Origin of the sequence: Xanthomonas boreopolis, from assembly GCF_046529185.1 — a bacterium.
GTDB classification, from domain to species: domain Bacteria; phylum Pseudomonadota; class Gammaproteobacteria; order Xanthomonadales; family Xanthomonadaceae; genus Pseudomonas_S; species Pseudomonas_S boreopolis.
Window position 1 is genome coordinate 3,168,796 of sequence record NZ_CP097162.1, and the last position, 57,671, is coordinate 3,226,466.

A 57,671-nucleotide genomic window follows, 5' to 3' on the forward strand; every position below is an offset into this window, starting at 1 on the left:
GCTTCGCGCTTGAACTGCTCCAGGTCGTTCACGACCCGCGAACGGAAGAATTCCGCCTGCTTGAGCACGGGCTCGTAGACGATCACTTCCACGCCCTTGGCTTTGATGCGCTTCATGATGCCCTGGATGCTGGAGGCGCGGAAATTGTCGGAGCCCGCCTTCATGATCAGGCGATGCACCCCCACCACGCGCGGGTTGCGCTTGAGCACTTCCGCGGCGATGAAGTTCTTGCGTGTCGAGTTCGAAGAAACGATCGCCTGGATCAGGTTCTGCGGGACGTCGCTGTAGTTCGCCAACAGCTGCTTGGTGTCCTTAGGCAAGCAGTAGCCGCCGTAGCCGAAGGAAGGATTGTTGTAGTGCCCGCCGATGCGCGGATCGAGGCTGACGCCTTCGATGATCTGCCGCGTATCCAGATCGCGGCAGACCGCGTAGGTGTCCAGCTCGTTGAAGAACGAGACGCGCATGGCGAGGTAGGTGTTGGCGAACAGCTTGATGGCCTCGGCCTCGGTCGACTCGGTGAACAGCACCGGCACGTCCTTGCGCAGCGCGCCTTCCTGCAACAGGCCTGCGAAGGCGTGGGCGCGCTCCGAGCGCTCGCCCACGATGATGCGGCTGGGATGCAGGTTGTCGTACAGCGCCCTGCCCTCGCGCAGGAACTCGGGCGAGAAGAGGATGTTGTCCACGCCGAACTGCTCGCGCATCTTGGCCGTGAATCCCACCGGCACGGTGGACTTGATCACCATCACGGCCGCCGGGTTGATCGCCAGCACGTCGGCGATCACCGCCTCGACCGAACGCGTATTGAAATAGTTCGTCTGTTCGTCGTAGTCGGTCGGCGTGGCGATGACGACGAAATCGGCTCCTTCATAGGCTTCGCGCTTGTCCAGCGTGGCCTTGAGATCCAGGGAGCGGTTGCCCAGGTATTCCTGGATGTCGACGTCTTCGATGGGCGACTGCTTGCGATTGAGCAGTTCGACCTTGCCTGCGTCGATGTCCAGGGCAACGACCTTGTGTCGCTGCGCCAGCAATACGGCATTGGAAAGCCCTACATATCCCGTTCCGGCAATCGCGATCTTCATTCGTGGGGGTTCCTCGTTGAGAAATCGATCGGTGGCTTCAGGCACGCTACCGCCCTACGTTCGCCCGAAGGGTCACGCATGAATGCATGCCGCAACGCGCCTTGCGGCGCCCCGCGGGTTCAGCTGGCCAGGAGCTTCAGGCTTCCGGCCGACATTTGTACCGGCCGGGTCACGCCCAGCCAATGCAACAGCACCGAGACGCGCTCGCTGGCCGAACGCGCCTGGAACACCGCCTCGAACCCGGCAAAGGGCCCATCGAGCACTTTCAGGCGGGAGCCGGGCGCCCAGTCGTCCCCGGTGCGGACACAGCCTTGGTCATCGCAGCGCTGGCGGATCGCTTCGGCCGCCTGCGCCGGCAGCATGGCCAACGTCATTCCGAACCGCACCAACCCGCAACACCCGATCGTGCTGCGGATGGGAGCGGTGTTGTCAGTTTCGCTATCCACGTTGACAAACAGGTAACGTGGAAAAAGGGGCACGACGCGCGTGGAATCGAGGTTGCCCGCACGATCGCGCGCCATCGGCAACCACACTTCGTAGCCCTGGCGTTCGAGCTGCGCCATGGCCACCCGCTCCTGCCTGGGCCGGGTGAGCACGAGATGCCAGCCGCGCATCAGCGGCTCTCCCTCGGCCGTTCGGGCAACGCCCCGGTGCCGCCCACTTCGGCCATCAACATGTCGATTTCACGTTTCAGGCGCTCGTATTCATCCAGCTTGCGCCGCAGGAAATGAACGGTGATGCGGGTCTTTTCCTCGATGCCCGACGGCGTGAGCCAGTAGCGGTACTTGCGCTTGTCGGGGCTGCGCCGGAAGTTGCCGAGCTTGACGTAGCCACGATCCACCAGCGCACGCAGGCAGTAATTCACCTTGCCCACGCTGATGCCAAGCTCGACGGCAGCCTCGCGTTGGGTCAATCCGGGCCGCTCCTCGATCATCCTCAACAGTCGGTGCCGCACTTCTTCGGACTGCACCTGCCGCACCTTTGTTCATCCGTTGAACAGACCTTAGCCGCTCGCGGGACGGCATTCAATCGCAGAACCCGGCCACCGACTGAACGTCAGTACGCGGTCTTCTGCCCCAGTACCCGGAGCGCCGTCAGCACGACGATCTTGAGGTCCAGCCACAGGCTCCAGCGCCGAATGTAGTCGATGTCGTACTGCACGCGCTTGCGCATTGAACGCAATTCGTGAATTTCGCCGCGCAACCCATGCACCTGCGCCCATCCGGTGATGCCGGGCTTCACGTAGTGGCGGTGCATGTAGCGATCGATGAGATGCTCGTAATGGTTGTTGTGTTGCACCGCATGCGGCCGCGGCCCGACCACCGACATGCTGCCGCCCAGTACGTTGAAGAACTGGGGAAGCTCGTCGAGGCTGGTCCGGCGCAGGAACGCGCCGAAGCGCGTGACCCGGGGATCGTTGCGCGTGGCCTGGGTCACCTTGCCGGCCGCTTCCTTGTGCACGTGCATCGAGCGGAACTTGAGCATGTGGAATTCCTTCCCGCCCAGGCCATGGCGACGCTGCCGGAACAGCACCGGCCCCGGCGAACTCAGTTTCACGCCGATGGCCAGCGCCACCAGCAACGGGGACAGTACGATCACCGCGAACGAGGCCACGATCACGTCCTCGATGCGCTTGAGGACCTGGTAATTGCTCTTCGACAGCCCTTGGCGCAGGTTGATCATCGGCACGCGACCGATCTGCTCGACGCTCGGGTTGAGCATGCCGAAGGTGCGAATGTCGGGGAGCAGCTTGACCGGGACGGGGAAGCGTTCCAGCGTCTTGAGCACGGCCTTGAGGCCACCCTCCCCCTCGGACAAGGGCATCGAGATCCAGACCTGGTCGACCTCGTGCCGGGACGCATGCAGGTAGGCTTCCAGCGTATCGAGGGTGCCCAGGCAGCGCGGCAGGTCGTCGCGCACGCCGAAGCGCGTGTCGTTCGGGGAAGCGAAGTAGCCGCTGATGCCCACCCCCAACCCGGGGCACGCCTGCAGGTAGCGATGCAGCTTCAGCACCGGCGGTCGCAGCCCCAGCACCACGACCCGCTGCTGCCCCCGACCCTGGCGGCGCAGCATGTGCAGGCGGGTTCTCACGGCGAATCGCACGGCGACCATGCCGGCGTAGCCGATCACGAAGCTGTAGGCGAGCCAGGCCCGGGAAAGGACGTTCCCCATCTGCACCAGGATCGCGTGCAGCGAGAAGGCGGCGAAGATCGCCAGCCAGCACACCGTGAGCATGGCCAGCTCGTGGGTGAAACTGCGGCTGCGCCACTGCCGGTAAAGCGGAGTGACGGCGAAACCCAGGAGTGCGTAGAGCAACAACGTCCCGATGGCCATCCGTTGCGCGGGGGACGGGACGCCCCAACCGAAGCGCAGCCACTGCGCGCAAGCCACCGCCGCGAGCACCGCCGCGACGTCGGCGATGCGAAGCCATGCACCGAAAGCCACCAGCGATCCTGGCGGACGCAGGCGAATATCACTCGTGGCAAGCTCGCGAACCGATCCTTGTAACAAAGCCATGTCCTCCAGAACGTCGTCCCCCCATCCTCGAGGGGTAGGCACAACACTCGTGGGGGTAAGTGACCAACCTACACGAAAATGTGTGTTTCAGGTCCAACTTTAACAAATTTGGGCACCCGGGCGCCTTGCCCTATTCAGGGTCACCCGGGCAAGTACGCCATCGAGCGGCAGCGACCGGCATGCGGCCGCAGTAAGATTCATCCTCCTTAACAGGCCCATTCGTGATGCAACGTCCAACCTCGCTCACCGAGGGCCCGATCGGCAGAAGCCTGCTCTCGTTCGCGCTGCCTATTCTCGCCGGCAACGTCGCCCAATCGCTGAACGGTTCAATCAATGCGGTCTGGGTAGGCCGCTATCTGGGCGAGGCCGCGCTGACCGCCACGGCCAATGCCAACAACATCCTGTTCTTCCTGATCGGCTCGGTGTTCGGCATCGGCATGGCCGCCACCATCCTGATCGGCCAGGCGATGGGCGCCAAGGACCTGGTCCAGGCGCGCCGGGTGATGGGCACCAGCGCCACGTTCTTCGTCGGGGTCTCGGTCCTGATCGCCGCATCCGGCGTCTGGCTCGCGCGCCACCTGCTGGCGGCGATGGGCACGCCGCACGAATCGCTGCCGCTCGCCGAGGCCTATCTGCGGGTGATCTTCCTGGCGGTGCCGATGCTGTACATGTTCGCGTTCCTGTCCGCCGCGCTGCGCGGCGCGGGCGACTCGCGCACGCCGTTCCGGTTCCTGCTGCTCTCGGTGGTGCTGGACATCGCATTGAACCCGCTGCTGATCTTCGGGCTGGGCCCGTTCCCGAGACTGGGCATCGCGGGTGCGGCCTGGGCCACGCTGGCGGCGCAGGCGATCGCGCTCGCGGGGCTGCTGGCCTACATGCGCCATCGCGGGCATGTGTTGTGGCTGGGCCGGCGCGACGCGGCCATGTTCGCGATCGACCTGCGGATCCTGCGCGCCCTGGTCGGCAAGGGCGTCCCGATGGGGCTGCAGATGGTGCTGATCTCGCTGGCGATGATCGCGATGATGCGCATGGTCAACGGCTACGGCACCGATACCGCGGCCGCCTATGGCGCGGCCCTGCAGCTGTGGACCTACGTGCAGATGCCGGCGATGGCGATCGGAGCGGCATGCTCCTCGATGGCCGCGCAGAACGTCGGCGCGCGCCGCTGGGACCGGGTCGATGCGGCGGCGCGCAGCGGCGTGCTGTTCAACTTCCTGCTCACCGGCTCGCTGATCGTGCCGTTGATCCTGCTCGACCGCTGGACGCTGTCGCTGTTCCTGCCGGCCGGCAGCCCGGCGCTCGAGATCGCCCGGCACCTCAATCACATCGCGATCTGGTCTTTCCTGTTGTTCGGCGTGACGTTCGTGGTGTCCGGCGTGGTGCGTGCGACCGGCGCGGTGATACCGCCGCTGGTGATCCTGGCGCTGGCGCTATGGGGCATCCGGGTACCGTTGGCCGAGTTGCTGATGCCCCGGTTCGGCGCCGACGCGATCTGGTGGAGCTTCCCGGTCAGTTCGCTCTGCGCGATGCTGATGTCGCTGGCGTACTACCGCTGGGGCAGGTGGCGCAGCGCCCATATGCTGGCGCCCGCCCCGCATGCGCAGGAGGTGGCGGTACCGGCCGAGGTGCCGGCACCACCGCCGTCGCCGGTGGCCGATGCGGCCGAAGAGAGCCGCTGATCCGCGGGGGCTCGCCGCGAGGGGAATTAACGCGACCGGGACCGCCTGCCCCGCCTGGTGGGTGGCATGGAGACTCTTCGCGGCGCACAGAAGATCGCCCTCGCCACCTGCGCAGCGCCTCCCCGAAAACGCAGAAGGCCGCCCAAGGGCGGCCTTCCGTGCGATACGCGGGCCAAGCGCCCGGTCGCGGATTACTCGGCCTTGGCGGCCTGGCGGGCGGCCTTGGCCTGTGCAGCGGCGGCCAGGTCTTCCTTGATGCGGGCAGCCTTGCCTTCCAGGCCACGCAGGTAGTACAGCTTGCCGGCGCGCACCTTGCCGCGGCGCTTGACCTCGACCGACTCGATGGTCGGGCTGTAGGTCTGGAACACGCGCTCCACGCCGTAGCCGTGCGAGATCTTGCGCACGGTGAACGAGGAGTTCAGGCCGGCGTTCTTGGTGCCGATCACCACGCCCTCGTAGGCCTGCACGCGCTCGCGATTGCCTTCCTTGACCTTGACGTTGACCACGACGGTGTCGCCCTGGCTGAACTGCGGCAGTTCGCGGGCGATCTGGGCGGACTCGAATTCCGCGATGATGGACTTGTTCAGCTTGCTCATGGGTTACACCGATTTCGTTCGGGGTGGGTGTGTCGTTTCGACAGCGTGGACTGATGCAGTCGCCGGATTGCGCCGCACGTTTATCGTTGTGGGATCCGCTGGGCCCGGCGCGGGCCACATGGAGCCGCGCATTGTAGCCGATTCCCGCAGGCCGGCGCTAGAGGCCGCGAAACCGGGCCTCAGGCCTTGCCTCCCCCGCCCTGGCGGGCCTCCTCGAGCAGCTTGCGGTCGGCCTTGGACAGCGCCTCTTCGTCCAGCAGGTCCGGGCGTCGCTGCCAGGTCCTCAGCAACGACTGCTGCCGGCGCCAGCGCGCGATCGCGGCGTGGTTACCCGAGCGCAGGACGTCCGGGACGTCGCCCAGCACGTGGCTGGCCGGCTGGCTGTAATGGGGACAATCCAGCAGCCCCCCGGGGCCCTCGAAGCTGTCCTGAGCGGCGGATTCGGCATCGTTCAATGCCCCTTCCTGGAGCCGGGTCACCGCATCGACGACGACGGCCGCTCCGAGCTCGCCGCCGGACAGCACGTAGTCGCCGATCGAGATTTCCTCGTCCACCTCGGCCGCGAGCAAGCGCTCGTCCACGCCCTCGTAGCGCCCGCACAGCAGGACCAGGCGCGGCAGCGCCGCCAGCTCACGGACCCTGGCCTGGGTCAGCGGCCGGCCCTGCGGGCTGAGGTAGATCACCGGCGCCGGCTGCGGGTCGGCCGCCCGTACCGCGCCCAGGCAGGCGCGCAGCGGCTCGATCAACATCACCATGCCGGGGCCGCCCCCGAAGGGGCGGTCGTCCACGCGACGGTAATTGCCCTCGGCATAGTCGCGAGGATTCCAGCCGTGCAGTTCCAGCAATCCCCGCTCCTGCGCTCGCCCGACCACGCCGAACGCGGCGGACTGGGCGATGAATTCGGGGAACAGGCTGATGACGTCGATGCGCATTGGGTCGGGGGAACTCGGGGCTTGGGAAGCATCCTTGCCTGGGCCAGGCTGTCAAGCGACCCGATGCTCCTGCAATCTGCTTTCCGTGGAAGGGCCGTAGCCCCGGCAGCGGGCCGGCAAAGCCCGTCGGGACCGAAGCCCCTCCCACAACAGCATTCGGCGCGAAGCAGGCCTACCGTTCTTCCGGGGCCGGATCCCGGGGCTTGGCTTCTTCAGAACTCCGGATCCCAATCCACGACGATCCGATTGGCCTCGAAATCCACGGACTTGACGAAATCCGGCTGCACGAACGGGATCAGTCGCTCGCGCTCGCCGCGCACCACCAGCACGTCGTTCGCGCCGGTGGAGAACAGGTGCGACACCTGGCCGAGCGCGACGCCCTCGACCGTCTGCACGTCCAGGCCTTCCAGGTCGACCCAGTAATACTCGTCGGGCTTGGGCGGCGGCAGCGCGCTGCGCGGCACGTGGATCTCGGTACCGCGCATCGCCTCGACCACGTTGCGATCGTCGATGCCTGGAAAGGTCGCCACCAGGTGCTTGCCGGTGTCGCGCCCGCGCGCGCCGGCCAGCATGGACTCCCGGCCGTCGGGTGCCCGCAGGATCCAGGGCTGGTACTTGAAGATGGCCAGCCGCGGCTCGGTCCAGGACTCGAGCTTCAGCTCGCCACGAACGCCAAAAGCGCCGACGATCCTGCCCAACAGGATGCGGCGCTCGGTATCTTTCATCGCTTCCGGCCCATGGGCCGCGCCGGCGGCGCGGCCCTCCAGGATCAGGCCGCGGCCTGGGTCTTGGTCGCTTCCTTCAGCAGGTTGCGGACCTTGTCGGTCAGCTGGGCGCCGTTGTTGACCCAGTGCTCGACGCGGGCCAGATCCAGCACGACGCGCTGCTCGGCACCCTGGGCGACCGGGTTGTAGTAACCGACGCGCTCGATGTTGCGGCCGTCGCGGGCGCTGCGCGAGTCGGTGACGATGATGTGGTAGAACGGACGCTTCTTCGCGCCGCCGCGGGTAAGACGGATCTTGACCATGGTGGTTTCTCGATGTTGCCCAGTCGCCAGGATGGCGAGGTAAGCCGGCGATTATAGCGGCCCGGCTGGGCGATTCCAAGCTACCGGAGCGGCTGCCAGGGCTGGGTGGACAGGGCCCGTTCCAGGACCGGCGGCAGGCCAAGCTCCGGGAAGGCCGACTCGCCGATCGCCCGGATCGGCTGCAACCCGCGGGAATTGCAGGCGAACGCGGCGCGGAACGCCCCGGTTTCGTCCAGGCGGACCGGTCGGACCCGCTGCGGCACGCCGAGCAGCGCCAGCCCCGCCCGGAGCAGCCGTTCCTGGGTCCCGCGCAGCGCCGGCCCCTCCGGCCAGGTGACGCCCTGCCCGTCCCACAGGCCGAGGTTCCAGACCGATCCTTCGACCAGGCAGCCCCGGGCATCGACGAACAGGGCATCGTCGAAGCCGGCCTCCATGGCGTCGCGCCGCAACTGGAACAGCGGGAACGTGCCGACGTGCTTGACCTGCGGCAGCTCGCGCACGAACGCGACCGGGCGCACGCGCAGGGGCGCCGCCGGCAGCCGCGAGGCCGGCGAGAGCGAGACGAGCACCTCCGGCGCCGCCTCGCGCAACGGTTCGCGGAAATCGAAGCCGGGCGAGAACACCGTGACGCGCAGCGACGCGTCCGCCCGGCCGAAGGCATCGAGCGCGGCCGCCAGTTCGACGCGCAGGCGCTCTTCGTCCAATCGGCTCCGGAACAACGTGGACGTGCCCTGTTGCAACCGCTGCAGGTGCAGGTCCAGGCCCCGCACCGCGCCGCCGCGCACCTGCAGCGAGGTGAAGTGCCCGTAATTGACCAGGGCCAGGGCCGCCAGCACGTCCGCGCCGGCGGGGGCGCCTCGATGGAGAACCAGATTCACAGCGGCGTCTCGGGCTGCGGCCACATGGACGGATCCATCATGCTGTCGCTTGCTCGTGGTTTGTTCTTACTGCGGGAAGCATCCCTCATCCGCCCCTTCGGGGCACCTTCTCCCGCGGGCGGGAGAAGGGAGGTGCGAGTTCTGGTGGCACTGGAGCCGCCATGGCCGCGTGCGCTGCCTCTGGCGCGGCTCGTGCATCTGGAAAGCCATAACGGATGCATGCGGAACCGCTGCGACGGACGGCCTGGCACGGCGGGAACGGCTTGCCGGGCAGCGATCGCCAGGTCGCCGTCCCTCGGGATCAGCGGAACGGCGGCAGGCCGCCGCGCCCCCCCATTCCGCCCATGGCGCCCATCATGCCCTTCATGCCGCGCATCAGGCCCTTCATACCGCCGCCAGAGAGCTTGGACATCATCTTCTCCATCTGCTGGTACTGCTTCATCAGCTTGTTGACGTCGGAAGGCTGCAGGCCGGCGCCCTTGGCGATGCGGGCGCGGCGCGAGCCGTTGAGCACGGCCGGATTGCGGCGCTCCTTCTTGGTCATCGAGTTGATGATCGCGATCATCCGCGGCACTTCCTTGCCGGTGACCTGGTCCTTGAGGTGGTCCGGGATCTTGCCGATGCCGGGCAGCTTGTCCATCAGCCCGCCGATGCCACCCATGTTCTGCATCTGCTCCAGCTGTTCCTTCATGTCGTTGAGGTCGAACTTCTTGCCCTTGGCGACCTTGGCGGCGAGCTTGGCGGCCTTTTCCTGGTCCACGCTCTGCTGGACCTGCTCGACCAGCGACAGCACGTCGCCCATGTCGAGGATGCGGCTGGCGACGCGGTCGGGATGGAACACGTCCAGCCCGTCCACCTTCTCGCCGGTACCGACGAACTTGATCGGCCGGCCGGTGATGTAGCGCACCGAGAGCGCGGCGCCGCCGCGGGCGTCGCCGTCGGTCTTGGTCAGCACCACGCCGGTCAGCGGCAGCGCCTCGCCGAACGCCTTGGCGGTGTTGGCCGCGTCCTGGCCGGTCATCGAGTCGACCACGAACAGGGTCTCTGCCGGGTTGATCGCGGCGTGCAGGGCCTTGATCTCGTCCATCATCGCCTGGTCGATGGCCAGGCGGCCGGCGGTATCGACCAGCAGCACGTCGACGAACGACTTGCGCGCGTCGGCGATCGCGGCGCGCACGATGTCGACCGGCTTCTGGTCGGCGCTGGACGGGAAGAACAGCACCCCGACCTGCTCGGCCAGGGTCTTGAGCTGCTCGATCGCGGCCGGGCGGTAGACGTCGGCCGACACCACCATGACCTTCTTCTTGCGCTTTTCCTTCAGGTGCTTGGCGAGCTTGCCGACCGTGGTGGTCTTGCCGGCGCCCTGCAGGCCGGCCATCAGGATGATGGCCGGGGCAGGCACGTTCAGGTTCAGGTCGCTGGCGGCGGCGCCCATCACCGCGGTCAGCTCGTCGCGCACGACCTTGATCAGGGCCTGGCCCGGGGTCAGCGACTTGAGCACTTCCTGGCCGACCGCGCGGACCTTGATCCGCTCGACCAGGGCCTGCACCACCGGCAGGGCCACGTCGGCCTCGAGCAGGGCGATGCGGACCTCGCGGGTGGCCTCGCGGATGTTCTCCTCGGTCAGGCGGCCACGGCCGCGCAGGCGCTCGATGGTGCCGGAGAGACGCTGGGTGAGGGATTCGAACATGCGAAGGCGACCGCGAAGGGGAAACGGACCGCGATTATAGCGGCAGGGCGTGCCCCGCCCCTGCACCGGCGAGCCGCCTGCCGGCCCGCCCCGTGGTATGCGAAACTTCCACGATGACAATCGTTCTCATCTCCCTCGCGCTGTACCTGGTCGCCACGGCCCTGCTGGTGCGCGGCGTGGCGCGGGAAGGAGCGGCGCCCGGCAACGGCTGGCTGTTCGCCGCGCTGCCGGCGCTGGCGCTGCATGCCGGCTACCACGTGCAGGTCGCCATGCGCACCGCGGGCGGGCCGGACATGCACTTCTTCGCGGCACTGTCACTGGTCGGGCTGGGCATGGCGGCGCTGACCACGCTGGTGGGCGCACGTGGGCGGATGGCGGCGCTGGGCGTGGTGGTGTTCCCGCTGGCGGCGCTGTTGCTGGCCTGCTACCACGGCTACGGCCACGAGCCGAGCCCGGCGCTGGGCTGGCGCCTGGAAGTGCATGCCTGGCTGGCGCTGCTGGCCTACGCCACGCTCGGCATCTCGGCGCTGCTGGCGATCATGCTGTGGCTGCAGGAGCGGGCGCTGCGCCGGCGCGATTTCCACGCCTGGCTGCGGGCGCTGCCGCCGCTGACCGAGCTGGAGACGCTGCTGTTCCGCACCATCAGCGTCGGCTTCGCGTTGCTGACGCTGACCTTGGTGACGGGACTGCTGTTCGTCGAGGATTTCCTGGCCCAGCGCCTGCTCCACAAGACCGTGCTGAGCATCCTGTCGTGGCTGGTGTTCGGCGCGCTGCTGGTCGGCCGCTGGCGCAACGGCTGGCGCGGCGCCAAGGCGGTGCACTGGACGCTGACCGCAATGGCGCTGCTGGTGCTGGCGTTCTTCGGCAGCAAGTTCGTGATCGAACTGGTGCTGGGCGCTCCGGCGGGCTGAGGCCCGCCCCGGCTCATCCGCCGGCGCGCGCGCGGTCGAGCGCGGCCACCACCTCGTCCCAGCCCGCGTCGCGCCCGGGCACGCCGAACCGGTACTCGATGCGGTGCAGGTAGTCCTGGCCGGGGCGCAGGATGGTGTCGGGGAAACCGGCGTGGTTGGGCGCGTCCGGGAACTGCTGCGGCTCCAGGCACAACCCACGGCCGAGTTCGGGATGGCTGTGGTCGAGCATCTGCCCTTCGTACAGCTGTACCGCCGGCATCGGGCTGGTGAGCCGCATCGCGACGCCGCTGTGCGGCGAATACAGCTCGGCGGTACAGGTGGCGTGCGCGGGGTCGAGCACGAGGCAATGGTCGTAGCCCTTGCCCCGCGCGAGTTGCGGGTCGCCCGCGATCCGCTTCGCGTCGAGCGTGCCCGGGACGCGGAAATCGAACGGCGTGCCGTGCACGTCGGCGATCTGGCCGGTCGGGATCAGCGCGGCATCCACCGGCAGGTAATGGCCGGCCGGTATGCGCAGCACCTGCGCGGCCACCGGCACGAGCCTGTCCCCGGCCAGGTTGAAATAAGGATGGTGGGTCAGGTTGACCGGCGTGGGGGCATCGGTACGGGCGCGATAGCACAGCTCCAGGCAGTGGCCGCGCAACCGGAACTCGGCGCTGACCTCGAGCGTGCCCGGGTAGCCCTCCTCGCCCGCCGGCGACACCCGCGCCAGGAGCACGCGCTCGCGCGACCGTTCGCGCACCTCCCACAACCGGTGGCCGAAACCGCGGACGCCGCCATGCAGGTGGTTGGGGCCTTCGTTGCGGCTCAGCTGGTGCTCGACGCCATCCAGCACGAAGCGGCCGTTGGCGATGCGGTTGCCGAAGCGGCCGACCAGGATGCCGAGGCTGTCATGGTCGGCCAGGTAGGCAGGCAGGTCCGCCAGCCCGAGCACCACGTCCACGTGGCCATCGCCCGCGGGCACTTCCAGCCGGCGCAGGATGCCGCCGTAGGTCAGCACTTCGGCGCGCAGGCCGTGGTCGTTCTCCAGCGCGATCGCGTGGACGTCGGTGCCGTCCGGCATGGTTCCGAATGGGCGTTGCATGGTGTCCGGCGGATTCCTGTTGGCAGCCGCGCAGCATAGCCAGCACGTCGCCCGCCGAACCATGCCAATGCGCATATCCCGCAACGGCGAAAGCGCATCGCGAGGCGGCCCGCCGGGCGGCCGCTTCCCGGCGAAACCATTGCGCATTGCATCATTGCAATACGCATATGCGTATTCCGATTTAAATCATTAGTCGGTTATCTGGCGCTCCACTATTCTCCGTCCGCCGTCGAAGGGCGGCCATGGCAACGGCAATGCAAACCGGCAGTCCAGATGCGCGGAAGACACCATGGACACAAGACCGGCCCTCCGGATGCCGTGCGACCGGCGCTCCGCGCCACTCCAAGCAGCACAGCGGCGCAAGCAGGCGCGCCCCTGGCATCAATGTGACTCTGGGAGGGGTTTTACGCGATGAACTTCGTGAACACCAAGCGGCGCATGCCGCGTTTGATCGTGGCCGCCCTGCCGGCGGCCCTCGCCCTGGCGCTTTCGCCGGCCGCATTCGCCCAGCAGGCCGGCACGCCCGCCGGCGGCGAGCGATGCGCCGACGCCAGTGCCGGCGATCCGTCCTGCAAGGCGGGCGATGCGCAACAACTGGATACGGTGGAGGTGCGCGGCGTGCGCGGCAGCATCGCCAGCGCGATCACGCTCAAGCAGAACAGCCTGCAGATCACCGACTCGATCGTCGCCGAGGACATCGGCAAGCTGCCCGACAACAGCGTCGCGGCGGCATTGCAGCGCGTGACCGGCGTCCAGGTGGCGCGCGGCGCCGGCGAGGTCGGCACGGTGCTGGTACGCGGCCTGCCCGACGTGGTGACCACGATCAACGGCCGCAACGTGTTCACCACCACCGGCCGCAGCATGGCGCTGGCGGACATCCCGGCCGACCTGCTGCAGCGCGTGGACGTGTACAAGACCAGCGGCGCGGACAATATCGAGGGCGGCATCGGCGGCTTGATCGACGTGCGCCTGCGCCGGCCGTTCGATTTCGACGACGACTGGACCCTGGCCGGCAGCGCGCGCGCGATCTACAGCCGCAACTCCGGCGAGGCCGACCCCAACGGCAGCCTGACCGCGAACAGGATCTGGAACACCGACGCCGGCAAGTTCGGCGTGATGGCGAGCGTGTCCTACCAGTCGCAGCGCTACCAGGAGAGCAATACGTTCGACGGCATCTACACGCTGAAGGACAATCCGCTCGGCACCGGCGACCAGATCTACATCCCCGACACGATCGGCTCGATCTACACGCTCGGCGACCGCGACCGCCGCTCGGCCAACCTGACCTTCCAGTGGGCGCCTAACGAGAACACCGAGCTGTACTTCGAGAACTTCTACGTCGGCTACCGCAACGACAACCAGGTCAACTTCTGGATCCCGCTGCCGACCCTGGTCAACTCCGGCAACGTGGTCAGCCTGACCACCAAGCCGGGCACCAACGTCGCGCAGAGCATCACCGCGCGCGACCTGTTCACGCTGACCAGCAACCAAGCCTACGCCAACAGCTCGGACACCTACCAGAGCGCGATCGGCGGCAGCTGGCAGGGCGAGCGGATCAAGCTCTCCACCGACCTGGCCTATACGTACAGCAAGGCCGACAACCGCAACTTCATCCTCGACACCGCGTTCATCGCGCCGCTGATGACGATGTCGTTCGACAACGGCGGCGCCTCCAACGCCGTGGTGACGAACTACGACGGCAGCGCCTTCGACGTCAACGACTCGTCCAAGTACTGGCTGCACCAGTACTACGACGGCTGGAGCCGCCAGGTCGGCAAGGACTGGTCGTGGAAGGGCGATGCCAACATCCGGGTGGATGCCGGCCCGCTCACCTTCATCGACGTGGGCTTCCGCGCCAGCCGCCGCGAGGCGGAGAACGTCGCCGCCGACACCGGCGGGCGCACCAACATCAGCGGCACCACCGTGTTCGTCGACGATTTCGACGGGCTGGCCTCGCTGACGCCCAGCAACTTCCTCAACGGCAACCGCAACACCTCGACCAACCAGTGGATGGTGGCCGACCGCGGCTACCTGCTGGCCAACGCCGCGGCGATCCGCGCGGCGATGGGCTACGACCCGGCCGACCCCGCGGCCAACCCCACGCTGTACTTCAACGACAAGGAAGACACCTACGCCGCCTACCTGCAGGGCCGCTACTCGCTGCACATCGGCGACATGCCGCTGGACGGCGCGATCGGCCTGCGCGCGGTCAAGCTGGATTCCAAGCTGGCCGGCACCCAGGTGGTCGACGGCGTGCAGTCGCCGGTCAACATCGACAAGAGCAACGACCAGTTCCTGCCGAGCTTCAGCGCCAACCTGGGCATCCGCGACGACCTGCTGCTGCGCCTGTCGTACGGCAAGTCGATCACGCGCCCGTCCTTCGCCAACCTCAATCCGCAGCTGACGCTGTTCCAGCCGACCGCCACGGTGGCGGCCAACGGCAGCGGCGGCAACCCGGACCTGGACCCGGTCAAGTCGGAGAACATCGACCTGTCGCTGGAGTGGTACTTCCAGCCGAGCTCGCTGCTGTCGCTGGCCGCGTTCCATCGCAGCATCGACGGCTACATCCAGACCTACGCCAGCGACGAGACCATCGACGGGGTGACCTACTCGGTCAGCCGTCCGCGCAACACCGGCCACGGCACGCTCAAGGGCGTGGAAGTCGCCTATACCCAGTTCTACGACTTCCTGCCCGGCTGGCTGTCCGGGTTCGGCACGCAGCTCAACGCGACCTTCATCGATGCGGCTACGCAATCGCCGACCGGCGAGATGCAGGACCTGGTCAACGTCTCCAAACGCGCCTACAACGCGGTGCTGATCTACCAGAAGGGCGCGTTCTCCAGCCGCCTGGCCTACAACTGGCGCAGCAAGTACGCGCTCAGCTACACCGCCAGCGGCGACCAGCCGCAGTCGATCTACGTCGCGCCGATCGATTCGCTCGACTTCGCGATGAGCTACGACCTCGACAGCAGCATGACGATCTCGGTCGAGGCGACCAACCTGCTCGACACGGTCACCCGCAACTACTTCGGCAACCAGTCCCTGTTCCCGCGCGATGTCGGCGTGATGGAACGCACGTTCTCGGTCGGCCTGCGTTTCCGCTTCTGAAGCCGCTGCAACCGCCGCCGGCGCGATGCCGGCGGCGGACACCCCATTCCCCGCACCATGCTTGCCGTTCATCGCCCAGGAGAGAGGGTCCGACGCAATGAAGAGTGCATCACCGGCGCACCCGCGCCTGTCGTACGCGGAGCGCGACGAGTTCCTGACCGGGTATAACTACCGCTGCTCGATGCCGGCCCAGGCCTGGCCGCACCGAAGGGCCCCGATGGGCACGAGCTCGGCCACCAGGTGGCGCCGCGGTTGATGCCGATCTTCGACGCCACCCACGTTACCGGGGAGGAGTACTTGGGACTACCACGGCAATCCGACGCTGTTCGACCTGGTTACCCATCTCCCCAGCCGCATCTATGCGGTGGATTACCCGCCCTGGCCGGGCGCGGCGCCTCCCGTGGCCGCGCCCCGGCCGTTTTCATCCACGGCGGGCCGGAACCCGCCCACGCATCCACAGGAGACTTGCCCATGCGCCTTCCTGGCCTGAAACCTCTTCGCACACCACGCCGGCTGTCGCTGCTGCTGGGCGCCCTGGCGCTGGCCAGCGGCCTGGCCTCGGCCGCGGACGTCGGCGTACAGGGCACCTTGCGTGCCGACCAACCGGGACCGCAGGTCTCGCGCAACCTGTTCGGCCAGTTCGCCGAGCACCTGGGCACCGGCATCTACGGCGGCGTGTGGGTCGGGCCGGACTCGAAGATCCCGAACACGCGCGGCTACCGCAACGACGTGGTGGCCGCGCTGAAGGCGATCGCCGTGCCCAACGTGCGCTGGCCCGGCGGCTGCTTCGCCGACGAGTACCACTGGCGCGACGGCATCGGCGCGCGCGACAAGCGCCCGGTCAGCGTCAACACGCACTGGGGCGGCGTGGAGGAACCCAACAGCTTCGGCACGCACGAGTTCATGGACTTCACGGAGCTTCTAGGCACCCAGGCCTACGTGGCCGGCAACGTCGGCAACGCCTCGCCGGACGAGATGGCGCAGTGGGTCGAGTACATGACCGCGCCGACCCGTTCGACCCTGGCCAACGAGCGCCGCGCGAACGGGCGCGACCAGCCGTGGAAGGTGCCGTACTTCGGCGTCGGCAACGAGCTGTGGGGCTGCGGCGGCAACATGCGCGCCGAGTACGCCGCCGACGTCTACCGCCGCTACCAGACCTTCATCAAGGCTCCCGCCGACCAGAAGATCCTCAAGATCGCGCCCGGTGCCAACAACGACGACTATCACTGGACCGAAGTGATGATGCGCGAGGCCGGCAAGATGATGGACGGCCTCAGCCTGCACTACTACACCGTGCCCGGCGGCTGGCCGCCGAGGGCGTCCTCGACCGAGTTCGACGAGACGGCCTGGATCCAGACGCTGCAGCAGGCGCTGCGCATGGAGGAGCTGGTCAGCAAGCACGGCGCGATCATGGACAAGTACGACCCCGACAAGAAGGTCGCGATGGTGGTCGACGAGTGGGGCACCTGGTACGCGCCGCTGCCTGGCAGCAATCCCGGCTTCCTGCAGCAGCAGAACACGCTGCGCGACGCGCTGGTGGCCTCGCTGACGCTGGACGTGTTCGTGAAGCATGCCGACCGCGTGCGCATGGCCAACATCGCGCAGATGGTCAACGTGCTGCAGGCGATGATCCTGACCGACGGCTCGAAGATGGTGCTGACCCCGACCTACCACGTGTTCGCGATGTACAAGCCCTACCAGGACGCGACCGCGCTGCCGCTGCAGATCCAGTCGCCCGAGTACCGCCATGCCGATTTCACCGTGCCGGCCGTGCACGGCTCGGCGGTCAAGGCCAAGGACGGGCACGTCTACGTCGCGTTGACCAACCTCGACCCGAACCGCGCCGCACAGGTGGAGGTCAAGGTGGAAGGCGATGCGCAGGCGCGCGGCGTGAGCGGGCAGATCCTGACCGCCCCGGCGATCACCTCGCTCAACACCTACGACAAGCCCGATGCGGTGAAGCCGCAGGCGTTCAACGGCGCCAAGCTGGGCGGCGGCACGCTGCAAGTGGACCTGCCGGCCAAGTCGATCGTGATGTTGAAGTTGCAGTGACCTCTTCGCCCGGGCATCGCCGCACGCGATGCCCGGGCGTTCGCCTCTTCCGCATGCGTGCGGGAGAGGCGGCCGCGCGCCATGCCATGGGCCCCTTCTTCGAGCCGGCGCGCTTCATGGGAGCGGCACAAGCGCGGGACCTTTCCGCGAGGCGCGATCTGCCCCGCGCCTGCCGTTCCGCAATCCTGCCGCCGTCTCCGCCGAAGACGGGAAACCGGCGACTCGGAACGGGAATGGATCTGCACGCTTCATTGCGGGAGCGGCTTCGGCCGCGACGCGTTTTACCGGCAAGGCCCGATCGCGGCTGAAGCCGCTCCCACGGTACTCGCCACGCAATGGAATCAGCCCGGAGCGCGACGCCGTCGCTTCGGCGGTTCCCCGGGTTGCCCGAAGCGCGTCGCATGGTGCGCCAACCCGTCCGCCGCGGATGCGTCGCTGGCCAGCTCGTCGAGGATCGGGCAATCCGGACTGCGGTCGTGGTGGCAACTGTCCGCCAACCGCTGCAGCACCGCGATCATCCGCTCGATCTCCGCCGCCTTCTCCCGCAACCGCGCGATGTGCGCCAGCGTCAGCGCATGCACGTCGGCGCTGGCGCGGTCGCGGTCGCTCCACAGCGACAGCAGTTCGCCGATCTGCTCCACGTCGAAGCCCAGGTCGCGCGCATGGCGCACGAAGCGCAGGCGGTGCACGTCGCTGTCGGAGTAGTCGCGGTACCCGGACGCCGAGCGCGCGACCGCCGGGATCAGGCCGGATTGTTCGTAGTAGCGGATCATCTTCGCCGACACGCCGGAGCGCTGTGCGGCCTCGCCGATGTTCATCGTCCATCCCCCCTCAGGTCGCAGGTGCCAGCGGCAGCGCCGCCCGGAAGCTCCGCAGCCGCAACGCGTTGCCGACCACGAACACGCTCGACAGGGCCATTGCGCCGGCCGCGATCATCGGCGAAAGCAGCATGCCGTTGAACGGGTACAGCGCGCCGGCCGCCACCGGGACCAGCGCGACGTTGTAGCCGAACGCCCAGAACAGGTTCTGGTGGATGTTGCGCAACGTCGCGCGCGAGATCGCGATCGCGTTGACCACGCCGCGCAGGTCGCCGGACATCAGCACCACGTCGGCCGATTCCACGGCGATGTCGGTGCCGGTGCCGATCGCGATGCCGACATCGGCCCGGGCCAGCGCAGGCGCATCGTTGATGCCGTCTCCGACGTAGGCGATGCGGCGGACGCCCTCGCCCAATTGCTCCAGCGCCTCCACCTTGCCCTCGGGCAACACCTCGGCGCGCACCTCGTCGATGCCCAGCGAGCGCGCCACGGCTTCGGCGGTGGCGCGCTGGTCGCCGCTGACCATCGCCACCCGCAGGCCGAGCCGGTGCAGCGCGGCGATCGCCTCGGGCGTGCCGGGCTTGATCGGGTCGGCGACCGCCAGCAACGCGGCCACGCGCCCGTCCACGGCCGCGAACAGCGGCGTGCGCCCCTGCGCGCCCAGCGCCTGCAGTTCCTCGGCGAACGGCCCGATGTCCAGCCCGAGCCGCCGCATGTAGCGGTCCGCGCCGACCTCGACGCGCCGGCCCTGGACCTGCGCACGCACGCCATGGCCCGGCTCGGCGGCGAAATCCCTTGCCGCCGGCAGCGCCAGGCCGCGCTCGCGGGCGGCCGCCACGAGGGCATGGGCGACCGGATGCTCCGAGCCGGCCTCGACCGCGGCGACCAGCGCCAGTACCTCGTCCGCGTCGAATCCCGCCGCCACCCGCACGTCGGTGAGCGCCGGCTTGCCGCGCGTCAGCGTGCCGGTCTTGTCGAGCGCGACCACCTGCACGCCGCGCAATGCCTGCAAGGCATCGCCACGGCGGAACAGCACGCCCAGTTCGGCGGCGCGCCCGGTGCCGACCATGATCGAGACCGGCGTCGCCAGCCCCATCGCGCACGGGCAGGCGATGATCAGCACGGCCACCGCGTTGACCAGCGCCAGCCCGAGCGAAGGCGAAGGCCCGAACGCCAGCCACGCCAGGAACGTCAGCAGCGCGGCCAGCATCACCGCCGGCACGAACCAGCCGGTCACGCGGTCCACCTGCGCCTGGATCGCCAGCTTGGCGCCCTGCGCCTGCTCGACCATGCGCACGATCTGCGCCAGCACCGTGTCGGCGCCGACGCCGGTCGCGCGCACGCGCAGCGCGCCGTGGCCGTTGACGGTGCCGCCGACCACGCGCGCGCCGGCCTGCTTGGCGACCGGCACCGGTTCGCCGCTGAGCATCGATTCGTCGACGTACGATTCGCCATCGACTACCTCGCCGTCGACCGGCACGCGCTCGCCGGGGCGCACCTGTACTTCGTCGCCTGCCTTTACCTGCGCCAGCGGCAACTCCACGAAGTCAGCGTCGCGCCATACCCGCGCCGTGCGCGGCTGCAGGCCGACCAGGCGGCGGATCGCGTCGGAGGTCCGCCCGCGCGCCCGCGCCTCCAGCCAGCGCCCGAGCAGCACCAGCGTCACGATCACCGCCGCCGCCTCGAAGTAGACGTGGTCGGTGCCGGAGGGCAGCACGCCCGGCGCGAACGTCGCCACGGTCGAGTACGCCCATGCCGCGCCGGCGCCGACCGTGACCAGGGCGTTCATGTCGGGCGCGCGATGCCGGAGCGAAGCGATGCCACGCCGGAAGAAACGCAGCCCCGGCCAGGCCAGCACCAGGGTGGCGAGCGCGAACTGCAACAGCCGCAGCGGCTGTTGGCCGATGGTCTGCAACTGCCAGTGGTGGAGCGCCGGCACCAGGTGGCCGCCCATCTCCAGCACCACCAGCGGCAAGGCGAGCAGCGCGGCAGCCTGCAACGATCGCCGGAGGCCGTCGATCTCGCGCTCGCGCGCCTGCGCCTCGCGGTCCTGCCGCGGATCGGCGGCATCGAGGCGATGCGCGGAATAGCCGGCGTCGGCGACGGCGGCTTCCAGGTCTTCCGGCGTGGCCAGGCCCTCGCGCAGGCGCACCCGCGCACGCCCGGTGGCCAGGTTCACCGAAGCCGACTCGACGCCGGGCACGCTCTTCAACGCCTTCTCCACGTGCGCCACGCACGAGGCACAGGTCATGCCTTGCACGCCCAGCTCCAGCTCGCGCAGCGGCACCTCGTAGCCCGCGTCCTCGACCGCGGCCACCACCGCGCCGGGGTCCGGCGCGCCGGCGAAGCGCACGTCGGCCCGGCCGGTGGCCAGGTTCACCTGCACCGCCTGCACCCCGGGCACGCGAGCGATCGCCTTCTCGACATGGCCGACGCACGATGCGCAGGTCATGCCGGCCACCGGGAGCTGCAATTCGCTGGACGTGGCACGCCTGCGCGCCGGGCTGGATGTGGTCATCTCCGCTGCCTCGATCTCGGGATGGCGCCATCTTGAACCTTCCCACGATGGGAAGGTCAACCCGTCCCCAGCGCTTGACCTTGCTACCGTGGGAAGGTCTAGCCTGGCGGCTTCCCAGAGGACGCTTTCCACGATGATCGCCTACACCATCGAGAACATGACCTGCGGCGGCTGCGTCCGCCACGTCACCCGCGCCGTGCAGGCGGTGGCGCCGGAAGCCAAGGTCGAGGCCGACCTGCCCAGCCACATGGTGCGCATCGAGACCTCGGCGGACGAGGCCGCCATCCGGCGCGCGCTCGCCGACGCCGGCTATCCGCCGAATTAGACCGGCACCGGCACCAGTGCCGGGCGCGCCGTCACCGCCGCGTCATATCCCGGCAATAGCCTGCCCGGCACGCTGGGGAGGTGCGGGGTCGTATGGCGGGGGGACAGGCAAAGCGGAGCTGGGCGGGCCTGTTCGTCGAGCACCGCCCGACGCTGCGCGGGTTCTTCGCGCGGCGCGGCGCCCACGAAGAGGCCGAGGACATGGTGCAGGAGACCTATCTGCGCTTGCTGCGCGCGCACCAGTCCCAGGGCGAGGCCATCGCCAATCCCGAGGCCTACCTGTACACCGTGGCGATGAACCTGGCGCGCGAACAGGCTGCGCGCCGGCGCCCAGCGCCGTTGCCACTGGACGAACTCGAACAGCTCTCGATCGCGCTGCACGCCGGCGAGGCGGCCGACGACGTGGTCGAACGCCAGCAGCGCCAGCAACGCCTGCAGTCGCTGCTGGCCGGGCTGCCGGAGAACACCCGCGCCGTGCTGGTGATGCAGTACCGCGACGGGCTCAGCTATCGGCAGATCGCCGAGCGCATGGGCGTGTCGCCGCACATGGTCAAGAAGCACGTGGTGCGCGGGCTTTCCGCCTGCCGCCGCGCGCTCGCCGACGAGACGGGCCACGAATGAGCAACGCGCCCGCCCAGCACCGCGCGCACGCGACGCACGAAGCCGCGCACTGGCATGCGCTGCACCGCGCCGGCGAGCTCGCGCCCGAGCAGCAGGCGCAGTTCATGGACTGGCTGGTCGCCTCGCCGCTGCACTTGCGCGAGTACCTGGCGATCCAGTGCATCGCCGGCGAACTCGGCGGCGCGCTGCGTTCGATGGACATCGACCTGGATGCGCTGCTGGCCGCCCCGCCCCACGCGCCCCGGGACAATGTCGTCGCGCTGCCGCTCGCATCGACGCCTCGCCCTGCGCCGGCCGCGGCGCGGCGCCCGCGCCTGGCGCGCGCCTTCGCCCTGGCCGCGACGCTGGCCGGCGTCGCGGTGCTGGCGCACGGTTTCTGGCCGCGCGAACACGTGCACGAAACCGGCCTCGGCGCGCCGCGCGCGTTCGTGCTCGACGATGGCAGCCGCATCCATCTCGCCGGCGGCAGCGCCATCGCGGTGCGGATGGGCTGGCTGCAGCGCCGCATCGAGCTGCGCCGCGGCCAAGCCAGCTTCGAGGTGGCGCCCGGGCGGCGTCCGTTCGAGGTCCGCGCGGCAGGCCTGCGCATCGAGGACATCGGCACCACCTTCGACGTGGCGCTGCGCCAGCGGCAGGCGCAGGTGGAAGTCGCCGAAGGCCGGGTCAAGGTGTGGGACGGGCATGCACCCTCGGCCCCGCTGCTCGCCGACCTGCGCGCCGGCCAGAGCGCGCGCATCGCCTATCGCGATCGCGCCACGCGCATCAGCGAAGAGGATCCGCAGGCCATGACCGCGTGGTGGAACGGCCGCGTGGTGTTCCGCGACGAGCCGCTGTCGGAAGTGGCCGAACGCTTCAACCGGCTCAACCGCACGCAGCTGCGGATCCGGGACGCCGAAGCCGGGGCGCTGCGCCTGACCGGCAACCTGCGCGGCGGCGACATCGATTCGCTGCTCGCGTTCCTGCGCGACCAGCCCACCCTGGACGTACGCCGCGCCGGCGACGAGCTGCTGATCGGCCGCCGTGGCGGTGCCGCGGCCGCGCCCAAGCACCTGTAAGAAAAAATTCATCGAAAAAACGGTGCCCGATCCTCGCCGTCGTCCCTCGTAGGTAGGCATGCGCGGACGAAACCGCGCGTCCCTACCCCCCACTCGGACACGACGATGCGCAAGACGCTGTTCCTTTCGATCGCCCTCGCCCTCCATGCCGGCACCGCGTTCGCCCAGGCCACGCCCGCGGCCACGCAGGCCATCCCCGCGCAACCGCTGGACCGCGCGCTCAACACGCTTTCGCACCAGACCGGCCTGCAGTTCGTCTACGACGCGCACGCCGCCGGCAATCCGCAGGCCGGCGCGGTCGCGCCCGGCCTGAGCGCCGAGCAGGCGCTGCAACGCCTGCTGCAGGGCACCGGCCTGCGCTACCGCTACCTCAACGCCACCACCGTGACGATCGAGGCCGAGGCGGCGGACGCTCCCGCGGCGCCGGCGCGGGACGACCGCCAAGCGCGCCCGGCCGGCACCCACGACGCCCTGCCGCAGGCCACCGAACTGGAGCGCATCGAGGTCACCGGCAGCTATGCGGGGAGCCTGAGCGAGCAGATGCGGCGCAAGCGCTACGCCGACAGCGTGGTGGACGTGATCGCCGCGGAGGACATCGGCAAGCTGCCGGCCCAGAACGTCGCCGAGGCCCTGCAGCGCGTGCCGGGCGTGTCGATCGTGCGCGACCGCGGCGAAGGCGTGTACGTGCGCGTGCGCGGCCTCGGCCCCAATTTCCAGGTCACCACGCTCAACGGGCAGACCATGGCGGTCAACGAGAACGTGCGCAACTCCGGCCAGACCGGCCGCCAGTTCCGCTACGACACGCTGCCGGCGGAACTGGTCTCGGGCCTGGACGTGATCAAGAGCCCGACCGCCGACCTCGACGAAGGCGCGATCGGCGGCATCGTCAACGTGCGCACCTTTCGCCCGCTCGACCTCGGCAGGACGCTGACCAACGTCTCCCTCGAATCCAGCCAGGCGCAGAAGGCCGACTCGCACGATCCGCGCGTGTCCGGCCTGTTCAACTGGGTCAACGCCGAAGGCACCTTCGGCCTGCTGGTCTCCGGCGCCTACGCCGAGCGCAGCCTGCGCCAGGACCGCGTCAACGAAGTGAGCTGGGACTACTACGAGAACGGCGTGCCCGGCACCAACGGGCAGGCGCACTACGCGCCCACCGGCATCCGCCCCACGCTGGAGCTGGAAGACCGCGAGCGCACCGGCGTAGCCGCCTCGCTGCAATGGCGCCCGACCCAGGCGCTGGAAATGAACCTGGACCTGTTCTATGCCCGCCAGAAGGTCAACTACGACGAGTACAGCATCGGCGTCGGCACCGACAACCTGGGCCGCATGCGCAACATCGCGGTGTCGCACGACGCCGTGACCGGCTTCGACTACAGCAACGGCCAGGTGCAGATCTCGCGCGAGACCTCCGGCATCGTCGACGACAACCGTAGCGTGCGCTTCGGCACCACCTGGTCCGGCGATGCCTGGACGCTGTCCGGCGTGGCGTTCCACTCGCAGGCGCACAGCTACGACGCCGATCCGATCCGTCGCACCCGCCTGCGCACCGGCAACACCGTCGGCATGCGCATCGACATGCCGCAGGCCGACGGCGACAACGTGCCGGATTGGGCCTTCACCAACGGCTACGACCCGACCTCGCCCGGCGCCACGCCGGGGCGCCGCCTGGAATGGCGCACCATCGACGCCGAGGACAAGGAGGACGCATTGCAGTTCGACGCCAGCCGCGCGCTCGACGGCGGCTTCCTGCGCACCGTCAAGGCCGGCGTGAAGTACCGCCAGCGTTCGCGCGACTACGACCGCGCCGACCTCATCCTCAACAGCATCGGCGGCAAGGTCTTCGATGCCAGCTACTTCACCGCGCTGCCGGTGGGCGACATGCTGTCCGGCTCCAACGGCGACTTGCCGCGCGAATGGCTGGCGCCGGTCGAATCGAAGTTCTGGGGCGACTGGCCGACCCCGGCCGCGCTGGCCAACACGCCCAACGCGGCCGACCTGCAGAACTCCTACGAAGTGAAGGAGAAGATCGCCTCGGCCTACGTGATGGCCGACTTCGGCCACGAACTGGCCGGGCGCGAACTGCGCGGCAACGCCGGCGTGCGCCTGGTACGCACCGAGCAGGCCACCGACGGCTACGCCGACCTCGACGGCAAGGCTTCGCCTGTGCACTTCGAGCGCACCTACACCGAGGCGCTGCCGTCGTTCAATGCGGCCTGGGACGTGCGCGAGGACATGGTGCTGCGCACCTCGGCGGCCAAGGTGATGACCCGCCCGGACCTGACCGACCTCTCCTCCAAGCTCACTTTCAATTCCAGCGGCGAGATCCTCACCGCCAGCGGCGGCAACCCCGCGCTGAGGCCGTTCGAGGCCTGGCAGTACGACCTCACCTGGGAGTGGTACGTCGACAAGACCACCGCGCTCACCGCCGGCGTGTTCTACAAGGACATCTCGCGCTTCATCCAGACCGAGATCTCCAACCTTACCTACCAGGGCCAGGTCTATCGCCTGTCCTCGAAGACCAACGGCGGCCATGCCAGCGTCAAGGGCGCCGAAGTGGCCTACCAGCAGGTGTTCTCCGGCCTGCCGGCGCCGCTCGACGGGCTCGGCATGCAGCTCAACTACACCTGGACCGACAGCAAGGCGCAGTACCGCGACGGCGACGACACCTTCGAGGACAAGCTGGAAGGCGTCGCCAAGAACACCTACAACGCGGTGCTGTTCTACGAGAAGGGCCCGGTGGCCGCGCGGCTGAGCTACAGCTGGAGCGACAAGATCCTCAACGCGGTCGGCACCGCCAACGTGGCCACGCTCAACACCGACGAGTTCGGCAGCCTGGACGCGAACCTGTCGTACACCGTCAACCCGTACCTGTCGGTGTTCGTCAACGCGATCAACCTGACCGGCGAGGTGCAGCGCCAGTACGTCGGCGATGGCCTGTTCGGCGGCTATACCGACTACGGCCGCACCTGGTCGGTGGGCCTGCGCGCGCGCTTCTGAGTTCCCTGCCGCCTCGCCGGGCCGCCATCGCCGCGATGGTGGCCCGGCCTGGCGCCCGTTCCGCCTCCGCTACCGGTTCCCCATGAAAAGCATCACCACGCGCCTGGCCGCCCCGCTGTTGGCTTTGGCACTGCTGTTCCCCACGCTCGCCTGCGCCGCCGCGCAGGACACCCTGGAAAAGGTCGTCGTACTCAAGCGCCACGGCGTGCGCGCCGCGATGTCCAGCCCGGAACGGCTGGAGTCGTTCTCGGCGCGGCCCTGGCCGCGCTTCGGCGTGCCTGCCGGCGAACTGACCGCGCACGGCGCCGAACTGGAACGCCGGTTCGGCGCCTACCATCGCGTCCGCTACCGGCAGCTCGGCCTGCTGCGGGGCGACGACTGCGAGCGCGTCTACTACTGGGCCAACCGCACCCAGCGCACCATCGCCTCCGCCGAGGCCATCGCGCAGACGCTCACGCCGGGCTGCCCGAATCCGGTCCACCACGTCGCCGACGGCGCATCGGACCCGATGTTCGACGGCCCGCCCGCGCTGCGCACGCCGGCCGCGCGGGCACTGATGCGCGCCGCGCTGGCCGGGCGGATCGGCGGCGATGCCGAGGCCTGGAACCGCGCCCAGCAGCCCATGGTCGACCGCTTGCAGGCGCTTCTGCTCCAATGCGAGCGCGTGCCGTGCCCGGCCGGCGCCGGTGCCGGCAAGCAGCGCATCGATACCGCGCCGGCCGCCCTTCCGGAGTACGGCAAGGGCTTGCCCGAGATCGCCGGTCCCGCCGCGACCGCCTCCGGCCTCAGCGAAAGCCTGCTGATGGCCTGGGCCGATGGCGCGGACTTCGCGTCGCTCGGCTGGCAAGGCCTGGACGACATCAGCGTGGCCGAGGCCTCGCTGCCGCACCAGGCCGAGTTCGGCCTGCGCCTGCGCGCGCCGGACATCGCGCGGATGGCCAGTTCGCAGCTCGCGTCGCGGCTGGGCGCGACGCTGCTGCAGGACAGCGGATTGGCTTGGCCGTACGCCCCCATCGGCAACGGCGCCGCGTTGACGGTGGTCTCCGGCCACGACGGCACGCTCGCGTTGCTGGCGGGGCTGCTCGACCTGCATTGGCAGGTGCCGGGCTACCTGCCCGACCAGACCCCGCCGGGTGGCGCGCTGGTGTTCGAACGCTGGCGCCTGGCCGACGGAGAACGCGTGCTGCGCGTGCGCTACACCGCGCAGAGCCTGGCGCAGCTGCGCGGCAACCTGCCGCTGACGCTGCAGGCGCCGCCGCTGGAAGCCGCCGTGTTCGTGCCCGGCTGCAGCATCGCCAACGCACGGTACGACTGCCCGCTGGATCGCTTCGCGCAGCGGCTGGCCCGGCTGGTCGATCCCGATTTCGTGGTATCCGCCCCCTGAACGCCGCCGCCGGCCCCACTGCCGGCGCCCCCTTCCTTCGCCCGAACCGGAGAGCAATGCGATGCCCACGTCGAAGTGCCTGTCCCTCGTCCTCGCCGCCGTCCTGCCCGCCTGCCTGGCCGGCGCAGCGCAAGCCCAGACCCGCGCCGAGACCTCCGATCTCGACCGCTATCCGCTCGACCGCGTGCAGTTGGCCGGCTCGCACAACACCTACGACAAGAAGGACGTCTACGAGTACCTGAGCGATGCGCTGCGCGACGTGCAGATGATCGAGGTCGACGCCTGGACCAATCTCGGCAGCTGGCGCGTCTCGCACAGCAATCCGTTGGCCAACATCAACAACTGCCCCAAGGGCGGGCAGCCCGGCAACGACCGCAACCAGGACCTGCGCTCGTGCCTGGACACCATCGCCAGCTACCACCGCAACACGCCGGGGCATCCGCTGGTCCTGGTCAAGCTGGAGATGAAGAACGGCTTCGGCACCAGTACGCAGCCTGCCGACCTGGACGAGATGATCGCCAACCTGTCCGAGAACGGACTGCGCGCGCGCATCCCGGAATCGGACATCTTCACCCCGCTCAAGCTGATGTGCCGCGACAGCGCCTGCGGCAGCCGCTACGCGACGCCGGCCGAGGCGCTGGCGAACAAGCCCTGGCCGACGCTGGGCGAACTGCGCGGCAAGGTGATGTTCCTGATCGTGCCCGGCACGGTCTCCGACAGCGGCCCGCGCGACTATGCCGCGGCGCTGGCGTCCGGCAAGGCACGGCTGGCGTTCCCGATGCTGATCGTCAAGGACACCACGACCGATCCCACCGCCGGCTACTACGGCGGCAATGCCGGCTGGAACGTCGCCTACGACGTCCAGGCCGGCCGCCTGGACAGCGGCGCGATCCCCCGCTCGCTGGTGCAGAGTTGGACAGGCCGCCGCTTCCTGCTCAGCGTCAACGACGACAAGCCCGGCGGCGACGGCGCCGACGTCGCCACCGGACGCGCGCGCCTGCACCAGTTGGCCCGCGACTACCACGCCAACCTGGTGAACACCGACCAGGAGCACACCGGCATCCCGGCGTCGTTCGCGATTCCCTGAGGATCCCGGCCACGCGGTGCCGATATCGTCGTTCCGGAGCGGTTCGGCCCAGCGACCGCTTGCGACTCGTTGGCGATCGCTGGGGCCCGCCGTGCGGCGCCGTTCTCGCTGCGCACGTACATGGGCAAAGAAGTGCTTTACAGCAGTCGCATGATAAAAGCGCCCTCGTCCGCCCTCCGGGCACCTTCTCCCGTGAACGGGAGAAGGGAACCTCGGGCTCATCGCGCAACCCGCGCAGCCTGCCGGGCTGAAGTTCCTCCCGCAGGAAAACCCTTTCGACAGCGCTCCACCTAGCTGCAATGCAGCATTGCAATAGTGGCATAGCGCGATGGCGTTAAGTCATTGGTCGCACCGCACCCCTTCTCCTACGCTGGCCTGCGCCGGATTTCCGGCAAGCGCCTGGCGAAGACGCACGCGGCCGCACTCGCCACGCCCCCATCGCGGCCGCACGCACGCCCGGGCGTGCACCGGAGACCGCATCGATGGCAGGACCGACCGCAACCACCACGGCCACCGCCCAGGCCGGCCCTGCAATGCACGCCTCCACCTATCGCCCCGCGCTGATGCTGCTGGCCTCGCTGTTCTTCATGTGGGGCTTCGTCACCGTCATCAACAACACCCTGCTGCCGCACCTGCGCAGCGTGTTCGAGCTGTCCTACCTGCAGGCCACGCTGATCGAATCGGTCTGGTTCGTCGCCTACTTCTTCGCCTCGCTGCCGGCCGCCAAGCTGATCGAGCGGATCGGCTACCAGCGTGCGCTGGTGGTCGGACTGGGCATCATGGCGCTGGGCGCGCTCGGCATGATTCCGGCCGCGCGCCTGCCGTCCTACGCCATCACCCTCGTGTCGCTGTTCGTCATCGCCAGCGGCATCACCTTGCTGCAGGTCGCCGCCAATCCCTACGTCGCGGTGATCGGCACGCCCGAGACCGCCTCCTCGCGGCTCAACCTGGTGCAGGCGTTCAATTCCGCGGGCACCACGCTGGCGCCGCTGTTCGGCGGCTACCTGATCCTCGGCCGCTCGGCGTCCGGCACCCAGGTCGGCGAGGCGACGCTGACGCCGGCCGAGCGCCTGGCCGATGCGCAGTCGGTGCAGCTGCCCTACCTGATCGTCGCCGCGGTGCTGGTCGCGCTGGCGATCGTGATCGCGCGCTTCCGCCTGCCGGCGCTCGGCCAGGCGACCCAGCGCGTCACCCGCGAGGAGCGCGCCCGGCATTCGTTGTGGCGGCACCGCAACCTGGTGCTCGGCATCCCGGCGATCTTCATCTATCTCATCGCCGAGATCGGCGTCTCCAACCTCTTCATCAATTTCGTCTCGCAACCGCACATCGGCAATCTCAGCCACCAGCAGGCGTCGCACTACCTGTTCCTGCTGTGGGGCGGGATGATGGTGGGCCGCTTCGCCGGCAGCGCGTTGATGCGCAGGATCCCGGCCGAGACGGTGCTGGCGCTGTTCGCGGTCGGCGCCTTCGTCACGATGCTGGTGACGGTGTTCAGCACCGGCGCGGTGGCGATGTGGGCATTGATCGCGGTGGGGCTGTTCCACTCGATCATGTTCCCCACCGTGTTCGCGCTCGGCATCCGGGGGCTGGGCCCGCTCACCGAGGAAGGCGCCGGGCTGCTGGTGATGGCCATCGCCGGCGGTGCGCTGGTGGCGGTGCAAGGCTGGCTCGCCGACACCTACGGCTTGCAGAACGCCTTCCTGCTGACCGCGGCCTGCGAGTTGTACGTGCTGTTCTATGCGCTATGGGGCGCGAAGGTGACGGCCAGGGCCTGACCCGGCTTCTTTGCGGGAGCGGCTTCAGCGCGATGGGCTTTACCGGTAAAGCCGATCGCAGCTGAAGCCGCCCCCACGGATGCGCTGCCGCGCCTACTTGTCCAGTGCGCGCGGGTCCACTACCGGCCAGCCGTCGGCGTCCCAGCGCATCGGCAGCACGTGCAGCTTGGGCAGGCCGTTGTCGCGGGCGTCGTAGGCATGGAACACGAGGTAGTCCTTGCCGTCGAAGCGGTAGGCGCTGTTATGCCCCGGCCCGGCCCAGCGCGGGCTGCCATGCAGCACTTCGGTGCCGCCGCCATGGTCCATGCGCTTGCCGTCGCGGTCGAGGTACGGGCCGCGCACGTCGCGCGAACGGCCGACCATGATCCGGTAGTCGCTCTTCAGGCCGCGGCAGCAGTGGTCCCACGAGGCGAACAGGTAGTACCAGCCATCGTGCTTGAACACGAACGGCGCCTCGATCGCGCCGGGCTCGGGCTCGGCATCGTCGGCCTGCCAGGGCCGTTCGCGCCGCGCCAGCGTGTGCCATTCCTGCGGCTCGGCCAGGTGCAGCCGGTCGGGCGCCAGCTTCGCCAGCTTCAAGCCGCCCCAGAACGAGCCGAAGGCCAGCCACGGGGTGCCGTCGTCCCCTTCGACCAGGTTGGGATCGATCGCGTTCCAGGCATCGCGGTAGGGCTGCGAACGCACCACAATGCCGTGGTCGACCCACTTGAACGCCGGATCCTTGGGGTCGAGCGTGGTGTTGGTCGCCACGCCGATCGCCGAGGTGTTCTTGCCGCCGCTGGAGATCGAGTAGTACAGCGTGTAGACGCCGTCGTGGAAGGAGATGTCGGGCGCCCAGATATGGCCGTTGAAGTCCGGCACGATGCCGTAGGCCCACCCGGGGATCTTCGCGAACACCGGCGCCTCGGCCTTCCAGGTCTTCAGGTTCTTCGAGCTGTAGACGCTGATGCCGGGGCCGGTGATGAACAGGTACCAGGTCTTGCCCTGGCGGATCATCACCGGATCGTGCGCGAGCACGTCGGCCGAATACCCCTTGTGCGGCTTGGCGACCGGCGGCGCGGCCATCATGTCGCTGTTGTCGGCGGGCGCCTGCTGCGCGAACGCGGGCACGGCCAGCGATACCGCCAACGCCAGCAGGGCTCGGCGCGCCAGTCGCGCCGGCCGCGGAACCTGTTCATGCTTCGTCGCGAGCGAAGCCAGGTGGCCCGTGGCGGAGCGGAGGAAGCGCAGCGCATGAGCGATACGTGAGCATTCCGGGCACCGCACCCGGGCCACATCGCGAGCACAGCAGGATCGCGAGCGGGTTCTCACAACGCCACCTCGCGCAGCGGCCGACCGAACACCGGCATGCCCTGCGCATCCCACTGCAGCGGCTGGATGCACGTCTGCCGGTCCGGGTTCCACAGCGGATCGCCCTCGATCTCGCGGTAGTTGCGGGCGTGGTAGACCACCAGGTCGGTGGCGCCGTCCTCGGTGGTGGTGAAGCTGTTGTGGCCGGGACCGAACACCTCGCGCTCGGCGTCGGTCGCGAACACCGGCACCGGCGACTTGTGCCAGTTGGCCGGATCGAGCAGGTCGGACTCGGCGTCCGCCCACAGCAGGCCGACCGCGTAGCGCTCGTCGGTGGCGCTGGCGGAATAGCTGACGAACACCTTGCCGTTGCGGATCAGCACGGCCGGGCCTTCGTTCACGAGGAAGCCCTGCACCTCCCAGTCGAATTCCGGCTTGGTCAGCAGCACCGGCGCACCGCCCAGCGCGGTCGGCGTCGCCAACGGCGCCAGGTAGAGGTTGGAGTTGCCGGGGATGTCCGGGTGCTTCTGCGCCCACAGGTAGTAGCGCTGGCGCTTGTGCTCGAACGAGGTCGCGTCCAGGCAGAACGCGTCGATGCCGCTGTCGATGCGGCCGGCGAATTCCCACTCGCCCTGCATCGGGTCGGCCGAGGGATTGCTCAGCGCGTACATGCGGTGCTGGAACAGGCCGTCCTTGATCTCGCGCGAGGGCGCCGCGGCGAAGTAGACGTACCAGGCATCGTCGAAGCGATGGATTTCCGGCGCCCAGATCAGCGAACTGGCCGGGCCGCTGGCCGGCGCGCGCCACAGGGTCTTCTCCTCGGCGTCCTTCAGCCCGGCCAGCGTCGGCGCGCGGCGCAGCACGATGCGGTCGTACTCCGGCACCGAGGCGGTGAAGTGATAGTGGCCATCGTGGCGCAGCACGAACGGATCGGCGCGATGGAGGATGAAGGGGTTGGAAAACGAAAACGTCATGTCGGGCATTCCGTGGTGGTACGTGCGTTGAAAGCGTCTTGCGCGGGGCCGGCGTCGCCGGGGGCCTCCTCGACGATCTGCTCCTTGAGCGTGCGGTAGTAGTCGTCGGTGATGCGGTACAGGAACATCAGCCCGCCCATCAGCACGTGGAACGCGCCGGGGATGATGGTGAGCATCAGCGCGATGCCGTTGAGGGTGAACGCGCTCTGCGGCTGGTCCGGCACGTAGTGGAAACCGGCCAGCAGCCAGCCGACGATCGCCCCGGCCACGCCCATGCCGGCCTTCTGGCAGAACGAGATGCCGCCGAACGCCAGCCCCGCCACGCGCTTGCCGCTGCGCGCATGGCCGTAGTCCACCGCCTCGGCGATCGCCGACCAGAACACCGGCGCGTGCAGGTCCACCACCAGGCTGACCAGGAAGTACAGGACGAACGCCAGCGCGATGTCGCCCGGCTTGACCAGCAGGTACATCGCCACGCTCAGCGCGCCCACGACCAGTTGGCTGTAGCGGAACAGCTTGACCTTGCAATAGACCTTGGTGATCCAGGTCGATACCACCATCGCCAGGATCGCCGCGACCACGCCGGTGGCCATGAACGCGGACATCAGCTTCGCGTCGCCGCCGAGGTAGTACTTGGCGTAGTAGGCGGCCACCGACCCGCGGATCACGTAGCCGATGGTGCCGACGATGCAGACCGCGCCCAGGATCAGCCATTGGTCGTTGCGCAGCAGCAGGCCCAGCTGCTCGCGCAGCGGCTTGCGCTCGACCTGGTGCTGGATGCGCTCGGTGGTGGAGAAGAAGCAGAACAGGAACAGCAGCGTGGCCAGCAGCCCCATCAGGCCCATCGCCCACTTGTAGCCGTCGGCGAGATGCCCGCCGCCCCATGCCACCGCCAGCTGCGGCACCACGATGGTGACCAGGAACGCGGCGACCTTGGCGAAGAACAGCCGGTAGCCGTTCGCCGACAGCCGTTCCTGCGGATCGGCGGTGAGCACCCCGATCAGCGAGATGTACGGGATGGTGACCGCGGTGAACACCAGCATCACCAGCAGGTAGGTGGCGTAGGCCCACACCAGCTTGAGGTTGTAGGACAGGTCCGGCGTGGTGAAGGTCAGGAACACCGAGATGCCGAACGGCACCGCCATCACCAGGAAGTACGGACGATAGCGGCCCCAGCGCGTGGTGTGGCGGTCGGTGAACATGCCCATGGCCGGGTCGGCGAAGGCGTCGATCAGCCGCACCACGATGAACAGCAGCGCCACGTCCTGCGGCTTGAGGCCGAACACGTCGGTATAGAAGAACGTGATGATCAGCATCATCGACGAGATCACGACATTGACCGCCATGTCGCCGGCGCCGTAACCGAGTTTCTCGATCACGGACAGTTTTTGCGTCTGTTGCATGTGCCCTCCTCTACAAGCGCACGCGGATTCCGGGAACGCCGCGCGGCCGCCATCGCGGCGCGCGGCCGTCGTTCAGTCCAACTGCAGAACGAACCCTCCCCGCGCCGGCAATGTCAGATCCAGCGGCTTGCCCGGATCGAGCGCGATCCGGCGGCTGGAGAACCCGAGGGCATCGTCGCCGTCGGCGATCAGCGTTCCGCGCACCGGCTTGCCGCCGAGCGCGCCGAGGTCCAGCGAGAGCTTGCGCGGCGCGGCGTCGGCGTTGATGCCGGCCACGAACCAGCGGCCGCCGCCCTGGCGCGCGAACACCGCGTAGCGGCCCGGCCAGCCGCCGATGAAACGGCTGTCGTCCCACGCCGCCGGCAACGCCTTGAGGAATGCACGCACGTACTCCGGCGCCTGCGCCATGCCCTCGGGCGTTTCGGCGTAGTGCTGGATGCCGGAGACGAACAGCACCGACTCGGCCAGCTCGAACGGCGCGGTGGTGCGGCGCTGCACGCGGTCGTTGAGCTTGACCAGCGCCATCGGCGTGAAGTCCATCGGGTCGAACACGTTGCGCGCGAACGGCAGCGTCGCCGCGTGCGCCGGCACCTGGTCGGCGTTGGCCTGCTCGAAGGTGGCGAACTCCAGCCCGCGCACCGATTCCATCGTCATCAGGTTCGGCCAGGTGCGCTGCCAGCCGCGCGGCAGCGTGGCGCCGTGGAAGTTGATCTGGAAGCCGTAGGGCGCCGCGTCGCGCAGGATGTCCAGGTAGTAGGCGATCATCGAGGAGCCGTCGCCGCCGAAGAAGTCGATCTTCAACCCGGCCACGCCGGCCGCCTTGAGCTGCTCGAACTGGCGGATGCGGCTGTCGTGGTCCAGCAGCAGGCCGCGCGGCGTCTGCGGCGCCTCGTTCCACGCGCCGGCGGAGTTGTACCAGACCAGGATCGCCACGCCCTTGCCGCGCGCGTAATCCACCAGCTCGCGCAGGCGCGGCATGCCGATCTGGGTGTCCCACAGCGCATCGATCAGGGTGTAGCCCCAGCCCATCGAAGCGGCGTAGTCGATGAAGCGCTTCTGCACGTCGTAGACGGTGGACGCATCGCCTAGCAACGGCCAGCTCCACGACGCCTTGCCCGGACGCGGCGCCGACGGCAGCGCGGGATCGGGCGGATCGGCCAGGTCGGTGCCGAGCGTGGAATCGGCGATGCTCGCCAGGCTGCCGACGGCGATGATCCGCCACGGCGAACGCCACGGGTAGGCCTCGATCCACGGATCGGACGCGCCGTCCGGGACCACCTCGCGCGGGTCGGGAAAACCGATGCGGTACTCGCCCGGCACGTCGCCATCGAGCAGGCGGCTGCCGGCATCGCCGCGACGCAGCGTGCCCTCGCTCAGCAGCACCCAGTCGTCGCCGGCGCGGAACAGCGCCGGGAACACCCAGCCCACGCCCAGCGGCGACGGCGTGCCGACCGGTACGTCCTGCAGGTAGTACTCCTCGTACGAAGGATTGGTCCTGGCGAAACCGGTCTGCGCCACCGACATCGGCTGCAGCCAGCCATGCGCCTGCCGCGGCAGGCGGAACGCCGCCGCATCGCGGCGCAGCGTGCGCAGTCCCGGTACCGCCTCCGGGATGCCGTAGCGGAAGGCCGCGCCATCGTTGGAGACCTGCCAGACCACGTCCAGGCGCGCGCCATCGGCCGTGCGCCAGTGGAACACGCGACGGTTGCCGCGGTAGTGGTTGTGGCGGCGCTTGCCGGACAGCAACTCGTAGTCGTCGCTGAGCGCTTCCGGCGCATCGGCCCCGGCGAACGCCAGCCCGCGCGACAGGTCGGCCTCCTCGCCCACCAATCCCAGCGGAGAAGACGCGATCACTTCGCGGCCCTGCCGCAGCAGGCGGTAGTTCGGCCGGCCGTCGGCGTCGCGCGACATCTCCACGCGCAGTTGCCCGTCCGGGCTCTCGACCGTACCCAGCACGTCGGCGGCGAAGGCCGGCGCCGCCATGCCCAGCAGCGCCGCGACCAGCCATGCCCCGCACCGGAAGGACATCGCGCTCATGGCGCACCTCCCTGCTTGCGCTGCCGGCTGGCGAACAGGCGCTGCAGCAGGCAGAACACCAGCAGCAGCACGCCGATGGCGATGCGCGTCCACCACGAACTGAGCGTGCCGTCGAACACGATCAGGGTCTGGATCAGCCCCAGGATCAGCACGCCGAACAGCGTGCCGAGCACGTAGCCGCTGCCGCCCGCCAGCAGCGTGCCGCCGATCACCACCGCGGCGATCGCGTCCAGCTCCAGCCCGAGCGCGTGCAGGCTGTAGCCGCTGAGCATGTAGAAGGTGTAGACCACACCGGCCAGCGCCGCGCAGAAGCCGCTCAGCGCATACACCCGCACCTGGGTGGAGGCGACCGGCAGGCCCATCAGCAGCGCCGATTGCTCGTTGCCGCCGATGGCGTACACGGTGCGCCCGAACCGGGTCATCCCGGCCAGCAGCGCCCCGCCCGCCACCACGGCCAGGGCCACCACCGCCCCGACCGACAGCGACGCGCCGAAGCCCACCGGCAAGCGCAGGCCGGCGACCGCGACGTAGAAGGGATGGTCGATGTTGATCGAGTCGACGCTGATCAGCGTCGCCGCGCCGCGCGCCAGGAACATGCCCGCCAGCGTGACCACGAACGGCTGCAGCCGGTAGCGCTGGATCAGCGTGCCCATCAGCGCGCCGAAGCCGGTGCCCAGCGCCAGTACCAGCGGGATCGCCGCCAGCGGATGCCAGCCGTGGTTCTGCACCAGCGTCGCGGACAGCACCGTGGTGAAGGCGATCACCGCGCCCACCGACAGGTCGATGCCGCCGGTGAGGATCACGAAGGTCATGCCGACCGCGACGATCAGCAGGAACGCGTTGTCGATCAGCAGGTTCAGGAACACCTGCGGCGACAGGAAGCCGTCGTACAGCACCCCGCCGGTGGCCGACATCGCCACGAACAGGGCGACCGTCACCGCCAGCGACAGGTAGCGCGGATCGCGCCACAAGCGCACCAGCCCGCCCGGCGCGGCCATCATCGGGATCGCGCTCATCGTCCTTCCTCCTTCGCCGGCCGCACCGCCCAGCCGCGCACGCGCCTGCGGAACTCGGCCGACTGCAGCAGCATCACCGCGAACACCAGCACCGCCTTGACCACCAGGTTGACCTGCGGCGGCACCCCGATCGCGTAGATCGTCGAGGTCAGCGTCTGGATGATCAGCGCACCGACCAGGCTGCCGGCCAGGCTGAAGCGGCCGCCGCCGAGCAGCGTGCCGCCCAGGCTGACCGCCAGGATCGCGTCCAGTTCCAGCAGTTGCCCGGCATTGTTGGCATCGGCGCTCTTGACGTTGGAGCTGACCAGCAGCCCCGCCAGGCCCGCGCTGAAGCCGCAGAACACGTACAGCGCCAGCATGATCGCCCGCGCCCGCACGCCGGCCACGTGCGCGGCCAGCGGGTTGTGCCCGATCGCGCGCACGAACAGGCCCAGCGCACTGCGCCCGAGCAGCAGTTGCAGCGCCACGAACACGCCCGCCACCACGAACAGCGAGAACGGCAGGCCGAACAGGAAGCCATTGCCGAGGAACGCATAGGGCGCGTAGTAGACGGTCAGGATCTGGCCATCGCTGATGAGCTGCGCGATGCCGCGCCCGGCCACCATCAGGATCAGCGTGGCGATGATCGGCTGCATGCCGGCCTTGACCACCAGCAAGCCGTTCCACAGCCCGCACAGCGCCGCCACCGCCAAGGCCGCGCCGATCGCCGCAGCCAGCGGCACCAGCCCTTGGCCGTCCCCGCTTCCTTGCAGCCGCGCGATGGTCCAGGCCGCCACGGTCGCGGCGATCGCCAGCACCGCGCCGACCGAGATGTCCAGCCCGCGCACCGCGATCACCAGCGTCATGCCCAGCGACACCAACACCAACGGCGCGGCGCGATTGCCGATGTCCACGAGATTGCCGTACAGGTGCCCGTCGCGCCATTCCAGCGCCAGGAACCCCGGATTGAACAGGCCGTTGCCGACGAGCAGCAGCGCCAGCGTCAACAACGGCCAGAACAACGGTTGCGCCACGCAGTCCTGCAGCCACTGTCGCCAGCGCGGCGTCGAGGTGGACGGGGAAGAAGACATCATCTCGTTCATCACCTCACCGCGCCCCGGTAAAAATCGAAGCGCATGACCTTGCTGTTGCTGTTGCTGTTGCTGTTGCTGTTGATTTTGCTTTTCGCCTTTGACTTATCGGGGCCCCTCCGAAGCGGCGGAGACAATGGGAAAAACCCGAAGGGCGGCGCACAAGGATGTGCGCCGTTTTCGGCCGCGACAGGAGGTCGCGTCCGAAAATCCCATTGGCTCCGCGGACCCGCAGCGCAGCTGCGGGCGCGCAGGCGGGGTGTGCTTTCTTTTGGTTACTTTTCTTTGCACAAGCAAAGAAAAGTGACTCGCCAAGGGCGAAAGCTTTTAGCTGTATCGCCAAAAGCCCAAAGGCAACGTCCCTGGATTCCCGCTTTCGCGGGAATGACGATAGTGGGATGGCGTGAAGCGATGAGATTGCGTGGACCGGATAAATGGCGCCAAAGACACTGGATCTTCGATCCCCGGCCATCGGGCATAGCCCGATGGCGCTCTGTGCCGCGCGAGCCTGTGGCTCGCAAGCAGCGGCCCTTCGCCCCCGCCTTCGCGGGGACGATGGTAGAGACATGGCGTGAGATGCCAGTCCCCTCACCTCAATGCCCCGCAATCATTTCGAGCACCTGCTGCCCATCGCACCCACCCGGCAACTCCCCCACCTTGTGCCGCTCCCGCATCACCGCGATCCGGTCGCACAGCCGCGTCAACTCGTCGATCTCCGCGGAAATGAACAACACCGCCATCCCGCGCCGCGCCCGCCGCACCACCTCGCCCATGATGTCCTGCTTGGCCGCGATGTCGATGCCACGCGTCGGCTCGTCCAGGATCAACAGCGTCGGCTCGGTGGCCAGCCAGCGCGCCAGCACCACCTTCTGCTGGTTGCCGCCCGACAGCGCACCGACCGGCGTCTCGATGCCGGCGGTCTTGATGCCCAGCGCCTCCACGAAGCGCGCGGCCAGCTCGTCCTGCTTGCCGCGCGAGAGCGAACGCCGCCAGCCCATGCGCGCCTGCAGCGCCAACACGATGTTCTCGCGCACCGACAGCTCGGCGACGATGCCCTCGGTCTTGCGCTCCTCCGGGCATAGCGCCAACCCGCGCGCCACCGCGTCGCCGGGGTGGCGGAAACGCTCGCCGCGGCCGCGCACGCGCAACTCGCCGTGCTCGGCACGATCCAGCCCGAACAGCAGCCGCGCCAGTTCGGTACGCCCGGAGCCGAGCAGGCCGCCCAGGCCCAGCACTTCGCCGGCGCGCACGCTCAGGTCGGTCGGATGCAGCTTGCCGCGGCGGCCGAGGCCCTCGGCCTCCACCACCGCCGGCGCATCCCCCGCCACCGGCGCCGCATCATCGCGCCCTTGCGCCAGCGCGACCTCGCGCCCGACCATCGCCGCCACCAGCGCCGGCTGCGGCAGGTCGGCCGGCAGGTACTCGCCGACCAGGCGGCCGTTGCGCAGCACCGTGATGCGATCGGATACCGCGTAGACCTGGTCGAGGAAGTGGGTGACGAACAGGATCGCCATGCCGCGCTCGCGCAGCCGGCCCATCACCCGGAACAGTTCGCGCACCTCGCCCTCGTCGAGGCTGGACGTGGGCTCGTCGAGGACCAGCACCCGTGCCGACACGCCCAGCGCGCGCGCGATCGCCACCATCTGCTGCACCGCCACCGGGTAGTGCGCCAGCGGCAGCTCGACGTCGATGTCCAGGTTGAGTTCGCCCAGCAACGCGCGCGCGCCCTCGCGCACCTGCTTCCAGTCGATCGCGCCGGTCCAGCGCCGGCGCGGGTAGCGGCCGGCGTAGATGTTCTCGGCCACCGACAGGTTCGGGCACAGGTTCACCTCCTGGTAGACCGTGCTGATCCCGGCGTGCTGCGCCTGCAGCGGCGTCCGCGGCGCGATCGCGCGGCCGTCCAGCTCGATGCGCCCGGCGTCGGGCGCGACCACGCCGGTCAGCAGCTTGATCAACGTGGACTTGCCCGCGCCGTTCTGCCCCATCAGCGCGTGGATCTCGCCGGCGCGCAGGCACAGGCCCACGTCCTCCAGCGCCACGGTGGCGCCGAAGCGCTTGCCGAGGCCGCTGGCCTGGAGTGCGATGGCGCTCATCTCAGTACTTGCGCTTGGGCAACTCGGCCGCGGCCTGGTCCTGGGTGAACACGCCCTCCTCGACCACCACCCGCTTCGGCACCGGCTTGCCGGCCTTCACGTCGCGGATCAGCTGCGCCAGCTGCGGGCCGAACAGCGGGTTGCACTCCACCGTGGCATTGAGCTTGCCGGCCTTCATCGCCTCGAACGCGCCGTGCACGCCGTCGATGGAGACGATGCGGATGTCCTGGCCCGGCTTGAGCCCGGCTTCCTCGATCGCCTGGATCGCGCCGATCGCCATGTCGTCGTTGTGCGCGAACAGCACGTCGATCTTGTTGCCCTCGGCCTTGAGGAACGCCTCCATCACCTCCTTGCCCTTGGCACGGGTGAAATCGCCGCTTTGCGAGCGCACCACCTGGAAGCGCTTGTCCTGGTCGACGACCTCGTGGAAGCCCTTCATGCGGTCGTTGGCCGGCGCCGAGCCGACCGTGCCCTGCAGTTCCACGATGCGGATCGGGCCGGGCTTGTCCTTGCTGTCGTCGACCAGCCAGCGCGCGGCGCGGCGGCCTTCCTCGACGAAGTCCGAGCCGATGAAGGTGGCGTACAGCGAATCGTCGGAAACCTTCACCGCGCGGTCGGTCAGCACCACCGGGATGTTGGCGGCCTTGGCCTCGCGCAGCACGGTTTCCCAGCCGGACTCGACCACCGGCGAGAACGCGATCACGTCCACGCGCTGGGCGATGAACGAGCGCAGCGCCTTGATCTGGTTCTCCTGCTTCTGCTGCGCGTCGGAGAACTTCAGGCGGAACTCCGGCTCGGCCAGCGCCTGCTTCACCGAGGCGGTGTTGGCGGTGCGCCACTCGCTCTCGGCGCCGACCTGGCTGAAACCGACGGTGATCCGGCCCTCGTGCGCAGCCGAGTCGCCGCCGCGCGAACAACCACCGGCCAACACGGCCAGCGCCAGTACCGCACCCAGAACGAAACGGTTCTTCATGCTCCCTCCCTCGTTTTAGTTGGCCCGGTCGCGCGGCGCGCCCTCCAGCGCGTCGCGCGAGGCTGCCGGCGAACCCCTTCCGTTCGCCGGCGGGCGGATCAGGCCGCCGTGTAGGCGGTCTTCACCGTGGTGTAGAACTCCACCGCGTAGCGTCCCTGCTCGCGCGGACCGTAGCTGGACGCCTTGCGCCCGCCGAACGGCACGTGCGGGTCCACGCCGGCGGTCGGCAGGTTGACCATGACCATACCCACCTGCGCGTGCCGCTTGAAGTGCGTGGCGTGCTTGAGCGAGGTGGTGCAGATGCCGGCGCACAGGCCGAACTCGGTGTCGTTGGCCAGCGCCAGCGCATGATCGTAATCGTCCGCGCGCAGCAGCGCCGCCACCGGCCCGAAGATTTCCTCGCGCGCGATGCGGTCGCCCGGCTTGGCCGCGAACAGCGTCGGCGCCAGGAAGTGGCCCTGGGTCTTCCATTCCACGCGCTCGCCGCCGAACAGCAGCTCGCCGCCGTCCTCGTGGCCGGCGCGGATGTAGCGCAGGTCGGTGTCGAGCTGCGCGCCGCTGGCGACCGGGCCGATGTCGATGCCGGCCTGCAGCGGATCGCCGACCTTGACCTTGGCCAACCGCGCCCGGGTGCGCGCGACGAACTCGTCGTAGACCGCGCATTCCACGATCAGCCGGCTCGAGGCGGTGCAGCGCTGGCCGGTGGAGAAGTAGGCGCCGTTGACCGCGCATTCCACCGCCTTGTCCAGGTCGGCGTCGGCCAGCACCACCAGCGGGTTCTTGCCGCCCATCTCGAGCTGGATCTTCAGCCCGCGCGCGGCGGCCTGCTTGAGCAGCGCGTTGCCGGTGGGCACCGAGCCGGTGAAGGTCAGCGCGTCCAGCTTGGGATGCTCGACCAGCGCCTGGCCGACCGTGCGGCCGGCGCCGATGACCATGTTGAACACGCCTTCCGGCAAACCGGCGCGGCTGAGGATCTCGGCGATCGCCCAGGCGCAGGCCGGCACGATCTCGGCCGGCTTGAACACCACGGTGTTGCCGTAGGCCAGCGCCGGCGCGATCTTCCAGGCCGGGATCGCCAGCGGGAAGTTCCACGGCGCGATGATGCCGACCACGCCCACCGGCTCGCGGGTGATCTCCACGTCCACGCCGGGGCGGGTGGACGCCAGCTTCTCGCCGGGGATGCGCAGCGCCTCGCCGGCGAAGAACTTGAAGATCTGTCCGGCGCGCGCGGCCTCGCCGATGCTCTCCGGCAGGGTCTTGCCTTCTTCCAGCGCCAGCAGGCGGCCCAACTCCTCCTTGCGCGCCAGGATCTCGCTGCCGACGAAGTCGAGGATGTCGGCGCGCTGCTGCGGATTGCTCAGCGCCCACTTCGGCAGCGCCGCGGCGGCGGCCTCGACCGCCTGCCCGGTGAGCGCGGCGTCGAGCATGCCGTACTCGCCGACCGGAGAGGCCAGGTCGGACGGGTTCTCGTCGGCGTGGTCGCCGCTGCCGTCCACCCACTGGCCGGCGATATAGCTCTTGAAACGTTGGCTCATCGAACTCTCCTGCAATCAAGGCAAATCGGCTCCATCCCCTTCCCCCGCCCGCTCGGGAAGGCGCCCGGAGGGCGGATGGGGGCGATGCACGAAAACTCCCTCATCCGGCGCTTCGCGCCGCCTTCTGCCGCAAGCGGGAGAAGGAGCCGTTGCCTTCTTCCCACTTGCAGAAGAAAGGAAACGTCACAGCGCGCGCACGCCGCCGAGCGCGAAGCCGGACGCCGCCGTGCCCAGCGGGTTGACCAGCGGCGCGCCCAGCTCCGGCAGGTCGATCTCGAAACGGTCGCCCGGCTGCACCTTCACCTCGTCGGCGAAGCTCAGCGTCGCGGTACCGAAGAAGTGCAGGTGCACGTCGCCCGGGCGGCGGTGCGCGGCGTACTTGAAATGGTGGTACTCGAGGTTGGCCAGCGAGTGGCACATGTTGGCCTCGCCGGTCAGGAACGGCTTTTCCCACACCACCGCGTCGCCGCGGCGGATGCGGCTGACGCCGCGCAGGTCGCGCGGCAGCTCGCCGCTGCGCAGCTCCGGCCCGATCGCGCAGGCGCGCAGCTTGGAATGGGCCAGGTACAGGTAGTTCTGGCGCTCGGTGACGTGGTCGGAGAACTCGTTGCCGATCGCGAAGCCGAGCCGGTGCGGCGTGCCGTCCGGGCCGATCAGGTACAGCCCGACCAGTTCCGGCTCCTCGCCGCCGTCGAGCGCGAAATCCGGCGAGGGCAGCGGCGCGCCCGGCGCGACCACGATGCCGCCATCGCCCTTGAAGAACCATTCCGGCTGCGCGCCCGGCCGGCCATCCTTCGGGATGCCGCCTTCCACGCCCCACTGGAACATCCTCATCGAGTCGCTGAGCGTGCCGGCATCGGCCTGCTGCTGCAGCTTCTGGTGCATCGCATCGCGCGCGGCGGCGCTGCCCAGGTGGGTCAGGCCGGTGCCGGTGACCAGGCAGTGCGCCGGATCCGGGTGGTGCAGCGGGCTCAGCACGCGCCCGGCGGCGAGCAGCGCCGCGTAGTCCAGCTCGGCGGTGCCGCCCTGCGCCTCGGCCTGCTGCTGCAGCGAACGGCCGGCGGCGATCGCTGCCGTCGCCAGTTCGTAGGTGGAGGAAACGCCGTCGAGCAGGCGCACCCGCTGCCCGTCTGCGGCTACCACGCCTACCCGCACCGCACCGGCGTCATCGTGAAGCTGGATCAATCGCATCGTGTCGCACCCTGCTGTCGAGAAGAGCCGGGCCGCCCGCCGCGCGTCCGGAGGCCTTGCGGTGCCGGGGACTTGTCGCGGAGCCGGGAGAACCGGAACCGCCCTATTCTGCGATTGCCTCGGATATACAACAAATATAGATTTAGCCAATATCTATGCCAAACCTGGTATCCGAAGACCCCTCATGCCCGCCTCGCCCTGGTTCCTGCGCGCCCGCCTCAAGACCCGCCAGTTGATGCTGTTGATCGCCATCGACGAGGAAGGCAACATCCACCGCGCCGCCGAGGTGCTGAACATGTCCCAGCCGGCGGCCTCCAAGCTGCTCAAGGACCTGGAGGACATGATGGGGGTCTCGCTGTTCGAGCGGCTGCCGCGCGGCATGCGCCCGACCTGGTACGGCGAGAGCATGATCCGCCACGCCCGCATCGCCCTGTCGAGCCTGGGCGAGGCCGGCGCGGAGATCGAGGCGCTCAAGGCCGGCCACGCCGGCAGCGTCGCCATCGGCGCGATCGCCGGACCGGCGATGACGCTGCTGCCGCCCGCGCTGGCGCGCATCACCCAGCAGCACCCGGACCTGCGCGTGTCGCTGCTGGTGGAGAGCAGCGACGTGCTGCTGGAGCGGCTGGCGCAGAACAAGCTCGATTTCCTGGTCGCGCGCCTGTTCGCCCGCCACGACAAGAGCCACCTGCACTACGAGGCCCTGGCCGAGGAGGAAGTCTGCGCGATCGCGCGCCCGCAGCACCCGATCCTGGCGCTGGAGAAGCCCGGCCTGCACGACCTGTCGCAGGCCGCGTGGATCGTGCCGCCGGAAGGCAGCGTGCTGCGCCACCGCTTCGAGCTGATGTTCCAGAGCGCCGGCCTGGAACCGCCGCGCCAGGTGCTGGGCACCGCCGCCCTGATGTTCCTGACCAAGATGCTGCAGGAGAGCGACTACCTGGCGGTGGTGCCGGTCGACGTGGCGCGCCACTACGCCGAGCACGGCATGGTGCGGATCGTCCCGGTGGAGCTGTCGTGCCGGATGGACTCGTTCGGCATCATCACCCGCACCGACTGGCTGTTGTCGCCAGGCGCGCAGACCGTGCTGGCGGCGATGAAGCAGGTGGCCGCGCAGGTGTATCCGGGGTGACTCGGGGCTGGGGGCTGGGGGCTCGGGGCTCGGGGCTCGGGGCTCGGAGCTCGGAGCTCGGAGCTCGGAGCTCGGAGCTCCAAAACAGGCTCTTTGGCCTCGATTGCCCATCAAGTGTTTTTTAGGTTTTTTGCGCCGATTTTTGGCTTTTTTGTGGGAGGGGCTTCAGCCCCGACAGAGGGCCGGTAAAGCCTGTCGGGACTGAAGTCCCTCCCACAACAGTACGCGACCCGAAGTGAGCTTGTTGCTTTACCGAGTCCCGGATCCCCGACCCCGAGTCCGGCCCTTCCGGGCCCCGGCCTCTCAATCAAAAAAAGCCTCGACCACCTTGCGCCGCCCTAGCATGAACGCGTCGGCCACGTGCCGCAGCGGGGCCAGGTCGACGTCCGAGCGGCCGGCCCGGATGATCTCGGCGAAGCGCTCGTAGAGCATCGGATACTCCCGCTCCGGCGCCTCGTGCACCAGCTTGCCGTCCACCGACAGCTTGGCGCCGCCCTCGGACAGCACCATCTCGCCGGCGTCGGTCCGGGCCACGATGTCCCAGCTCTGCTTGCCGGTCTGGCGCCAGTCGAATTCGGCCTTCAGGTCCAATCCGTCGGCGTCGGTGAAGTCGATCGACGCGGCGATCGGCGCGTCGCGGTTCTCGGGGAACTCCAGCATCGCGGCGGTGGCGAACACCGGGCGCGGCAGGATGCGGGTGACGATGGACAGCGCATTGATGCCCGGATCGAACACGCCCAGGCCGCCGGCCTGCCAGATCCATTCCTGGTTGGGATGCCACTGGCGCACGTCTTCCTTCCAGGTCACCCGCATGGAGTGGATCCGGTTGCCGGCGAGGAAGGCCCTTGCCGCCTCGACGGCCGGCGCATAGCGCGAATGCCAGCTGGCGAAGAGCGATACGCCCTTGGCGGCGGCGAGCGCTTCCAGGTCGGCCACTTCCGAGAGCGTCGCGCCCGGCGGCTTTTCCAGGAACACGTGCTTGCCGGCCGAAAGCGCCTTCACCGCCGCCTCGTAGCGGTACTGCGGCGGCATGCACAGCGAGACCGCCTGGATGCCGGGTACGGCGGCCAGCATTTCGTCGATCGTCTTGAAGTTGTCGATGCCGTCGACCGTCCCGTGGCGGCTGGCCGCCGCGATGAGCTTGTAGTCCGTGTTGCCGGCGACCGCCGGGAGATGCTGGTCGCGCACGATCTTGCCGACACCGACGATTGCGAGATTGATCTGGGACATAGCTATAGCCTTTGCGAGATGGACGCATATCGATATCCATATATATATCGATAATGCGGATATTGTTATTTTTACAATATCAATATGCCCGGTAGGATCGCCGCCGTAAAGCGTTCCGGCCGGCATCCGGCGGGACGACGCTCCCCCGCACCACCCGCACGAGGATTCCGCATCCATGGGTTCACCCAAAAAACCGTCCAGGCGCAGCCAGGACTGGTTCGGCCGTGAAGGCAAGCAGGGTTTCTACTACCGCAGTTGGCTGAAGGGCCTCGGCCTGCCGCACGACCTGTTCGACGGCCGTCCGGTGATCGGCATCTGCAACACCTGGTCGGAACTGACCCCGTGCAACAGCTCCTTCCGCGAGCTGGCCGAGCACGTCAAGCGCGGCGTGTACGAAGCGGGCGGCTTCCCGCTGGAGTTCCCGGTGATGTCGTTGGGCGAGACCCAGGTGCGCCCCACCGCGATGCTGTTCCGCAACCTCGCCAGCATGGACGTGGAAGAATCGATCCGCGCCAACCCGATCGACGGCGTGGTGCTGCTGATGGGATGCGACAAGACCACCCCGTCGTTGCTGATGGGCGCGGCCAGCGTGGACCTGCCGACGATCGGCCTGTCCGGCGGCCCCTCGCTGTCGGGCAACTGGCGCGGCCAGCCGGTGGGCTCGGGTACCGGCGTGATCCAGATGTCGGAGATGGTGCGCGCCGGCACGCTGAGCCAGGACGAGTTCGTCGAGGCCGAGGCCTGCATGCAGCGCTCCAAGGGCAGTTGCATGACCATGGGCACCGCCTCGACGATGGCGAGCATGGTCGAGGCGCTGGGCATGTCGCTGCCGGAGAACGCCGCGATCCCGGCCGTGGACGCGCGCCGCTTCCGCCTGGCCCACCTCACCGGCCGCCGCATCGTCGAGATGGTGAAGGAGGATCTGCGCATGTCGAAGATCCTCACCCGCGCCGCCTTCGAGAACGCGATCAAGACCAACGCCGCGATCGGCGGCTCGACCAACGCGGTGATCCACCTGCTGGCGCTGGCCGGCCGCATCGGCGTCGACCTCAAGCTCGGCGACTGGGACGAGCTCGGCTCGCGCCTGCCGTGCCTGGTCAACCTCAAGCCCTCCGGCCAGTACCTGATGGAGGACTTCTACTACGCCGGCGGCCTGCCCGCGGTGCTGCGCGAGATCTCCGGGTACCTGGACCTGGGCGTGGTGACCGCCAACGGCCGCACGCTCGGCGAGAACATCGCCGACGCGCCGTGCTGGAACCGCGACGTGATCCGCCCGCTGGCCGAGCCGTTCAAGACCGAGGCCGGCATCGCCGTGCTGCGCGGCAACCTGGCGCCGGACGGTGCGGTGATCAAGCCCTCGGCCGCCTCGCCGCACCTGCTGCAGCACCGCGGCCGCGCGGTGGTGTTCGAGGACATCGAGGATTTCAAGAAACGCATCGACGACGAGGCGCTCGACATCGACGAGACCTGCGTGATGGTGCTCAAGAACTGCGGCCCGCGCGGCTACCCGGGCATGGCCGAGGTCGGCAACATGCCGCTGCCGCCGAAGCTGCTCCGCCGCGGCATCACCGACATCGTGCGCGTCTCCGACGCGCGCATGAGCGGCACCGCCTACGGCACCGTGGTGCTGCACACCTCGCCCGAGGCCGCCGCCGGCGGCAACCTCGCGCTGGTGCGCGACGGCGACTTCATCGAGCTCGACGTGCCCGGCCGCCGCCTGCACCTGGACGTGTCCGACGAGGAGCTCGCGCGCCGCCGCGCCGAGTGGACGCCGCCCCCGGCGCCCACGCGCGGCTGGGCCAAGCTGTACGTCGACCACGTGCAGCAGGCGCATCTCGGCGCCGACCTGGACATCCTGGTCGGAGGCAGCGGCGACCGCGTCACCCGCGACTCGCACTGAGGCGCCCCATGGCCTCGATCGTCCGCAGCGGCCCGGTGGAATGCCTCTGGCCATTGGAGGCGACGCTGGGCGAAGGCGCCTGCTGGTCGCCGCGCGAGCAGGCGCTGTACTTCGTCGACATCCTCGGCAAGCGCCTGCACCGCTACACGCCCAACGGCGGCGCGACCCGCAGCTGGACGTTCGACGAGGAAATCTCCGCGGTCGCCGAGCGCGCGCAGGCGCCGGGGCTGCTGGTCAGCCTGCGCCACGACTTGGCCTTCTTCGATCCGGACAGCGGCACGCTGACGCGCCTGCACCGGCCGGAACCGGAGCGGCGCCACAACCGGTTCAACGACGGCAAGTGCGACGCGCGCGGCCGTTTCTGGGCGGGCAGTACCGACTACGCGTGCACGGCCTCCACCGGCGCGCTGTACCGATTCGACGGCAATGGCCGCTGCGCCCGCCATCTCGACCAAGTGCACATCGCCAACGGCCCGACCTGGTCGGCCGATGGCCGAACGATGTTCTTCAACGAGACCGGCCACGCGCGCACCTGGGCGATCGACTTCGATCCCGACAGCGGCACGCTCGGCGAACGCCGCCTGTGGCTGCAGCACGACGAGGCCAGCGAAGGCGCGCCCGACGGCATGACCACCGACGCCGCCGGCCATGTCTGGATCGCGCGCTGGGGCGGTAGCGCCGTCACCTGCCACGACGGCGAAGGCACGCAGCTGGCGAAGATCGAGCTGCCCACCGCCCACGTCACCAGTTGCGCCTTCGGCGGCCCGGACCTGCGCACGCTCTACATCACCACCGCCACGGTCGGCCTGGACGAGGCGCAACGCGCCGCCCAGCCGCTGGCCGGCGGGCTGTTCGCGGTCGAGCTCGACGTCGCAGGCGTGCCTGCGCACTGCTTCGCCGGATAACGCGCTTCCGTTCCAGGCACCTGCCTGCCCCGCTCGCCGCAGCTGCGGCCTCCGCCTCCGCGGAAGCCCACTCCTGTGGGAGCGGCTTTTTTTGTGGGAACGACTTCAGCCGCGATGGGGCTTTACCGTTGAAGCCCCATCGCGGCTGAAGCCGCTCCCACAAAAGCCGCTCGATCCGTCCCGCTCCCATCGCCCCGCGCAGGCGGGAACCCAGCGACTTGAGCCGTTGCAGCGGCAAGATCCCATCTATCCCCAGCCTCCGCATAGCGTTCCGGCGTTCCACCGGGTGCGCGCCAATGGATCGCAAGCCCCCGTTCTCCCCTCGCCTTTGCCGGGAGGCGGCTCGTTTGGCAGGACAACTGAAGCCGGTCGAGATCTGACGCCCGGGGTTGGCGCCATCGGGCGCGAACGGGCAAAACCTTCACCAAGACGGCTCCCGGCCATGCGGAGCCACTTCCCATTCCGACCTCCGCCGAGGCGCGCCTCCTCCCCACGTCATGCACGTTTGTGCACATTAATTCATGTTTTCATGTAATATCATTTGATTCCCCTGAATCCACTGCCGAATCACGCATCCATGTCCGCCAGCGCCAACACCGCCATCCGCGCGACCCGCGCGATGTTCCTGCTCTCGGGCATCGCGATGGCCGCCTGGGCCCCGGTCGTGCCCTACATCAAGTCGGACTTCGGCCTGGACGCCGGGGAACTGGGATTGGTGCTGCTGGCGTTCGGCGCCGGTTCGATGATCGCCATGCCGCTCGGCGGCCTGCTCAGCCATCGCTTCGGCAGCCGCCGGGTGATCGTGGCCAGCGCGCTGGCGCTGTGCCTGGGCCTGCCGGCCATCGCGCTGGCGCCGAGCGTGCCGCTGCTGGTACTGGCCCTGCTCTACTTCAGCGGCTCGCTCGGCATGCTCGACGTGGCGATGAACGCCCATGGCGTGGATGCGGAAAAGCATGCCGGGCGCGCGGTGATGTCCAGTTTCCATGGACTGTTCAGCCTCGGTGGGCTGGTCGGCGCCGCCGGCATGAGCGCATTGCTCGGCAGCGGCCTGCCGCTGCTCGCGAGCACGCTGCTGGTATCCATGCTGCTGTTCGCGCTGCTGCTGTGGCAACGCGGCGGGCTGATGGTGCAGGCACCGCCGGCGGCGGAGTCGGTACCGCTGCGCCTGCCGCATGGGCCGGTGCTGACGCTCGGCGTGTTCTGCTTCATCGTGCTGATGGCGGAAGGCGCGATGCTCGACTGGAGCGCGGTGCTGTTGCGCGACCACCACGGGCTGCCCGCCGCCAGCGCCGGGCTCGGCTATGCCGCGTTCTCGGTGGCGATGGCCGCGGGCCGGTTCACCGGCGACCACCTGGTGGGACGCTTCGGCCCCGTGCGCATCGTCGCGATCGGGGCGGCCCTGGCGGCCAGCGGCCTGCTGCTGGCCACCCTGTCGTCGGGAGCGGGCGCCGGCCTGCTCGGCTGCGTGCTCACCGGCCTGGGCGCGTCCAACCTGATCCCGGTGATCTTCGGCAGCGCGGGGCGCCTGCCCGGCACCTCCCCGGCCGTCGCGCTTGCCACCCTCACCACCCTCGGCTACACGGGCCTGCTGGCCGGGCCGGCCCTGATCGGCTTCCTGGCGCATGCCAGCAGCCTGCCGGCCGCGCTGGCGACGGTGGCCGCATTGCTGTTGCTCGTGGCCACCGGCGCACGCCTGGTCCGCCGCTGACTCCCTTCCCACCGGAAAACCCTGATGAGCGCACCTCCCACCCCCCGGCCCTCCATCGACACCGTGGTATTCGACCTGGGCGGCGTACTGATCGATTGGGACCCACGCCACCTCTATCGCCAACTGTTCGACGACCACGATGCGATGGAGCGCTTCCTCGCCGACATCTGCAGCCCGCAATGGAACCTGCAGCAGGACGCGGGCCGCCCCTGGCGCGAGGCCGTCGCCGAACTCAGCGCGCGCCACCCGGCGCATGCGGCGCTGATCGCCGCCTACCACGCGCGCTGGCCGGAGATGCTGGCCGGCGAGATCCCCGGCAGCGTGGCGATCCTGCACGAGCTGCGCGAGCGCGGCCTGCGCCTGTACGCGCTCACCAACTGGTCGCACGAGACCTTTCCGGTGGCGCGCGAGCGCTTTCCGTTCCTGCGATGGTTCGAGGGCATCCTGGTCTCCGGCGAAGAGCGCTTGATCAAGCCGGACCCGGCGATCTTCCGGCTGTTGCTGTCGCGCTACGGGATCGCGCCGCAGCGCGCGGTGTTCATCGACGACGCCCCGCACAACGTCGCCGGCGCGGCCGCCGAAGGCCTGCATGCCGTGCGCTTCCGCGACGCTGCCCAGTTGCGCCGCGACCTGGCCGCGCTCGGGCTGCCGCTGCGCGCGGAGGAGCCGGCGCCATGAACGCACCGGCCGACGTACTGCCGCAGGAACGCCAACAGGCGATCCTGCGGCGCCTGCGCGAACAGGGGCGCGTGGTGGCCACCGAGCTCGCCATCGCGTTCGGCGTTTCCGAGGATTCGATCCGGCGCGACCTGCGCGAGCTGGCCGCGCAAGGCCTGTGCCGCCGCGTCTACGGCGGCGCACTGCCGCCGACGCCCACCTTCGCTCCCCTGGCGCAGCGCCAGGGCGAACACCCGGCGCGCAAGCACGCGCTCGCGCGCAAGGCGGCGGCGCTGGTACGGCCCGGGCAGGTGCTGCTGCTCGATGCCGGCTCGACCAACAGCGCCATCGCCGCCGCCTTGCCGGAACGGCAGCGCCTGACCGTGGTCACCAACGCACCGGACATCGCCCAGTGCCTGATGGCGCGCGAAGGCTTCGAGATCCTGCTGGTCGGCGGCCGCATCGACCCGCGCATCGGTGCCGCGATCGGCGCCCAGGCGATAGAGCAGCTCGGCCGGGTGCGCGCCGACCTGTGCTTTCCCGGCGCCTGCGCGATCGATGCCGAGCGCGGCCTGTGGGGCGTGGACAGCGAGGAAAGCCTGTTCAAGCGCGCCATGATCGCCGCCAGCAGCGAGAGCGTGGTGGTCGCCACCAGCGACAAGCTCGGCACGCAGGCGGCCTACCAGGTCGCCGCGACGGAGGCCATCGACCACCTGGTCGTGGAGCACGACGCCGCGCCGGCACAACTGGAACCGTTCCTCGCCCGCGCGGTGCAGGTGCACGTCGCCGGCCCGGCCGAAGATGCGGCCTGACGCCGCGCCATCTCGGCCGTGCGCCGGCACGCCGCAAGAAAGAAGGGCGGCCATGGCCGCCCTTCGCTTCACGCCCGGATCTCAACCCTGCTTCGGGTCGGGTCCGTACATGTTCGGCCCCGGGGTTCCCTCGAAGCACATGAAGACCAGCACGATGAACCCGCCGACGTAGGGGATGAGGCTGAGCAGATAGAACCAACCCGACTTGCCCTGGTCGTGGAAGCGGCGTACCGACACCGCGATCGAGGGCACGATCATCGCCAGCACGAACAGCCCCAGCACCACCAGGACGAAGACGCCCAGCGGCCCCATCTTGCCCTCGCTCCCCCCGGCCACGCCGCCGATCACGGCAAGGATCCCGAGCGCCATCACCACGAGGGTGTAGAACAGCATGAACATCCAGTATTCCTTGCGCCGGGAGCGGCCATTGAAATCGGCGTAGCGTTTCAACGGCATCAGCATCCAATCCATTTGAAGCATCCTTTTTTAATTGACTGCCCGATTGCAGCGGCGCGGGATATTGCCACACGGGCGCGACGATTTCAGGCCCCGCCGGCGCGGACCGGCCGGGCGTACGGCCCGGCAGCGCAAGATCGCCAGGATCGGCAAAAGCCGGCTTATCCCGCCACTTCCAGCGCCTGCGCCAGCCGCTCCACGGCGAAGATCTCCATGCCTTTCACCGTCCCGGCCTTGGGCGCGTTGGCGCGCGGCACGATCGCCCGCTTGAAACCGTGCGTGGCCGCCTCGCGCAATCGTTCCTCGCCGTTGGGCACGGGGCGGATCTCGCCGGACAGGCCGATCTCGCCGAACGCGATGGTCTTCTCCGCCAACGGCCGGTCGCGCAGCGAGGACAGGATCGCCAGCAGCGCCGGCAGGTCCGCCGCGGTCTCCTGCACGCGGATGCCGCCGACCACGTTGATGAAGACGTCCTGGTCGCCGACCATCACCCCGCCATGCCGATGCAGCACCGCCAGCAGCATCGCCAGCCGGTTCTGCTCCAGCCCCACCGCGACCCGGCGCGGATTGGACAGCGGCGACGCGTCCACCAGCGCCTGCACCTCCACCAGCAGCGGCCGCGTGCCCTCGCGGGTCACCATCACGCAGCTGCCCGGCTGGTGCGCACTGCCGCCGGACAGGAAGATCGCCGAGGGGTTCGGCACTTCCTTCAGGCCCTTCTCGCCCATCGCGAACACGCCGAGCTCGTTGACCGCGCCGAAACGGTTCTTGAACGCGCGCAGCACGCGGAACCGGCTGCCGCTGTCGCCCTCGAAGTACAGCACCGCATCGACCATGTGCTCGAGCACGCGCGGCCCGGCGATGCCGCCCTCCTTGGTGACGTGCCCGACCAGGAACACCGCCGTGCCGGTCTCCTTGGCGTAGCGCACCAGCCGCGCCGCGCTCTCGCGCACCTGGCTGACCGAACCGGGCGCGGCAGTCAGCGACTCGCTCCACAGGGTCTGCACCGAGTCGGCCACGATCAGCTTTGGCCGCGCGCTGCTGGCATGCTGCAGGATCTGCTCGATGCAGGTCTCCGACAGCGCGTTGAGCCCGTCCAGCGGCAGGTCCAGGCGCACCGCGCGCCCGGCCACCTGCCCCAGCGACTCCTCGCCGGTCACGTACAGCACCGGCAACTGCGCGGCCATCCTGGCCAGCGCCTGCAGCAGCAGCGTCGACTTGCCGATGCCCGGATCGCCCCCGACCAGCACCACCGCCCCCTCCACCAGCCCGCCGCCGAGCACGCGGTCCAGCTCGCCGATGCCCGTGGAGACCCGCGCGTGCTCGGCATGCTGCACGTCCTTCAGCGGGGTGATCTTCGGCGCCTCGACCACGCCCGCCCAGCCGCTGCGGCGCGCGGCGGCCGGCGCCTTCCCGCCCGCCGCCGCGCTCTCCAGCACGATCTGGCTCAACGTGTTCCAGGCCCCGCACTCGGCGCACTGCCCCTGCCACTTGCTGTACTCCGCACCGCATTCGTTGCAGACGTACGCCGTTTTCGCCTTTGCCATGGACCTGCACCACTCGGAAGCCTGGCCGGCAAGCATAGAAGCTGCCGGTCTCAGATGGCGAGATGGTGGCGCCGTCCCCTGCCGCGGCGGCTCAATACGCGCATGGCGATCGAGAATTCGCCCAGCGGCGTCGGATGCAGGAGTTCAAAGTACTTTTCCATCGCTCATCCGTGCGACCGTCAACTTCCGCCCATTTCCGCTGGCGAATCGATCAATCTCCCGAGCAAGTCCAGCAGGAAGGGTTCGGCCTGGACCTCGTAAAGGAACTCGCGGTCCTCCGCCACCGCGACCAACACCTCGCCTTGCATGATGAGACTGCGCAACGGAACTCGTGCATGCGGCGCGCCGCGCACATAGAACATGCCCTGCTCGCGGAAGATCACCGTGAAGTAATCCTCCGGGTTGCCCTCCTCGAACCGGCCCACGCGCAGGGATTCGATCCGCCCCTGCTCGAACAGGACCTCAATGCGATCCCGACCGTCATGGCGCAAGACGACCGCCCTCGAGGCGATGTCCGCCATGGCGGAAAACAGAATGCGGTCGCAGGCCGCACCGCTGTCGACCTGGCATGTCTCGCCGGCCGCAACGAACCTGATCGTGCCACCATCGTCGGACAGCATGAAATCATCCGCCCGGACCAGTTCAGGGTCCCCATAAGGGGCGACATCCAACCATAGGCCGGGCTCTTTCCCATGGACCAGGCCGATTCCCGTCACCAGTGCCAGCTCCGGCATGCGCGGGATGTAGGTCAATGCCGAGTTTTCGGGGTCGGTTATCTTCTTCACGCGAGAGTCGGCCAAGGCTCTTCCACAACCCGATTCATCGATCCCATCCAGCTTGCCAGGGCGCCAGGCGCTCCTTCGCCATCCAGCCGGTAATCCTCAAGCAAAGCGTATCAATACCTGAAGCATCCCACGCCCAACCACTGCGACCATCGACGGAAGACCCCGCTCCTGACCCGAGAGCGATACATCGGTCCGAACGCTCAAGCCACCTGAACCGGCATCTCCCGGAACTCGAAGTAACGCTGCAAGTCGGCCTTTATCTGCTCGCGCTCCCCGTCGGCGACACGAGCCCCATCGTCCCAGAGGGAAATCGACTTCTCCACGACCAGCCGCCGCGGGATGATCAGGTCGCAGATCAACGATCGCCCAGCGTGATGGTAGAACACGCCCTCACCCCGGTAGACGATCTTGAAATAGGCGACACCTCCCGCGGCCGAAGGCAGCGACACCATGCCATCCAGTTGCTGCGACAGTTCGCGGGCATAGGCAATCTGATCTTTGTTCATCGATTATCCGGTTCCTCTGCAACCCTTCACCCTGAATCCCTCCTTGGTCATGCGGCGGATGCTGGTCACCCTGCCCGTCTTCAATCCTTGCCGGAGCCTGGGACGCTCGATTTTCCACCAAGTACGCTCACCATAGGGACCGAAACGGGTCGCTCCCGTGCTGAATACATGCACGTCGCCCGAAGCCCCTTCCGCGAATCTGACCGAGGCGATGTTCCATATCTCGGCGGCCTGCGCCGGGGTGATATGGGATTGGTTGAATAAATCCCAAGCATCAAGAATTTTACCGCCTGCCGTTTGCTCGAGCGTTGTTTTTCCTACCGAGGCGGCCCAGCGCTGCGCATCCGCCATTCGCGGAGTGGACCAGAACACAGCCCCATCCCGTTTGGTAGAGAAGTCAAGCACATTGTTCGCCAGGTGCTTCAACGTATCGAAATCAGGCACCGGCCCTGGTGTCAGGCCACTCGGGTCGATCCACTCGAGCGTGTTGGGAGCGTACTGGTAGAGCCCGACACCTCCGGCCAGGCCGATCGGATCCTTGCTTATGAAGCTGCCCAGGTGTGGATCGTAGTACCGATTGAGGTTGTAGTGCAGGCCGGTTTCGACGTCCTCGTATTGGCCCTGCAAGCGCAACGGATTGCAGATCTCCTCCAGCGTGATCTCGCAATCGCCCCACGCCCCATAGTTCGCTTCCCAGACCACCTTCCCTCGCCCGTCCGTGATCCGCGTGGGGCATCCATTGGGTTCGGTGTGATAGTGATAGACCTTGCGCGACGAAGCCGACGCGTCCTGCTGGGGCGAATTATCGTCATCACGGCGTTGGCTCACCGAGCCCGGTTCCGGCGATACGGCGGCAACAGGGCGCTGGAACGAAGGTGGCAGATTATCCGCAAGCGCAGCATCCATCTTGTCGGAGCCTAGGAACGACATACCCAGTCGGGCGACTCCCAGCCCCGACGCTGGCCGTTCCGGCCCCTTGCCCTGGAGAACCTGCCCTGCGCCGAGTACCCCAAGCGTTCCCGATTCGATCTTGCTCGTTCTCCGCGCGGTGGCCGGCACATTCCTATCCACGCTATCGGCCACTGGCGCGATCGATGGCGCCCTTGCATCGCCCCGCTTGCCTCCCGCTTCGATCAGGGCCAACGGCACGTAGCTGGCGGGATGGAATACATACTCGCGCGCCCGGCCACACAGGACCGCCATGGTCCGTTGCTGCGCACGCCGCCGTTCGAACGGGATGACCCTGTGCCCATATGATGCGCCCGCCTCCGGTTCGGTATCGTCATCCACTTCAGCCAGCAATGCATCGCCGTCCCAGAAGAACCTGGTGGTGCATGTTGCCGTGCGTTTGAAAATACGTCGTCCCAACGCATCGTAGCCATAGCGCACCGTTCCCGCTGCGCTGCGGCTTTCGACGAGACGTTGGCAAGCATCCCATCTGAACTCGACTCCGCCGGCGCGCGAATCTCGGGAACCGGAAGCATCCCTGAGCGCAAGGTTGCCTACCCGGTCGAACTCGTAATCGACTCCGTTCAGGCTTCCGATGCGAGTCCAATGCTCAGGCTGGCTATCCCCACCGGCCACCCGCAAGGCGCCGATAGCACGAACCTCGGTCCGCATGCGTTCGCCAGCCGCATCCGTCATATAGCGACGAATGCGGCCCAATGGATCGACGTGGCTCAGTATGCGCCCCATGGGATCATAGGTATAGCGCTCGCAACCGCACCTGCTGTCGTCACGTTCGGTCAATTGCCCGGCACGGTCGTAGCGATAGTGCGTCTCAAACAAATTGGACTGGCACGCATCGAGTACTTTCCGGGAGCTGAGCCGCCCCCGTTCGTCATAAGTGGACTCCCTGCGCAGATGTTCGCCGAGTTGTTCGGCGACAACGCGACCAAAGTTATCGCGCTCGATCCGGATGGGAGCATCATCATTGATCTGCAACGACGCCAACACACCCTGGCCATCGAATACCGAAAGAATGCGATTGCCAGCGCCGCTCCGGCGCAGAACCTGCCGCCCGGCAGCATCGTAGCCGTAGGAGACCACAAAGCCTCCCTGGTCCTCCTCCACAAGACAGCCATCCTCGTCGTAACGCCGTTTTATGGCGCCATGCGGGTTGCGTGCCTCGCGCAGGAAACCACGAGCATCATAGACGTAATGCTCGCTGAAGATTCCACCAGGGCGATCGGGATCCTGAAGATGCCTCGCCACCACCCGTCCCAGGCCATCATTGTCGTAACGAATCTCCCTGCCCAGCGCATCCACTGTGGCGATCAGCCGGCTCGCTCCGTCATACCGGTAGCGTCTCGGCTGTCCCCAATAGTC

Annotated in this window: 46 protein-coding genes (2 of these 46 only partly in view); 17 read left to right on the top strand and 29 right to left on the bottom strand. The window is 68.7% G+C overall.

Annotated elements, in window-relative coordinates:
• From M3M27_RS14260 to M3M27_RS14275, 4 genes are all read right to left on the bottom strand, one after another.
• A protein-coding gene (locus M3M27_RS14260) for a nucleotide sugar dehydrogenase (RefSeq protein WP_434026047.1) crosses the window boundary here: on the bottom strand, positions 1–1,079 show its 5' portion. It extends 88 nt beyond the left edge of the window; the window shows 1,079 of its 1,167 coding nt (coding positions 1–1,079); the start codon lies at positions 1,077–1,079; its stop codon lies beyond the left edge, outside the window.
• Positions 1,080–1,198: 119 nt separating this feature from the next.
• Positions 1,199–1,693 (bottom strand): transcription termination/antitermination NusG family protein, encoded by a 495-nt coding sequence (locus M3M27_RS14265; RefSeq protein WP_140722699.1) that lies wholly within the window; start codon positions 1,691–1,693, stop codon positions 1,199–1,201.
• Positions 1,693–2,049: a MarR family EPS-associated transcriptional regulator gene (locus M3M27_RS14270; RefSeq protein ID WP_140722702.1), complete on the bottom strand. Its 357-nt coding sequence runs from the start codon at positions 2,047–2,049 to the stop codon at positions 1,693–1,695. The genes M3M27_RS14265 and M3M27_RS14270 overlap by 1 nt, the downstream gene beginning before the upstream one ends.
• Positions 2,050–2,135: 86 nt before the next feature.
• Positions 2,136–3,596 (bottom strand): undecaprenyl-phosphate glucose phosphotransferase, encoded by a 1,461-nt coding sequence (locus M3M27_RS14275; protein WP_434026048.1) that lies wholly within the window; start codon positions 3,594–3,596, stop codon positions 2,136–2,138.
• Positions 3,597–3,820: 224 nt separating this feature from the next.
• Between M3M27_RS14275 and M3M27_RS14280 the strand changes: the two genes are divergently transcribed.
• A complete protein-coding gene (locus tag M3M27_RS14280; protein ID WP_434026049.1) occupies positions 3,821–5,275 on the top strand; it encodes an MATE family efflux transporter in 1,455 nt (484 codons plus the stop codon).
• 191 nt (positions 5,276–5,466) lie between these two features.
• Here M3M27_RS14280 and rplS read toward each other — a convergent pair whose 3' ends face one another.
• The 6 genes from rplS to ffh form a co-directional block, all read right to left on the bottom strand.
• Positions 5,467–5,871: a 50S ribosomal protein L19 gene (gene rplS / locus M3M27_RS14285; protein WP_140722712.1), complete on the bottom strand. Its 405-nt coding sequence runs from the start codon at positions 5,869–5,871 to the stop codon at positions 5,467–5,469.
• A gap of 179 nt (positions 5,872–6,050) precedes the next feature.
• A complete protein-coding gene (gene trmD / locus M3M27_RS14290; protein WP_434026050.1) occupies positions 6,051–6,803 on the bottom strand; it encodes a tRNA (guanosine(37)-N1)-methyltransferase TrmD in 753 nt (250 codons plus the stop codon).
• Positions 6,804–7,015: 212 nt separating this feature from the next.
• Positions 7,016–7,528, bottom strand: coding sequence for a ribosome maturation factor RimM (gene rimM, locus M3M27_RS14295; protein ID WP_434026051.1), 513 nt, complete (start codon positions 7,526–7,528; stop codon positions 7,016–7,018).
• A gap of 44 nt (positions 7,529–7,572) precedes the next feature.
• Positions 7,573–7,830, bottom strand: coding sequence for a 30S ribosomal protein S16 (gene rpsP / locus M3M27_RS14300; RefSeq protein WP_140722721.1), 258 nt, complete (start codon positions 7,828–7,830; stop codon positions 7,573–7,575).
• 80 nt (positions 7,831–7,910) lie between these two features.
• Positions 7,911–8,708, bottom strand: coding sequence for an aminotransferase class IV family protein (locus M3M27_RS14305; protein WP_434026053.1), 798 nt, complete (start codon positions 8,706–8,708; stop codon positions 7,911–7,913).
• A gap of 301 nt (positions 8,709–9,009) precedes the next feature.
• Positions 9,010–10,398 carry a signal recognition particle protein gene (gene ffh / locus M3M27_RS14310; protein WP_434026054.1) on the bottom strand — a complete coding sequence of 463 codons (1,389 nt, stop codon included), beginning with the start codon at positions 10,396–10,398 and terminating at the stop codon, positions 9,010–9,012.
• Between the two features lie 113 nt (positions 10,399–10,511).
• On the opposite strand from ffh, the gene M3M27_RS14315 reads away from it, so the two are divergent.
• Positions 10,512–11,309, top strand: a complete 798-nt coding sequence (locus tag M3M27_RS14315; RefSeq protein ID WP_140722731.1) for a cytochrome C assembly family protein — start codon at positions 10,512–10,514, stop codon at positions 11,307–11,309.
• Between the two features lie 13 nt (positions 11,310–11,322).
• Here the strand turns inward: M3M27_RS14315 and M3M27_RS14320 are convergent, their stop codons facing one another.
• On the bottom strand, positions 11,323–12,390 hold the full coding sequence (locus M3M27_RS14320; RefSeq protein WP_434026055.1) for an aldose epimerase family protein: 1,068 nt from the start codon (positions 12,388–12,390) through the stop codon (positions 11,323–11,325).
• A gap of 438 nt (positions 12,391–12,828) precedes the next feature.
• Here M3M27_RS14320 and M3M27_RS14325 point away from each other — a divergent pair, with 438 nt between their 5' ends.
• Together M3M27_RS14325 and M3M27_RS14330 are read left to right on the top strand one after the other, a co-directional pair.
• Positions 12,829–15,498, top strand: a complete 2,670-nt coding sequence (locus M3M27_RS14325; RefSeq protein ID WP_434026056.1) for a TonB-dependent receptor — start codon at positions 12,829–12,831, stop codon at positions 15,496–15,498.
• A gap of 471 nt (positions 15,499–15,969) precedes the next feature.
• Positions 15,970–17,550 carry an alpha-N-arabinofuranosidase gene (locus tag M3M27_RS14330; protein WP_434026057.1) on the top strand — a complete coding sequence of 527 codons (1,581 nt, stop codon included), beginning with the start codon at positions 15,970–15,972 and terminating at the stop codon, positions 17,548–17,550.
• A 341-nt stretch (positions 17,551–17,891) separates the two neighbouring features.
• Here the strand turns inward: M3M27_RS14330 and cueR are convergent, their stop codons facing one another.
• Together cueR and M3M27_RS14340 are read right to left on the bottom strand one after the other, a co-directional pair.
• Entirely contained in the window at positions 17,892–18,368 is a 477-nt protein-coding gene (gene cueR / locus M3M27_RS14335) for a Cu(I)-responsive transcriptional regulator (protein WP_434026058.1), read from the bottom strand.
• A gap of 13 nt (positions 18,369–18,381) precedes the next feature.
• Positions 18,382–20,886 carry a heavy metal translocating P-type ATPase gene (locus M3M27_RS14340; protein ID WP_434026059.1) on the bottom strand — a complete coding sequence of 835 codons (2,505 nt, stop codon included), beginning with the start codon at positions 20,884–20,886 and terminating at the stop codon, positions 18,382–18,384.
• Positions 20,887–21,019: 133 nt separating this feature from the next.
• On the opposite strand from M3M27_RS14340, the gene M3M27_RS14345 reads away from it, so the two are divergent.
• The 7 genes from M3M27_RS14345 to M3M27_RS14375 all read left to right on the top strand — a co-directional run bounded on the left by M3M27_RS14345 (position 21,020) and on the right by M3M27_RS14375 (position 30,129).
• Positions 21,020–21,211 (top strand): heavy-metal-associated domain-containing protein, encoded by a 192-nt coding sequence (locus tag M3M27_RS14345; protein WP_434026060.1) that lies wholly within the window; start codon positions 21,020–21,022, stop codon positions 21,209–21,211.
• Positions 21,212–21,303: 92 nt separating this feature from the next.
• The gene (locus M3M27_RS14350; RefSeq protein WP_434026061.1) at positions 21,304–21,831 is read left to right on the top strand and encodes an RNA polymerase sigma factor; all 528 of its coding nucleotides are present in this window, start codon (positions 21,304–21,306) and stop codon (positions 21,829–21,831) included.
• Positions 21,828–22,886 carry a FecR family protein gene (locus M3M27_RS14355; RefSeq protein ID WP_434026062.1) on the top strand — a complete coding sequence of 353 codons (1,059 nt, stop codon included), beginning with the start codon at positions 21,828–21,830 and terminating at the stop codon, positions 22,884–22,886. Before M3M27_RS14350 ends, M3M27_RS14355 begins: the two co-directional genes overlap by 4 nt.
• Positions 22,887–22,991: 105 nt before the next feature.
• On the top strand, positions 22,992–25,883 hold the full coding sequence (locus M3M27_RS14360; RefSeq protein WP_434026063.1) for a TonB-dependent receptor: 2,892 nt from the start codon (positions 22,992–22,994) through the stop codon (positions 25,881–25,883).
• A gap of 82 nt (positions 25,884–25,965) precedes the next feature.
• Positions 25,966–27,267, top strand: a complete 1,302-nt coding sequence (locus M3M27_RS14365) for a histidine-type phosphatase (protein WP_434026064.1) — start codon at positions 25,966–25,968, stop codon at positions 27,265–27,267.
• A 61-nt stretch (positions 27,268–27,328) separates the two neighbouring features.
• Positions 27,329–28,354 (top strand): Ca2+-dependent phosphoinositide-specific phospholipase C, encoded by a 1,026-nt coding sequence (locus M3M27_RS14370; RefSeq protein ID WP_434026065.1) that lies wholly within the window; start codon positions 27,329–27,331, stop codon positions 28,352–28,354.
• A 482-nt stretch (positions 28,355–28,836) separates the two neighbouring features.
• Entirely contained in the window at positions 28,837–30,129 is a 1,293-nt protein-coding gene (locus M3M27_RS14375) for a sugar MFS transporter (RefSeq protein ID WP_434026066.1), read from the top strand.
• 93 nt (positions 30,130–30,222) lie between these two features.
• On the opposite strand, the gene M3M27_RS14380 is transcribed toward M3M27_RS14375, so the two are convergent.
• The 10 genes from M3M27_RS14380 to araD1 form a co-directional block, all read right to left on the bottom strand.
• A complete protein-coding gene (locus tag M3M27_RS14380) occupies positions 30,223–31,257 on the bottom strand; it encodes an arabinan endo-1,5-alpha-L-arabinosidase (protein ID WP_434026068.1) in 1,035 nt (344 codons plus the stop codon).
• Between the two features lie 179 nt (positions 31,258–31,436).
• A complete protein-coding gene (locus tag M3M27_RS14385) occupies positions 31,437–32,393 on the bottom strand; it encodes a glycoside hydrolase family 43 protein (RefSeq protein WP_434026069.1) in 957 nt (318 codons plus the stop codon).
• On the bottom strand, positions 32,390–33,796 hold the full coding sequence (locus M3M27_RS14390; RefSeq protein WP_140722766.1) for an MFS transporter: 1,407 nt from the start codon (positions 33,794–33,796) through the stop codon (positions 32,390–32,392). Before M3M27_RS14390 ends, M3M27_RS14385 begins: the two co-directional genes overlap by 4 nt.
• A gap of 72 nt (positions 33,797–33,868) precedes the next feature.
• Positions 33,869–35,833, bottom strand: coding sequence for a glycoside hydrolase family 97 catalytic domain-containing protein (locus tag M3M27_RS14395; RefSeq protein WP_434026070.1), 1,965 nt, complete (start codon positions 35,831–35,833; stop codon positions 33,869–33,871).
• A complete protein-coding gene (yjfF, locus tag M3M27_RS14400) occupies positions 35,830–36,834 on the bottom strand; it encodes a galactofuranose ABC transporter, permease protein YjfF (RefSeq protein WP_434028023.1) in 1,005 nt (334 codons plus the stop codon). Before yjfF ends, M3M27_RS14395 begins: the two co-directional genes overlap by 4 nt.
• An 11-nt stretch (positions 36,835–36,845) precedes the next feature.
• Positions 36,846–37,919 (bottom strand): ABC transporter permease, encoded by a 1,074-nt coding sequence (locus M3M27_RS14405; protein WP_434028024.1) that lies wholly within the window; start codon positions 37,917–37,919, stop codon positions 36,846–36,848.
• A gap of 593 nt (positions 37,920–38,512) precedes the next feature.
• Positions 38,513–40,012, bottom strand: a complete 1,500-nt coding sequence (locus M3M27_RS14410) for a sugar ABC transporter ATP-binding protein (RefSeq protein WP_140722780.1) — start codon at positions 40,010–40,012, stop codon at positions 38,513–38,515.
• Position 40,013: 1 nt separating this feature from the next.
• The gene (locus tag M3M27_RS14415; protein WP_140722783.1) at positions 40,014–40,985 is read right to left on the bottom strand and encodes an ABC transporter substrate-binding protein; all 972 of its coding nucleotides are present in this window, start codon (positions 40,983–40,985) and stop codon (positions 40,014–40,016) included.
• Positions 40,986–41,083: 98 nt separating this feature from the next.
• Complete coding sequence (locus M3M27_RS14420) at positions 41,084–42,520, bottom strand: aldehyde dehydrogenase family protein (RefSeq protein WP_434026071.1); 1,437 nt, start codon at positions 42,518–42,520, stop codon at positions 41,084–41,086.
• A gap of 183 nt (positions 42,521–42,703) precedes the next feature.
• Entirely contained in the window at positions 42,704–43,711 is a 1,008-nt protein-coding gene (gene araD1, locus M3M27_RS14425; protein ID WP_434026072.1) for an AraD1 family protein, read from the bottom strand.
• 184 nt (positions 43,712–43,895) lie between these two features.
• On the opposite strand from araD1, the gene M3M27_RS14430 reads away from it, so the two are divergent.
• Positions 43,896–44,837 (top strand): LysR family transcriptional regulator, encoded by a 942-nt coding sequence (locus M3M27_RS14430; RefSeq protein ID WP_434026073.1) that lies wholly within the window; start codon positions 43,896–43,898, stop codon positions 44,835–44,837.
• 303 nt (positions 44,838–45,140) lie between these two features.
• Here M3M27_RS14430 and M3M27_RS14435 read toward each other — a convergent pair whose 3' ends face one another.
• Positions 45,141–46,067, bottom strand: a complete 927-nt coding sequence (locus tag M3M27_RS14435) for a Gfo/Idh/MocA family protein (RefSeq protein WP_434026074.1) — start codon at positions 46,065–46,067, stop codon at positions 45,141–45,143.
• 175 nt (positions 46,068–46,242) lie between these two features.
• Here M3M27_RS14435 and M3M27_RS14440 point away from each other — a divergent pair, with 175 nt between their 5' ends.
• The 5 genes from M3M27_RS14440 (at position 46,243) to M3M27_RS14460 (ending at position 52,049) form a co-directional block, all read left to right on the top strand.
• Complete coding sequence (locus M3M27_RS14440) at positions 46,243–47,967, top strand: IlvD/Edd family dehydratase (protein ID WP_434026076.1); 1,725 nt, start codon at positions 46,243–46,245, stop codon at positions 47,965–47,967.
• A gap of 8 nt (positions 47,968–47,975) precedes the next feature.
• Positions 47,976–48,872, top strand: a complete 897-nt coding sequence (locus M3M27_RS14445; protein WP_434026077.1) for an SMP-30/gluconolactonase/LRE family protein — start codon at positions 47,976–47,978, stop codon at positions 48,870–48,872.
• 577 nt (positions 48,873–49,449) lie between these two features.
• Positions 49,450–50,580, top strand: a complete 1,131-nt coding sequence (locus tag M3M27_RS14450) for an MFS transporter (RefSeq protein WP_434026078.1) — start codon at positions 49,450–49,452, stop codon at positions 50,578–50,580.
• 24 nt (positions 50,581–50,604) lie between these two features.
• Positions 50,605–51,258, top strand: a complete 654-nt coding sequence (locus tag M3M27_RS14455; RefSeq protein ID WP_434026079.1) for an HAD family hydrolase — start codon at positions 50,605–50,607, stop codon at positions 51,256–51,258.
• Positions 51,255–52,049 carry a DeoR/GlpR family DNA-binding transcription regulator gene (locus M3M27_RS14460; RefSeq protein WP_434026080.1) on the top strand — a complete coding sequence of 265 codons (795 nt, stop codon included), beginning with the start codon at positions 51,255–51,257 and terminating at the stop codon, positions 52,047–52,049. The genes M3M27_RS14455 and M3M27_RS14460 overlap by 4 nt, the downstream gene beginning before the upstream one ends.
• Positions 52,050–52,130: 81 nt before the next feature.
• Here M3M27_RS14460 and M3M27_RS14465 read toward each other — a convergent pair whose 3' ends face one another.
• The 5 genes from M3M27_RS14465 to M3M27_RS14485 form a co-directional block, all read right to left on the bottom strand.
• Positions 52,131–52,520: a DUF805 domain-containing protein gene (locus M3M27_RS14465; RefSeq protein WP_140722813.1), complete on the bottom strand. Its 390-nt coding sequence runs from the start codon at positions 52,518–52,520 to the stop codon at positions 52,131–52,133.
• 146 nt (positions 52,521–52,666) lie between these two features.
• The gene (radA, locus tag M3M27_RS14470; protein ID WP_434026081.1) at positions 52,667–54,052 is read right to left on the bottom strand and encodes a DNA repair protein RadA; all 1,386 of its coding nucleotides are present in this window, start codon (positions 54,050–54,052) and stop codon (positions 52,667–52,669) included.
• 179 nt (positions 54,053–54,231) lie between these two features.
• Entirely contained in the window at positions 54,232–54,837 is a 606-nt protein-coding gene (locus M3M27_RS14475; RefSeq protein ID WP_434026082.1) for a hypothetical protein, read from the bottom strand.
• Positions 54,838–55,037: 200 nt separating this feature from the next.
• The gene (locus M3M27_RS14480; protein ID WP_434026083.1) at positions 55,038–55,343 is read right to left on the bottom strand and encodes a hypothetical protein; all 306 of its coding nucleotides are present in this window, start codon (positions 55,341–55,343) and stop codon (positions 55,038–55,040) included.
• A gap of 3 nt (positions 55,344–55,346) precedes the next feature.
• A protein-coding gene (locus M3M27_RS14485) for an RHS repeat-associated core domain-containing protein (RefSeq protein ID WP_434026084.1) crosses the window boundary here: on the bottom strand, positions 55,347–57,671 show its 3' portion. It continues 2,259 nt past the right edge of the window; 2,325 of the gene's 4,584 nt are visible here — the last part of the coding sequence; its start codon lies off the right edge, out of view; it ends in the stop codon at positions 55,347–55,349.

Coding starts and splice junctions, on each gene's coding strand:
- M3M27_RS14265 (WP_140722699.1), bottom strand. CDS start 1,693: ATGCGCGGCTGGCATCTCGTGCTCACCCGGCCCAGGCAGGAGCGGGTG.
- M3M27_RS14275 (WP_434026048.1), bottom strand. CDS start 3,596: ATGGCTTTGTTACAAGGATCGGTTCGCGAGCTTGCCACGAGTGATATT.
- M3M27_RS14280 (WP_434026049.1), top strand. CDS start 3,821: ATGCAACGTCCAACCTCGCTCACCGAGGGCCCGATCGGCAGAAGCCTG.
- rplS (WP_140722712.1), bottom strand. CDS start 5,871: ATGAGCAAGCTGAACAAGTCCATCATCGCGGAATTCGAGTCCGCCCAG.
- trmD (WP_434026050.1), bottom strand. CDS start 6,803: ATGCGCATCGACGTCATCAGCCTGTTCCCCGAATTCATCGCCCAGTCC.
- rimM (WP_434026051.1), bottom strand. CDS start 7,528: ATGAAAGATACCGAGCGCCGCATCCTGTTGGGCAGGATCGTCGGCGCT.
- rpsP (WP_140722721.1), bottom strand. CDS start 7,830: ATGGTCAAGATCCGTCTTACCCGCGGCGGCGCGAAGAAGCGTCCGTTC.
- ffh (WP_434026054.1), bottom strand. CDS start 10,398: ATGTTCGAATCCCTCACCCAGCGTCTCTCCGGCACCATCGAGCGCCTG.
- M3M27_RS14315 (WP_140722731.1), top strand. CDS start 10,512: ATGACAATCGTTCTCATCTCCCTCGCGCTGTACCTGGTCGCCACGGCC.
- M3M27_RS14320 (WP_434026055.1), bottom strand. CDS start 12,390: ATGCAACGCCCATTCGGAACCATGCCGGACGGCACCGACGTCCACGCG.
- M3M27_RS14325 (WP_434026056.1), top strand. CDS start 12,829: ATGCCGCGTTTGATCGTGGCCGCCCTGCCGGCGGCCCTCGCCCTGGCG.
- M3M27_RS14330 (WP_434026057.1), top strand. CDS start 15,970: ATGCGCCTTCCTGGCCTGAAACCTCTTCGCACACCACGCCGGCTGTCG.
- cueR (WP_434026058.1), bottom strand. CDS start 18,368: ATGAACATCGGCGAGGCCGCACAGCGCTCCGGCGTGTCGGCGAAGATG.
- M3M27_RS14340 (WP_434026059.1), bottom strand. CDS start 20,886: ATGACCACATCCAGCCCGGCGCGCAGGCGTGCCACGTCCAGCGAATTG.
- M3M27_RS14345 (WP_434026060.1), top strand. CDS start 21,020: ATGATCGCCTACACCATCGAGAACATGACCTGCGGCGGCTGCGTCCGC.
- M3M27_RS14350 (WP_434026061.1), top strand. CDS start 21,304: ATGGCGGGGGGACAGGCAAAGCGGAGCTGGGCGGGCCTGTTCGTCGAG.
- M3M27_RS14355 (WP_434026062.1), top strand. CDS start 21,828: ATGAGCAACGCGCCCGCCCAGCACCGCGCGCACGCGACGCACGAAGCC.
- M3M27_RS14360 (WP_434026063.1), top strand. CDS start 22,992: ATGCGCAAGACGCTGTTCCTTTCGATCGCCCTCGCCCTCCATGCCGGC.
- M3M27_RS14365 (WP_434026064.1), top strand. CDS start 25,966: ATGAAAAGCATCACCACGCGCCTGGCCGCCCCGCTGTTGGCTTTGGCA.
- M3M27_RS14370 (WP_434026065.1), top strand. CDS start 27,329: ATGCCCACGTCGAAGTGCCTGTCCCTCGTCCTCGCCGCCGTCCTGCCC.
- M3M27_RS14375 (WP_434026066.1), top strand. CDS start 28,837: ATGGCAGGACCGACCGCAACCACCACGGCCACCGCCCAGGCCGGCCCT.
- M3M27_RS14385 (WP_434026069.1), bottom strand. CDS start 32,393: ATGACGTTTTCGTTTTCCAACCCCTTCATCCTCCATCGCGCCGATCCG.
- M3M27_RS14390 (WP_140722766.1), bottom strand. CDS start 33,796: ATGCAACAGACGCAAAAACTGTCCGTGATCGAGAAACTCGGTTACGGC.
- M3M27_RS14395 (WP_434026070.1), bottom strand. CDS start 35,833: ATGAGCGCGATGTCCTTCCGGTGCGGGGCATGGCTGGTCGCGGCGCTG.
- yjfF (WP_434028023.1), bottom strand. CDS start 36,834: ATGATGGCCGCGCCGGGCGGGCTGGTGCGCTTGTGGCGCGATCCGCGC.
- M3M27_RS14405 (WP_434028024.1), bottom strand. CDS start 37,919: ATGTCTTCTTCCCCGTCCACCTCGACGCCGCGCTGGCGACAGTGGCTG.
- M3M27_RS14410 (WP_140722780.1), bottom strand. CDS start 40,012: ATGAGCGCCATCGCACTCCAGGCCAGCGGCCTCGGCAAGCGCTTCGGC.
- M3M27_RS14415 (WP_140722783.1), bottom strand. CDS start 40,985: ATGAAGAACCGTTTCGTTCTGGGTGCGGTACTGGCGCTGGCCGTGTTG.
- M3M27_RS14420 (WP_434026071.1), bottom strand. CDS start 42,520: ATGAGCCAACGTTTCAAGAGCTATATCGCCGGCCAGTGGGTGGACGGC.
- araD1 (WP_434026072.1), bottom strand. CDS start 43,711: ATGCGATTGATCCAGCTTCACGATGACGCCGGTGCGGTGCGGGTAGGC.
- M3M27_RS14430 (WP_434026073.1), top strand. CDS start 43,896: ATGCCCGCCTCGCCCTGGTTCCTGCGCGCCCGCCTCAAGACCCGCCAG.
- M3M27_RS14435 (WP_434026074.1), bottom strand. CDS start 46,067: ATGTCCCAGATCAATCTCGCAATCGTCGGTGTCGGCAAGATCGTGCGC.
- M3M27_RS14440 (WP_434026076.1), top strand. CDS start 46,243: ATGGGTTCACCCAAAAAACCGTCCAGGCGCAGCCAGGACTGGTTCGGC.
- M3M27_RS14445 (WP_434026077.1), top strand. CDS start 47,976: ATGGCCTCGATCGTCCGCAGCGGCCCGGTGGAATGCCTCTGGCCATTG.
- M3M27_RS14450 (WP_434026078.1), top strand. CDS start 49,450: ATGTCCGCCAGCGCCAACACCGCCATCCGCGCGACCCGCGCGATGTTC.
- M3M27_RS14455 (WP_434026079.1), top strand. CDS start 50,605: ATGAGCGCACCTCCCACCCCCCGGCCCTCCATCGACACCGTGGTATTC.
- M3M27_RS14460 (WP_434026080.1), top strand. CDS start 51,255: ATGAACGCACCGGCCGACGTACTGCCGCAGGAACGCCAACAGGCGATC.
- M3M27_RS14465 (WP_140722813.1), bottom strand. CDS start 52,520: ATGGATTGGATGCTGATGCCGTTGAAACGCTACGCCGATTTCAATGGC.
- radA (WP_434026081.1), bottom strand. CDS start 54,052: ATGGCAAAGGCGAAAACGGCGTACGTCTGCAACGAATGCGGTGCGGAG.
- M3M27_RS14480 (WP_434026083.1), bottom strand. CDS start 55,343: ATGAACAAAGATCAGATTGCCTATGCCCGCGAACTGTCGCAGCAACTG.